The sequence below is a fragment of the Mycobacteroides saopaulense genome (assembly GCF_001456355.1).
In the GTDB taxonomy this organism is placed as follows: Bacteria; Actinomycetota; Actinomycetes; order Mycobacteriales; family Mycobacteriaceae; genus Mycobacterium; species Mycobacterium saopaulense.
Window position 1 is genome coordinate 394,264 of sequence record NZ_CP010271.1, and the last position, 57,212, is coordinate 451,475.

At 65.0% G+C, this 57,212-nt stretch carries 53 protein-coding genes, 1 tRNA gene and 1 riboswitch (2 of these 55 only partly in view); of the genes, 27 read left to right on the forward strand and 27 right to left on the reverse strand.

Annotated elements, in window-relative coordinates:
- On the forward strand, positions 1-741 hold the 3' portion of the coding sequence (locus MYCSP_RS02010; RefSeq protein ID WP_088415379.1) for an MMPL/RND family transporter. The gene continues 2,217 nt to the left of window position 1, outside the view; only the last 741 of its 2,958 coding nucleotides appear in the window; the start codon falls outside the window, past its left edge; the stop codon is at positions 739-741.
- A 10-nt stretch (positions 742-751) separates the two neighbouring features.
- Here the strand turns inward: MYCSP_RS02010 and MYCSP_RS02015 are convergent, their stop codons facing one another.
- From MYCSP_RS02015 to MYCSP_RS02025, 3 genes are read right to left on the reverse strand one after another with little or no spacing between them, the layout of a single operon-like run.
- A complete protein-coding gene (locus tag MYCSP_RS02015; RefSeq protein ID WP_088413092.1) occupies positions 752-1,609 on the reverse strand; it encodes a metal-dependent hydrolase in 858 nt (285 codons plus the stop codon).
- Positions 1,606-1,983: a 2TM domain-containing protein gene (locus MYCSP_RS02020; RefSeq protein WP_070912373.1), complete on the reverse strand. Its 378-nt coding sequence runs from the start codon at positions 1,981-1,983 to the stop codon at positions 1,606-1,608. Before MYCSP_RS02020 ends, MYCSP_RS02015 begins: the two co-directional genes overlap by 4 nt.
- Positions 1,983-2,447 (reverse strand): PadR family transcriptional regulator, encoded by a 465-nt coding sequence (locus MYCSP_RS02025; RefSeq protein WP_088413093.1) that lies wholly within the window; start codon positions 2,445-2,447, stop codon positions 1,983-1,985. Before MYCSP_RS02025 ends, MYCSP_RS02020 begins: the two co-directional genes overlap by 1 nt.
- Positions 2,448-2,611: 164 nt before the next feature.
- Between MYCSP_RS02025 and MYCSP_RS02030 the strand changes: the two genes are divergently transcribed.
- Positions 2,612-3,571 (forward strand): alpha/beta hydrolase, encoded by a 960-nt coding sequence (locus MYCSP_RS02030; protein WP_088413094.1) that lies wholly within the window; start codon positions 2,612-2,614, stop codon positions 3,569-3,571.
- Positions 3,572-3,660: 89 nt separating this feature from the next.
- Positions 3,661-4,764 (forward strand): NADH:flavin oxidoreductase/NADH oxidase, encoded by a 1,104-nt coding sequence (locus MYCSP_RS02035; protein ID WP_088413095.1) that lies wholly within the window; start codon positions 3,661-3,663, stop codon positions 4,762-4,764.
- On the opposite strand, the gene MYCSP_RS02040 is transcribed toward MYCSP_RS02035, so the two are convergent.
- Positions 4,761-7,070: a DEAD/DEAH box helicase gene (locus tag MYCSP_RS02040; protein ID WP_088413096.1), complete on the reverse strand. Its 2,310-nt coding sequence runs from the start codon at positions 7,068-7,070 to the stop codon at positions 4,761-4,763. The two genes, MYCSP_RS02035 and MYCSP_RS02040, sit on opposite strands and share 4 nt — an antisense overlap.
- 341 nt (positions 7,071-7,411) lie before the next feature.
- On the opposite strand from MYCSP_RS02040, the gene MYCSP_RS02045 reads away from it, so the two are divergent.
- From MYCSP_RS02045 to topA, 3 genes are all read left to right on the forward strand, one after another.
- Positions 7,412-7,615, forward strand: a complete 204-nt coding sequence (locus tag MYCSP_RS02045) for a cold-shock protein (RefSeq protein WP_005064941.1) — start codon at positions 7,412-7,414, stop codon at positions 7,613-7,615.
- Between the two features lie 178 nt (positions 7,616-7,793).
- A complete protein-coding gene (locus MYCSP_RS02050) occupies positions 7,794-8,381 on the forward strand; it encodes a hypothetical protein (RefSeq protein ID WP_162266187.1) in 588 nt (195 codons plus the stop codon).
- Between the two features lie 185 nt (positions 8,382-8,566).
- A complete protein-coding gene (gene topA / locus MYCSP_RS02055; protein ID WP_088413098.1) occupies positions 8,567-11,332 on the forward strand; it encodes a type I DNA topoisomerase in 2,766 nt (921 codons plus the stop codon).
- Here the strand turns inward: topA and MYCSP_RS02060 are convergent.
- Positions 11,329-12,819 (reverse strand): adenylate/guanylate cyclase domain-containing protein, encoded by a 1,491-nt coding sequence (locus tag MYCSP_RS02060; RefSeq protein WP_083017383.1) that lies wholly within the window; start codon positions 12,817-12,819, stop codon positions 11,329-11,331. The two genes, topA and MYCSP_RS02060, sit on opposite strands and share 4 nt — an antisense overlap.
- A gap of 161 nt (positions 12,820-12,980) precedes the next feature.
- Between MYCSP_RS02060 and MYCSP_RS02065 the strand changes: the two genes are divergently transcribed.
- The 5 genes from MYCSP_RS02065 to MYCSP_RS02085 all read left to right on the forward strand — a co-directional run bounded on the left by MYCSP_RS02065 (position 12,981) and on the right by MYCSP_RS02085 (position 17,356).
- Complete coding sequence (locus MYCSP_RS02065; protein WP_083017385.1) at positions 12,981-14,186, forward strand: DNA polymerase III subunit delta'; 1,206 nt, start codon at positions 12,981-12,983, stop codon at positions 14,184-14,186.
- A gap of 57 nt (positions 14,187-14,243) precedes the next feature.
- Positions 14,244-14,319: transfer RNA gene (locus MYCSP_RS02070), tRNA-Thr, on the forward strand.
- Positions 14,320-14,529: 210 nt separating this feature from the next.
- Positions 14,530-15,078, forward strand: coding sequence for a hypothetical protein (locus MYCSP_RS02075; protein ID WP_407661580.1), 549 nt, complete (start codon positions 14,530-14,532; stop codon positions 15,076-15,078).
- A 23-nt stretch (positions 15,079-15,101) separates the two neighbouring features.
- Positions 15,102-16,205, forward strand: coding sequence for a hypothetical protein (locus MYCSP_RS02080; protein ID WP_157886142.1), 1,104 nt, complete (start codon positions 15,102-15,104; stop codon positions 16,203-16,205).
- Entirely contained in the window at positions 16,202-17,356 is a 1,155-nt protein-coding gene (locus MYCSP_RS02085) for a hypothetical protein (RefSeq protein ID WP_088413101.1), read from the forward strand. The genes MYCSP_RS02080 and MYCSP_RS02085 overlap by 4 nt, the downstream gene beginning before the upstream one ends.
- Here the strand turns inward: MYCSP_RS02085 and MYCSP_RS02090 are convergent.
- A complete protein-coding gene (locus MYCSP_RS02090) occupies positions 17,296-17,718 on the reverse strand; it encodes a helix-turn-helix domain-containing protein (protein ID WP_083017395.1) in 423 nt (140 codons plus the stop codon). The two genes, MYCSP_RS02085 and MYCSP_RS02090, sit on opposite strands and share 61 nt — an antisense overlap.
- A 260-nt stretch (positions 17,719-17,978) precedes the next feature.
- Positions 17,979-18,671 (reverse strand): GAP family protein, encoded by a 693-nt coding sequence (locus MYCSP_RS02095; protein WP_083017398.1) that lies wholly within the window; start codon positions 18,669-18,671, stop codon positions 17,979-17,981.
- A gap of 217 nt (positions 18,672-18,888) precedes the next feature.
- Here MYCSP_RS02095 and MYCSP_RS02100 point away from each other — a divergent pair, with 217 nt between their 5' ends.
- Positions 18,889-19,584, forward strand: a complete 696-nt coding sequence (locus MYCSP_RS02100; RefSeq protein WP_083017472.1) for a CPBP family intramembrane glutamic endopeptidase — start codon at positions 18,889-18,891, stop codon at positions 19,582-19,584.
- Here MYCSP_RS02100 and MYCSP_RS02105 read toward each other — a convergent pair.
- Positions 19,581-20,015, reverse strand: coding sequence for a DoxX family protein (locus MYCSP_RS02105; protein ID WP_083017474.1), 435 nt, complete (start codon positions 20,013-20,015; stop codon positions 19,581-19,583). The genes MYCSP_RS02100 and MYCSP_RS02105 overlap by 4 nt on opposite strands.
- An 81-nt stretch (positions 20,016-20,096) precedes the next feature.
- On the opposite strand from MYCSP_RS02105, the gene MYCSP_RS02110 reads away from it, so the two are divergent.
- Positions 20,097-20,657, forward strand: a complete 561-nt coding sequence (locus MYCSP_RS02110; RefSeq protein WP_088413102.1) for a TetR/AcrR family transcriptional regulator — start codon at positions 20,097-20,099, stop codon at positions 20,655-20,657.
- Here MYCSP_RS02110 and MYCSP_RS02115 read toward each other — a convergent pair.
- From MYCSP_RS02115 to MYCSP_RS02125, 3 genes are read right to left on the reverse strand one after another with little or no spacing between them, the layout of a single operon-like run.
- A complete protein-coding gene (locus MYCSP_RS02115) occupies positions 20,654-21,217 on the reverse strand; it encodes a DUF4352 domain-containing protein (protein ID WP_088413103.1) in 564 nt (187 codons plus the stop codon). The genes MYCSP_RS02110 and MYCSP_RS02115 overlap by 4 nt on opposite strands.
- Complete coding sequence (locus tag MYCSP_RS02120; protein WP_088415383.1) at positions 21,214-22,860, reverse strand: CocE/NonD family hydrolase; 1,647 nt, start codon at positions 22,858-22,860, stop codon at positions 21,214-21,216. The genes MYCSP_RS02115 and MYCSP_RS02120 overlap by 4 nt, the downstream gene beginning before the upstream one ends.
- Positions 22,861-22,870: 10 nt before the next feature.
- A complete protein-coding gene (locus tag MYCSP_RS02125; RefSeq protein ID WP_088413104.1) occupies positions 22,871-24,664 on the reverse strand; it encodes a hypothetical protein in 1,794 nt (597 codons plus the stop codon).
- A 70-nt stretch (positions 24,665-24,734) separates the two neighbouring features.
- On the opposite strand from MYCSP_RS02125, the gene MYCSP_RS02130 reads away from it, so the two are divergent.
- The gene (locus MYCSP_RS02130) at positions 24,735-25,679 is read left to right on the forward strand and encodes an NAD-dependent epimerase/dehydratase family protein (RefSeq protein ID WP_083017404.1); all 945 of its coding nucleotides are present in this window, start codon (positions 24,735-24,737) and stop codon (positions 25,677-25,679) included.
- Here the strand turns inward: MYCSP_RS02130 and MYCSP_RS02135 are convergent.
- Together MYCSP_RS02135 and MYCSP_RS02140 are read right to left on the reverse strand one after the other, a co-directional pair.
- Complete coding sequence (locus tag MYCSP_RS02135; RefSeq protein WP_083017406.1) at positions 25,623-25,991, reverse strand: DUF2304 domain-containing protein; 369 nt, start codon at positions 25,989-25,991, stop codon at positions 25,623-25,625. The two genes, MYCSP_RS02130 and MYCSP_RS02135, sit on opposite strands and share 57 nt — an antisense overlap.
- Positions 25,988-26,686 (reverse strand): glycosyltransferase family 2 protein, encoded by a 699-nt coding sequence (locus MYCSP_RS02140; protein WP_083017407.1) that lies wholly within the window; start codon positions 26,684-26,686, stop codon positions 25,988-25,990. Before MYCSP_RS02140 ends, MYCSP_RS02135 begins: the two co-directional genes overlap by 4 nt.
- 110 nt (positions 26,687-26,796) lie before the next feature.
- On the opposite strand from MYCSP_RS02140, the gene MYCSP_RS02145 reads away from it, so the two are divergent.
- The gene (locus MYCSP_RS02145; RefSeq protein ID WP_088413105.1) at positions 26,797-28,182 is read left to right on the forward strand and encodes a WS/DGAT/MGAT family O-acyltransferase; all 1,386 of its coding nucleotides are present in this window, start codon (positions 26,797-26,799) and stop codon (positions 28,180-28,182) included.
- Positions 28,183-28,202: 20 nt separating this feature from the next.
- On the opposite strand, the gene MYCSP_RS02150 is transcribed toward MYCSP_RS02145, so the two are convergent.
- The 4 genes from MYCSP_RS02150 to MYCSP_RS02165 form a co-directional block, all read right to left on the reverse strand.
- Positions 28,203-29,462, reverse strand: coding sequence for a polysaccharide biosynthesis protein (locus MYCSP_RS02150; protein WP_088413106.1), 1,260 nt, complete (start codon positions 29,460-29,462; stop codon positions 28,203-28,205).
- Entirely contained in the window at positions 29,459-30,811 is a 1,353-nt protein-coding gene (locus MYCSP_RS02155) for a M1 family metallopeptidase (RefSeq protein WP_083017410.1), read from the reverse strand. The genes MYCSP_RS02150 and MYCSP_RS02155 overlap by 4 nt, the downstream gene beginning before the upstream one ends.
- On the reverse strand, positions 30,808-34,836 hold the full coding sequence (locus tag MYCSP_RS02160; protein WP_088413107.1) for a Pls/PosA family non-ribosomal peptide synthetase: 4,029 nt from the start codon (positions 34,834-34,836) through the stop codon (positions 30,808-30,810). Before MYCSP_RS02160 ends, MYCSP_RS02155 begins: the two co-directional genes overlap by 4 nt.
- Before the next feature lie 183 nt (positions 34,837-35,019).
- The gene (locus MYCSP_RS02165; RefSeq protein ID WP_083017480.1) at positions 35,020-35,985 is read right to left on the reverse strand and encodes a TerC family protein; all 966 of its coding nucleotides are present in this window, start codon (positions 35,983-35,985) and stop codon (positions 35,020-35,022) included.
- 230 nt (positions 35,986-36,215) lie between these two features.
- Positions 36,216-36,360: riboswitch (SAM riboswitch) on the forward strand.
- A 32-nt stretch (positions 36,361-36,392) separates the two neighbouring features.
- Here MYCSP_RS02165 and MYCSP_RS02170 point away from each other — a divergent pair.
- From MYCSP_RS02170 to MYCSP_RS02185, 4 genes are all read left to right on the forward strand, one after another.
- Positions 36,393-37,673, forward strand: coding sequence for an aminotransferase class V-fold PLP-dependent enzyme (locus MYCSP_RS02170; RefSeq protein ID WP_088415385.1), 1,281 nt, complete (start codon positions 36,393-36,395; stop codon positions 37,671-37,673).
- An 81-nt stretch (positions 37,674-37,754) separates the two neighbouring features.
- Complete coding sequence (locus MYCSP_RS02175; RefSeq protein ID WP_088413108.1) at positions 37,755-39,344, forward strand: flavin-containing monooxygenase; 1,590 nt, start codon at positions 37,755-37,757, stop codon at positions 39,342-39,344.
- The gene (locus MYCSP_RS02180; protein WP_070912405.1) at positions 39,341-40,300 is read left to right on the forward strand and encodes an SDR family NAD(P)-dependent oxidoreductase; all 960 of its coding nucleotides are present in this window, start codon (positions 39,341-39,343) and stop codon (positions 40,298-40,300) included. Before MYCSP_RS02175 ends, MYCSP_RS02180 begins: the two co-directional genes overlap by 4 nt.
- A gap of 52 nt (positions 40,301-40,352) precedes the next feature.
- Positions 40,353-40,790, forward strand: a complete 438-nt coding sequence (locus MYCSP_RS02185) for a hypothetical protein (protein WP_209435425.1) — start codon at positions 40,353-40,355, stop codon at positions 40,788-40,790.
- A 7-nt stretch (positions 40,791-40,797) separates the two neighbouring features.
- On the opposite strand, the gene MYCSP_RS02190 is transcribed toward MYCSP_RS02185, so the two are convergent.
- The gene (locus tag MYCSP_RS02190) at positions 40,798-41,319 is read right to left on the reverse strand and encodes a 2-oxo-4-hydroxy-4-carboxy-5-ureidoimidazoline decarboxylase (protein WP_070912406.1); all 522 of its coding nucleotides are present in this window, start codon (positions 41,317-41,319) and stop codon (positions 40,798-40,800) included.
- Between the two features lie 114 nt (positions 41,320-41,433).
- Between MYCSP_RS02190 and MYCSP_RS02195 the strand changes: the two genes are divergently transcribed.
- Positions 41,434-42,120, forward strand: a complete 687-nt coding sequence (locus tag MYCSP_RS02195; RefSeq protein ID WP_083017416.1) for an MmpS family transport accessory protein — start codon at positions 41,434-41,436, stop codon at positions 42,118-42,120.
- On the opposite strand, the gene MYCSP_RS02200 is transcribed toward MYCSP_RS02195, so the two are convergent.
- The gene (locus MYCSP_RS02200; RefSeq protein ID WP_070912408.1) at positions 42,117-42,605 is read right to left on the reverse strand and encodes an inorganic diphosphatase; all 489 of its coding nucleotides are present in this window, start codon (positions 42,603-42,605) and stop codon (positions 42,117-42,119) included. The genes MYCSP_RS02195 and MYCSP_RS02200 overlap by 4 nt on opposite strands.
- 105 nt (positions 42,606-42,710) lie before the next feature.
- Between MYCSP_RS02200 and dacB the strand changes: the two genes are divergently transcribed.
- Genes dacB through tilS form a run of 3 tightly spaced genes read left to right on the forward strand, consistent with a single transcriptional unit; the run spans position 42,711 to position 46,092 of the window.
- Positions 42,711-44,108 (forward strand): D-alanyl-D-alanine carboxypeptidase/D-alanyl-D-alanine endopeptidase, encoded by a 1,398-nt coding sequence (dacB, locus tag MYCSP_RS02205; protein WP_088413109.1) that lies wholly within the window; start codon positions 42,711-42,713, stop codon positions 44,106-44,108.
- 44 nt (positions 44,109-44,152) lie between these two features.
- Positions 44,153-45,154, forward strand: a complete 1,002-nt coding sequence (locus MYCSP_RS02210; protein ID WP_235629543.1) for a zinc-dependent metalloprotease — start codon at positions 44,153-44,155, stop codon at positions 45,152-45,154.
- 56 nt (positions 45,155-45,210) lie between these two features.
- Positions 45,211-46,092 (forward strand): tRNA lysidine(34) synthetase TilS, encoded by an 882-nt coding sequence (gene tilS, locus MYCSP_RS02215; RefSeq protein ID WP_083017484.1) that lies wholly within the window; start codon positions 45,211-45,213, stop codon positions 46,090-46,092.
- Here the strand turns inward: tilS and MYCSP_RS02220 are convergent.
- On the reverse strand, positions 46,085-47,581 hold the full coding sequence (locus MYCSP_RS02220; RefSeq protein ID WP_083017421.1) for a flavin-containing monooxygenase: 1,497 nt from the start codon (positions 47,579-47,581) through the stop codon (positions 46,085-46,087). The genes tilS and MYCSP_RS02220 overlap by 8 nt on opposite strands.
- Positions 47,582-47,704: 123 nt before the next feature.
- Here MYCSP_RS02220 and hpt point away from each other — a divergent pair, with 123 nt between their 5' ends.
- Positions 47,705-48,286 carry a hypoxanthine phosphoribosyltransferase gene (gene hpt / locus MYCSP_RS02225; RefSeq protein ID WP_070912412.1) on the forward strand — a complete coding sequence of 194 codons (582 nt, stop codon included), beginning with the start codon at positions 47,705-47,707 and terminating at the stop codon, positions 48,284-48,286.
- Here hpt and MYCSP_RS02230 read toward each other — a convergent pair.
- The 6 genes from MYCSP_RS02230 to MYCSP_RS02255 all read right to left on the reverse strand — a co-directional run bounded on the left by MYCSP_RS02230 (position 48,274) and on the right by MYCSP_RS02255 (position 54,052).
- On the reverse strand, positions 48,274-48,891 hold the full coding sequence (locus MYCSP_RS02230) for an SIMPL domain-containing protein (RefSeq protein WP_083017423.1): 618 nt from the start codon (positions 48,889-48,891) through the stop codon (positions 48,274-48,276). The genes hpt and MYCSP_RS02230 overlap by 13 nt on opposite strands.
- Before the next feature lie 3 nt (positions 48,892-48,894).
- A complete protein-coding gene (locus MYCSP_RS02235; RefSeq protein WP_070912414.1) occupies positions 48,895-49,644 on the reverse strand; it encodes an SIMPL domain-containing protein in 750 nt (249 codons plus the stop codon).
- A gap of 24 nt (positions 49,645-49,668) precedes the next feature.
- Positions 49,669-50,700, reverse strand: a complete 1,032-nt coding sequence (locus tag MYCSP_RS02240) for a zinc-binding dehydrogenase (RefSeq protein ID WP_088413111.1) — start codon at positions 50,698-50,700, stop codon at positions 49,669-49,671.
- Entirely contained in the window at positions 50,700-51,887 is a 1,188-nt protein-coding gene (locus MYCSP_RS02245) for an LLM class flavin-dependent oxidoreductase (RefSeq protein ID WP_088413112.1), read from the reverse strand. The genes MYCSP_RS02240 and MYCSP_RS02245 overlap by 1 nt, the downstream gene beginning before the upstream one ends.
- On the reverse strand, positions 51,887-52,852 hold the full coding sequence (locus tag MYCSP_RS02250) for an alpha/beta fold hydrolase (protein ID WP_088413113.1): 966 nt from the start codon (positions 52,850-52,852) through the stop codon (positions 51,887-51,889). Before MYCSP_RS02250 ends, MYCSP_RS02245 begins: the two co-directional genes overlap by 1 nt.
- Positions 52,853-53,233: 381 nt before the next feature.
- Complete coding sequence (locus MYCSP_RS02255; protein ID WP_088413114.1) at positions 53,234-54,052, reverse strand: Coq4 family protein; 819 nt, start codon at positions 54,050-54,052, stop codon at positions 53,234-53,236.
- A 62-nt stretch (positions 54,053-54,114) separates the two neighbouring features.
- Between MYCSP_RS02255 and MYCSP_RS02260 the strand changes: the two genes are divergently transcribed.
- Positions 54,115-54,777, forward strand: coding sequence for a helix-turn-helix domain-containing protein (locus tag MYCSP_RS02260; protein WP_083017431.1), 663 nt, complete (start codon positions 54,115-54,117; stop codon positions 54,775-54,777).
- Here the strand turns inward: MYCSP_RS02260 and MYCSP_RS02265 are convergent.
- A complete protein-coding gene (locus MYCSP_RS02265; protein ID WP_088415389.1) occupies positions 54,774-56,342 on the reverse strand; it encodes a substrate-binding domain-containing protein in 1,569 nt (522 codons plus the stop codon). The two genes, MYCSP_RS02260 and MYCSP_RS02265, sit on opposite strands and share 4 nt — an antisense overlap.
- 208 nt (positions 56,343-56,550) lie before the next feature.
- Between MYCSP_RS02265 and MYCSP_RS02270 the strand changes: the two genes are divergently transcribed.
- Positions 56,551-56,979 carry a hypothetical protein gene (locus MYCSP_RS02270; RefSeq protein WP_083017435.1) on the forward strand — a complete coding sequence of 143 codons (429 nt, stop codon included), beginning with the start codon at positions 56,551-56,553 and terminating at the stop codon, positions 56,977-56,979.
- Between the two features lie 174 nt (positions 56,980-57,153).
- Positions 57,154-57,212: the start of an ATP-dependent zinc metalloprotease FtsH gene (gene ftsH / locus MYCSP_RS02275; protein WP_070912423.1), read on the forward strand. The gene runs 2,209 nt beyond the window's last position; the window shows 59 of its 2,268 coding nt (coding positions 1-59); it begins with the start codon at positions 57,154-57,156; the stop codon falls past the right edge of the window.

Sequence of the window (57,212 nt, forward strand, 5' to 3'; positions counted from 1 at the left end):
GGCGAAGCCATGAGCCCCGAAGGCATCGATCAGATTCAGCGCGCGGAATCGGCTGCACACGAGGCCATCAAGGGAACGTCGCTGTCGGGGGCCACCCTGATGATGGCCGGAGCATCATCGAATTACCGTGATGTTCAGGCGTTCTCCAAAAACGACATCCTGACGATGATGCTGGCGACGTTCGGTTTGGTGTTCCTCATCGTCATGGTCATCACCCGGACCCTGGCGGGTTCGGTGATCGTGCTGATCACCGTGGTGCTCTCCTTCCTGGGCTCCCTCGGGCTGGCCGCCTTCATCTGGGAAACGCTGATAGGTGTCGAATTACATTGGCTCACACTGCCCATCGCGTTCATCGTGCTGGTAGGTGTCGGCTGCGACTACAACCTGCTGCTGCTCTCCAGATACCGGGAAGAACTCTCCGCCGGGATACGGACGGGCCTGATCCGGACCATCGCGGGCTCGGGCAACGTAGCGGTCACGGCGGCGTTCGTGCTGGCCGGGACCATGCTGGCGATGCTGTCCAGCGATGTGGTCAACATCGGTCAGGCCGGGTCCACCATCTGCATCGGCCTCATCTTCGACATGATGATCGTGCGACTGTTCCTGGTGATGCCGCTGGCCCGGCTGCTCGGCCCGTGGTTCTGGTGGCCGCAGCGCCTTCCCAAGGTCCAGCGCGCCAAGTTCAGAGACGAGCCGGAAGCCGGCTCCCCGCAGGAGGAACCGGCTACCGCACAGATGTGATGCGCTGTGTCTATCGCAGGTGACCGGCCAGCTGTCCTTGTTCGCCGAACAATTCGTTGTTCCAGCGCTCGATGAGCTCGACATTGTCGAATTCGTCCGGATGGAAACCGGGGCGGTTGTAGGCCCTGATCCGTCCGATTATCTCGCGACTGACGAACGGTGAGTGTCGCAGCGCGGCAGCACTTTTGAATAGACGGATCGGGTTGTACGCCGCCCGGTCGCGGCTCAGGGACAGCACGCTCTCCAGGAGTGCGCCGCAGATGAAGGTGACGGTGATGTATCGCATTGCCCAGATGCGCATCCGCTCGCTGCCGCCGATCTTTCGATAGACGTCGAATGCGACCGCTCGATGCTCGGATTCCTCCAGCGCGTGCCACAGCAGGATCGACCGAACCTCCGTGTTGCCCAATAGATCCTGTGCGCGTTGGTCGGTCAACAGCGTTTCGGCGAGGGTGGCGGTGTAGTGCTCTAGCGCGGCTGTCACCGCAAGGTTGAAGCGCGGCGGGAAGTGGCGGGTGTAGAGGTTCATCCCGCGCTTGGTCATCCTATCCACAAAGGCCGTGGGATAACCCATCTGCTGTAGACGGTCGTTGAGCTCACGGTGTTCACGGCCATGGGTCACCTCTTGGCCGATGAATCCGGCCACCTGCTTCTTGAGCACCGGGTCGGTGATCTGGTCCGAGTAATGCTTGACCGAGCGGATGAAGTAGTCCTCCCCTTCGGGAAAGACCGCTGACAACATCGCGATGATGTGACTCATCACCAGGTCGCCCTGCACGTAGTGACGATTCAACGAACCCGTGGGATAGCGAAACTTGATGCGCCTGGTCTTGATGGGGCGGGTGCTGGTGTCGACGGTGGTGTTCATCGCGGCTCCTCGGTGGGCGTTGTGTAGGGGGCGGGGTCGAAGTCGTGGGCCGTCTGCGGGTTGGTGGAGGATTCCTCGGGGCGGTGAAGCCAGATGTTCCGTGCGATGACGTAGTGCACGATCACCGCGATTCCCCAGCCCAAGAGCGGGTACACGAACCAGGGATACGCGGTGCCATGGTCGAATTTCCAGGTGAGCGCCCAGATGGCGATCAAGAGCACCTGCACTGCGGCGTAGGTGCAGGCATGGATTTGGAAGGCGGCTCGATTCATCCGCGCCACCCATTCGTTGCGCTTGCGCGCCAGCCGTTGTTGGTCTTCTTCGGCCCTGCGCTCAGCGCGTTCCACCGCTCTCTCAAAGGCGTCACCGCTCATCACTTGGTTCCTTCCTTACGGTCTTGAGCCCGGACAAGGTCCGCGATCTGGGCGGCGGCCTGATCGAGGATTGCTTCTGCCGCTGCGGGTTCGACGCGGCCCGCGAACGGCATGACGCGAGCGGTGAATCGGGCCAGCGTCTTCTCGAGGGAGTCGCCGCGGCCGAATCGTGCGCCGGTGCGCAACTCGACGGCGGCCAGCACATCGGCGCGACTGACCAGGGCCTGCTCGCCCTCGGTGGATGCGCGATAGATGGTTCGGCCCTCGCGCGGCTGCCCGATCAGCAGGCCTTCGGCGGCCAAAGCCTCAACCGCCGGATACACCGTGCCGGGTGAGGGCTGGTACCCGCCGGATCCGAACAGGCGCGACAGCTCGGACATCAGCTCGTACGCATGCATGGGCCGCTGGGCCAGCAGTGCCAAAAGCACCAGTGGCAGCTCGCCATGCCGGAAGAACCGCGCCATTGAATCCGACCTCCCGCACCTACGAAGCTATTACGAAGCAAGGTATATCGAAACTATTACGAAGTCAACGGCTGATCGAGCGGCGATGGTGCAGTCCCTGCGGCCGTCGCCATCGCGGAGAAGCCGGGGTCACCGGCCCGCATAGCTGGAGGTAGCGTGACCGAATGGTCGTCACCCTGCACCCCAAGTCGGGTCTCAAAGCTCGGTTGCCGTTCCTCTTCGTGCTGCTCCTCGTGAAGCCGCTGCTGATCCTGTTCCCGATCTTCGACGCGGGTCTTCGTCAGCTCAAGTGGTTGGACCGCAGTGCTCAGCGCGGACCGGACGCGCCCGGCATCGCACGGACGCGGATCTGGCTGGCCGACAGGCCCACGGATCTGATGATTCCGGCCGGTACGGCGGCCTCGGATTCGGACACCGCCATCCTCTATCTGCACGGTGGTGCGTTCATCGCCTGTGGTCCGGCCACGCATCGCAAGATCACCGGGCTGTTGGCGCGCCAACTGCGGGTGCCCGTCTACGTGCTCGACTATCGGCAGCTGCCCGAGGTGGGTGTGGGTACGTCGGTGGCCGACGCGGTCCAGGCCTACCGCGAGCTGCTGCAGGATTATGCACGGGTGATCATTGCCGGCGACTCGGCCGGCGGGTACCTGAGCGGCAAGGTCATCGAGTATGCGCACTCCCACGGTTTGCCTAAACCCATTGCTTACGTGGGGTATTCGCCATTGCTGGATCTGGACTTGGCTTCCAATCCCGCCAGTACCAGCCGCCACGACGCGTATCTTCCCAAGGGCAAGCTGTCGAAGCTCGCACCCAAGTTCGACAGAGGCCCAGTGGAATTCACGGGGGAGCGCCGGGTGGTTTCGGTGCCCGTCGAGGCGTACCCGCCGACATTGCTGATCACCGCGCAGGATGAGTTCCTGGAGCCGGATGCCATCGCACTGGCCGAGAAACTCACCGCTGCCGGTGTGGTGGCCAAGGTGCACAGCTACGCATGGCAGCTGCACGCCTTCCCTGCGATCGCCGTCTCGCGCGATACCGCCGAGGCCGTGGTGCTCTCTGCCGACTTCATCCGCGAGGCGCTGTCGGCTGCCGAGCAGGGTCCGGCGACCGAACAGGCGGGATAGTTCTCGGCGGGAAGCATCTTGGGCACATCCGCGTTGGATTGAGCCGGGCCAGTCACGCTGGCCGGACCCGACGCGAGGAGCCTTCGTCCATGAGCCTGCTGTTCGAGCCATACCGGCTGCGCGACATCACCATTGCCAATCGGATCTGGATGTCGCCGATGTGCCAGTATTCGGCCGATCCCGCCGGGCCCCTGACCGGAACTCCGAACGACTGGCACCGCACCCATCTGCTCAGCCGCGCGGTCGGCGGGGCGGGTCTGGTGTTCACCGAGGCCACGGCCGTCAACGCGCAAGGGCGGCTCTCCCCGTACGACACCGGGCTGTGGAATGACACCCAGGAACAGGCCTGGGCGGCCATCGTGGAAGGCATCAAGGGTTTCGGTGCGGTCCCGGCGGTGCAGCTCGGACATGCCGGGCGTAAGGCGTCGACCGTCGCTCCCTGGGATGGGCACCACTCCCTGGACCCCTCGGATCCACTGAGCTGGCAGACAATTGGTCCGACCGATGCGCCGTACGGCGACTTCGTACCGCCCGTGGCGGCCACGGCCGCCGACCTCGCCGGGATCGTCGACGACTACGTGCGTGCCGCCGAACGCGCGTTGCGCGCGGGCTTCCAGGTGCTAGAGGTACACGCCGCACACGGCTATATCCAGCATCAGTTCCTTTCCCCGGCAAGCAATACCCGCACCGACGAGTACGGCGGCTCCTTCGTTGGGCGGGCCAAGCTGACCTTTGACACCGTCACCGCCGTGCGCACCGTATGGCCCGAACATCTGCCGCTGTTCGTCCGGGTGTCTGCGACCGACTGGGTATCGGAGGAGCCGGGGCTGGAGGCGCAGAGCTGGACACCCGATCAGACGGTCGAGCTGGCCAGGCTGCTGCATGTGCGCGGGGTGGACCTCATCGACGTGTCCACGGGCGGCAACGTGCCGCACGTGCGCATTCCGACCGGCCCGGGATACCAGGTGCGATTCGCGCGTCGCGTACAGAGCGAAACACCGCTTCCCGCAGCGGCAGTCGGCATGATCACCGAACCTCACCAGGCCGAATCCATCCTGGCCGCCGGTGATGCCTCCGCGGTGCTGCTGGGTCGGGAGCTGCTGCGCGACCCATACTGGCCGCGACGCGCGGCGCGTGAGTTGGGCGCAGAACTGAGCCCCGCGGTACCCAAGCAGTACGCGCGGGCCTTTTAACCCGGCAGCCGGGATAGCACCAGCCGCAGCACCTTGATGGCGGCGGCTTTGTCCAGTGGGGAATTTCCGTTGCCGCACTTGGGTGATTGCACACATGACGGACAGCCCGCCTCGCACTCGCAGGCATCGATCGCGTCGGCCGTGGCGCCCAGCCAGATAGCGAGTTGCTCAAATCCGCGCGCCGCAAAACCTGCTCCACCGGGGTGCCCGTCGTAGACGAAGACCGTGGGCAGACCGGTTTCGGGTTGAAGTGCGGTGGACACGCCGCCGATATCGCCGCGATCGCAGCTTGCCACCAACGGCAGCAGACCGATTGCGGCGTGCTCGGCGGCATGTAGGGCGCCGGGGGTTCCGAGCGCATCGATATCGATGGCCGCCAAGGCTTCCGGAGTGACGGTGTACATGACTGCCTTGGTGCTCAGCGTCGAGGAGGGCATGTCGAGCTCGACGAAGTCCAAGATCTCGCCGGTCGCCAGCTTGCGTAGATACCCGATCACCTGGTGCGTGACGTCCACCGGCACCAGTCCGATCTGCACGTCGCCAAGTTCGATTCGCTCCCCCTCGCCGGTGATCGCGATGTCGATTGTGGATCTGGCGAATGTTGAGTAGTCCGGACTGGCATTGTGTACCAGGGCGATTCCATCGCCGAAATCCAGCGAATCGACAACGTAAGTCTCGCCGGAATGTAGATAGACGGCGCCCGGATGCACCGTGGCCGGGGCGCGACCGGTATCCACAGTTCCCAGTACTCGGCCGGTATCGGCCTCCAGGATCATGATCTGACCGCCGATCGAGCCACGGATATCAACCGCCGCATACGGATTGAGGCCAGGAGCGGCGAAGTACCCGCCCGGTCGCTTGCGGAGAAGTCCGTCGTCGACAAGATCGGCGACCACGTCGGCCGCGCCCAGGGATCGCACGTCCTCCTCGGTCAAGGGGAGTTCTGTTGCCGCGCAGAGTAGGTGGGGCCTCAGGACATGTGGATTGGTCGGATCGATCACCACCGCCTCGATCGGCTTGTCCAGTAGCGCGCCCGGATGGTGCACCAGGTAGGTGTCCAGCGGATCGTCGCGGGCGACCAGTACCACCAAGGAGCCCTGGCCGCGTCGGCCCGAGCGGCCGGCCTGTTGCCAGAAGGAGGCCACGGTGCCCGGGAAACCGGCCACCACGACAGCGTCCAGCCCGGCGATATCCACCCCCAGCTCAAGGGCATTCGTCGTGGCAGCGCCGGTCAGGGCACCCGTCGACAGCGCCTGCTCCAGGGCTCGGCGGTCTTCCGGAAGATACCCGGCCCGATACGCCGCGACCTGGGACACCAACGCCGGATCGACTTCCGCGAGCCGATGCGCGGCACCCAATGCCGTCATCTCCGCGCCCCGCCGTGATCTGACGAAGGCCAGTGTGCGGGCTCCCTCCTGGACAAGGTCGGCCAGTAGGCGGGAGGTCTCGGTGCTCACGGGGCGCCGCACCGGTGCCCCGTTCTCGCCGGTGATCGGCAGCAGTGGTGGCTCCCAGAGCACGACGGTGCGCATCCCGTGGGGCGACCCGTCGGCGAGCACCTCCTCGACCGGCTGGCCGATCAGGGCCTGGGCGGCCGCGCCCGGATTCGATGTGGTGGCACTGGCGAATACCACCGTGGGATGCGAACCGTAGCGCTCGCACAGACGCAGCAGCCGTTGCAGTACAAGCGCCACATTCGATCCGAAAACACCACGGTAGTAATGGCATTCGTCCACCACGAGATAGCGCAAGCCGCGCAGAAATGCCGACCAGCGGGTGTGGTTGTGCAGTAGTGACACATGCATCATGTCGGGATTGGTGAAGATCCAGCGCGAGCTCTCGCGGGCGAATCGCCGTAATTCATTGGAGCTGTCACCGTCATACGTGGTGGGCAACACCCGCTCGAAAATGTCAATCCCCGTGATTAATTCGCGCACCGAGCGCAACTGGTCATGTCCGAGAGCCTTGGTGGGCGCCAGGTAGAGCGCCCGCGCGCGCGGTTCGGTGGCCAGCGCGGTCAGGATCGGCAATTGGTAGGCGACCGACTTTCCGGATGCGGTGCCGGTGGCAACTACCACGTGCCGACCTGCGAACGCCAGGGAAGCGCCGGCGACCTGGTGCGACCACGGAGCCGTCACGCCCTGCGCGGCGAATGCGGCTACTGCACCGGGGTGCGCCCACCGCGGCCAGGCGTCCACCTCGGCATTTCGGGCAGGGATATCGCAAATATGCCGTACCGGAGTTTCTCCGCCGGGGGTGCCGGCCACGATGAGGTCCAGCAGTTCACGGCCGTAACCGACTGTCACCGCAAAACCCCTCGTGACCTGCACACTTGTGCCAAAACGGTGTGCAGTTCGCTACCGCATATGGCCATAACGCCAGGGTAGGGCAGGCCGAAAGGGGGCCTAAGTTTCGCCACTGTTCACCGAACTTCCTATCAATTATGTGGCGCACCGCTATCGCCAACGGCGTAAACATGCTCTACTTAGGGCGGTCGCAGCTTCTGTGTTCGTGTTTTGCACTCGCAGGATCGACGTTGCGGTCGCGGTTCCTGCGAGGGTCATCTTCACGGGGTATGGCGGTCGGAACGGGGCCCGACGTACCGAACGGCGCGTCGCACCCGGTGTAAGAGAAGGAAAATCAAGAAATGCCACAGGGAACTGTGAAGTGGTTCAACGCGGAAAAGGGCTTCGGGTTCATTGCTCCCGAGGACGGCTCCGCCGACGTCTTCGTCCACTACACGGAGATTCAGGGCAACGGATTCCGTACCCTGGAAGAGAACCAGAAGGTTGAGTTCGAGGTAGGCCAGAGCCCCAAGGGCCCCCAGGCTACCGGCGTCCGCGCCGTCTGACCCACATCCGTCGAAGGAACGCCCCTGGCCATGTGCTGGGGGCGTTTCTCGTCTCCGTGGACTCGCGAGCTGGGGCACCTCCCGCTTGTGGGGGCACGTATGAGTCCCTCGACACGCGAGTGAACGGGTGCATTTGGGTCTGCTCGCGGAGGAACCCGAGAAAGTACTGTCTGTGACTGTGAGCCAGCTGTCCTTCTTTTCCGCCGAATCGGTGCCCCCCGAGGTCACCGATCTGGCGGGGCTGCTGGCCGGACCGGGGCAGGTCGTCGTCAGCGGAGCGGGGGCCCGCATCTCGGTGGTCGTGGACCAGCCGTGGCGCGCCCTGGCGTTAGCCGAGATGATCACCGATACCGGTCTGCAGGCGGAGGTCGGCCACACCGAGACCGGCACAGAGAACCATCCGCTGGTACGCACCGCGATAGACCCCGCCGTGCTGCCGATCGCGCGCGAGTGGACCCGTGGCGCCGTGAAAACCGTGCCACCGCAATGGCTACCGGGCGCGCGTGAACTGCGTGCCTGGGTGCTCGCCGCCGGCTCGCCGGAGGCCGACCGTTATCTGCTCGGGCTGGATCCACACGCCCCCGACACGCATTCGCCGTTGGCGGCGGCGCTCATGCGTGTGGGCATTGCCCCCACGCTGATCGGAACACGAGGAGCCAATCCCGCGTTGCGGATCAGTGGGCGGCGCAGGTTGGGGCGGCTTCTGGAAAACATCGGAGAACCGCCCGGCGACACCGATGCATTCCGCGTTTGGCCGCGGGTTTAGCAGGGTTTAGCAGCGGTTTTGTAAGGACTCGGACACACATTTGGCCACCCTGATATCCGGAATACCGGCGCCTATATGCAAGGCTAGGTTTGCGCAATTGGCGTGGGGCTGTCATCTTGTGACCACGGTGGACCGCCGGTACACCGTACATATGCGGCTATAAGCGCAGGTAAGGAGGCGAAGCTGTGCGACGGCTCGTCATCGTCGAATCACCGACGAAGGCCCGCAAGATCGCTGGCTACCTCGGCGACGGTTACGTCGTCGAATCTTCGCGTGGCCACATCCGGGACCTGCCCCGTGCCGCTGCCGACGTTCCGGCCAAATACAAGTCGGAGCCCTGGGCCCGCCTTGGGGTGAACGTCGACGCAGACTTCGAACCTCTCTACATCATCAGCCCGGACAAGAAGGGCACCGTCACCGAGCTCAAGGGCCTTCTGAAGGACGTCGACGAGCTCTACCTCGCAACGGACGGTGACCGCGAGGGTGAGGCCATCGCCTGGCACCTGCTGGAGACGCTCAAGCCCAAGGTGCCCGTCCGGCGCATGGTCTTCCACGAGATCACCGAGCAGGCCATCCTCGCGGCCGCCCAGGACCCCCGCGACCTCGACAACAACCTCGTCGATGCGCAGGAGACCCGGCGCATCCTGGACCGGCTCTACGGCTACGAGGTCAGCCCCGTGCTGTGGAAGAAGGTCGGACGTAACCTGTCCGCCGGGCGCGTGCAGTCGGTGGCGACCCGCATCATCGTGCAGCGCGAACGCGACCGCATGGCGTTCCGCAGCGCCGGGTACTGGGATCTGGGTGCCGAGCTGGATGCCGGCAGCGAGGCCAAGCCGCCGCGCTTCAACGCCCGGCTGCTGAGCGTGGATGCCCTGCGGGTGGCCTCCGGCCGCGACTTCGACTCGTTGGGACAGATCAAGAAGGCCGACGAGGTGCTGGTCCTCGATGAGACCCGCGCCAACGCCCTGGTCGCAGGGCTGTCCCAGGCCACGTTGACGGTTGCCTCCGCCGAGGAGAAGCCGTACACGCGCAAGCCCTACCCGCCGTTCATGACCTCGACGCTGCAGCAGGAAGCCGGGCGCAAGCTGCGGTTCTCCTCCGAGCGCACGATGAGCATTGCGCAGCGCCTGTACGAAAACGGTTACATCACCTATATGCGTACCGACTCCACGACGCTGTCGGAATCGGCATTGACTGCGGCCCGCAGCCAGGCCGCGGAGTTGTACGGAAATGAATACGTGCACCCTTCGCCGCGGCAATACACGCGCAAGGTGAAAAATGCGCAGGAAGCGCACGAAGCTATTCGCCCGGCGGGGGAGACATTCAAAACTCCGGGCCAATTGCATTCCTCGCTCGATAACGACGAATTCCGTTTGTACGAGCTGATTTGGCAGCGCACCGTTGCCTCGCAGATGGCCGATGCCCGCGGCACCACGCTGAGCCTGCGGTTGGCCGGTAGCGCCACCTCCGGCGAGCAGGTGGTGTTCACCGCGAGCGGTCGCACCATCACGTTCCCCGGCTTCCTGTCGGCGTACGTGGAGACCGTCGACGAGCTCGCCGGTGGCGAGGCCGACGATGAAGAACGGCGTCTCCCGCAGCTCAAGCAGGGGCAGACCGTCACGGTCGCCGACCTGTCCGCGGACGGCCACACCACCAACCCGCCCGCTCGTTACACCGAGGCCTCGCTCATCAAGGCCCTGGAGGAGTTGGGAATTGGACGTCCGTCGACCTATTCGTCGATCATCCGGACCATCCAGGACCGCGGCTACGTGCACAAGCGCGGTAGCGCGCTGGTGCCGTCGTGGACCGCGTTCGCGGTGATCGGGCTGCTGGAACAGCACTTCGGCCGTCTCGTGGACTACGACTTCACCGCTGCCATGGAAGACGATCTCGACGAGATCGCCTCCGGCAACGAACGCCGCACAAACTGGTTGAACGCCTTCTATTTCGGTGGCGAGCACGGTGTCGAGGGTTCGGTGGCGCGCGCCGGCGGTCTCAAGCGCCTGGTGGGTGTGAACCTGGAGGAGATCGACGCCCGCGAGGTCAACTCGATCAAGTTGTTCGACGACGACCAGGGTCGCCCCATCTATGTGAGGGTCGGAAAGAACGGCCCGTACCTGGAGCGGATGATCACCGGGGACGACGGGGAACCGGCTCCCCAGCGCGCCAACGTCAAGGATGGCGTCACCCCCGACGAGCTGACCGTGGAGATGGCCGAGCAGCTGTTCGCGATCCCGCAGGAGGGGCGGACGTTGGGTGTCGACCCGGAGACCGGGCACGAAATCGTCGCCAAGGATGGACGTTTCGGGCCCTATGTCACCGAGGTGCTGCCCGCACCACCGGAGCCGGTCGAGGACGAGAAGCCGAAGCGGGGCGCCAAGAAGGTGGAAGGTCCCAAGCCGAGGACGGGCTCGCTGCTCAAGACCATGACATTGGAGACGGTGACACTCGAGGACGCGCTCAAGCTGCTCTCGCTGCCGCGTGTGGTCGGTGTCGATCCCGCCAACGGCGAGGAGATCACCGCGCAGAACGGCCGGTACGGTCCGTACCTCAAGCGCGGCACGGATTCTCGCTCGCTGGCCACCGAGGACCAGATGTTCACCATCACCCTCGACGAAGCCTTGAAGATCTACTCGGAGCCCAAACGTCGTGGTGGACAGGCAGCTTCGGCCGCACCGCTGCGTGAGCTGGGTGCGGATTCGGCAACCGGCAAGCCGATGGTGATCAAGGATGGCCGCTTTGGCCCCTACGTCACCGACGGTGAGACCAACGCCAGCCTGCGCAAGGGCGATGACGTGCTGTCGATCACCGATGAGCGGGCCTCCGAGCTGCTGGCCGACCGGCGTGCGCGTGGCCCGGTGAAGCGGGCCAAGAAGGCACCCGCCAAGGCGGCCAAGAAGACTGCCGCCAAGAAGGCGCCGGCGAAGAAGGCTGCCAAGAAAGCGACCTAGCCGTGGCGCGGCCGCGCCACCTGGGTTGACACCGTGCGGCCGCGCAGTTCGACGGTCTCGCCGACGTCCCAGCGCAGCGCTTCCTCATCGCGGGCTTCCATCACCGCGGAGGCCGATGCCAACACATTGCCGGGCTCGTTCTTGGCGAGCTCGGTCAGCCGGGCCGCTTCGTTCACGGGGTCGCCGATGACGGTGTACTCGAAGCGGGCCTGGGCGCCGATGTGGCCGGCGATGGCCCGCCCGGCGGAGACGCCGATGCCGAAGTCGTTGGAGCCCAGCACGTTGGTGAGTTCGCCGGACAGCTCGCGTGCCGCGGCCAGTGCCGCCGCGGCACCGTCGGGATGGTCGATGGGGGCGCCGAAGATGGCCAGCGCCGCGTCACCTTGGAACTTGTTGACGAAGCCGCCGTGTTTGTTGACGGTATCGACGATGACCCGGAAGAACTCGTTGAGTACCCGCACGACCACTGCCGGACCGCGAGTGGAGGCCAACTGGGTGGAGCCCACCAGGTCCACGAAAAGCACTGCGACACTGCGCTCCTGACCGCCGAGCTCGGTGCCGTACTCGAGTGCGCGGCGCGCGACATCCTCGCCGACGTAGCGGCCGAACAAGTCGCGCAGGCGTTGCCGTTCGCCGAGGTCGCGCACCATGTCGTTGAACCCGGCCTGCAACAGTCCCAGCTCGCTGGCGTCATAGATGGGCACGTGGGCGTTGTAGTTGCCGCGTTGCACTTCGCTGAGCGCCCAACGTAACTGGCGTAGCGGGTCGGCGATCGAGGTCGCCACCAGCAGGGTGCCCATCAGTCCGATGGCCAGCGCGATGATGGCCAGGATCAGGATCGAGCCGGTGAGGTTGTCGGCGTTGGATTTGAGGTATCCCGCACGTTGGCCCACCACGGTGAGCACGATGGCCAGGATGGGCACACCGGTGCTCAGTGCCCAGGTGAGGATCTGGCGGACGATAACGCCGGGGGCGGTGACGTTTTCGGGTACCCCGCGGCGTAGGGCCTGAATGGCGACCGGCCGCAGCACGCGTTCGGACTGCAGGTAGCCGATGATGCTGGTGGTGGTGGCGCCGAGCACGGTCGCGAACGCGGCGACCAGCACCGAGCTGTGGGTGGACGACCACGTGACGGCGACGAAGATCGCGCCACCGACCAGCCATGTCGCGACGCTGATGACAGTCCGATAGAACGGCATCTGCAAGGCGCGGACACGGACCGCCTCGGAGCCCTCGGACTCGAAGTCGGGGGAGCTGTACTGCCACCGCAGGACCGGTAACAGCAGATAGGTGCTGACGATGGCGCCGGCGACAAACAGGATGAACAGCGAGACACCGAGGATGATCAGTCGTGCCGGGCCGAGCTCTGTGAGTTCGACGCGGTCACTCGGTGGCAGACCGAAGCGGAGAAAACCCAGCACGAACAGCGCGCCCACCAGGTTGGACTGGGCGATACCCATGATGAAGAGGGGCCATGGGGTCCGCATAACCCAGCGGGAATACCGGGCTGCGCGTGCAAGCGGGCGCTGATCGGCCCTACCCTGCGCGCCAGTCACCCGTTAACCGTAGCTGTCGGTGGTGACGGAGACGTTTCACACGCCTGTGCGGATGCCCGGGGAGTCGGCGCCGGCGGTTAGGGTTGGAGGCGATGAGCGGGGTTTTCGGGCGCCTGGTGGACCAGGGAGCGGTGGTTTCCACGCTCTCGTCGGCGGCAATGGCTGCCCGCGGTGAGGACGTGGGTCGGATGACGCACGCGTGGTTGTTCACCGGGCCGCCTGGGTCGGGCAGGTCGGTGGCGGCCCTTTGTTTTGCCGCGGCCCTACAGTGCGAATCGGATGGCGTAGCCGGTTGTGGGGAATGCCGTGCCTGCACGACCACGATGGCAGGGACCCATGCTGACGTGCGCAGAGTCGTCCCCGAGGGATTGTCGATCGGTGTCGACGAGATGCGTGCCATCGTGCAGGCGGCGTGGCGCCGGCCGAGTACCGGGCGGTGGCTGGTGGTCCTCATCGAGGATGCCGACAGATTGACCGAGGGCGCGGGCAACGTGCTGTTGAAGGTTGTCGAGGAGCCGCCGCCGCGGACGGTGTTCCTGCTGTGTGCACCGTCGGTGGACCCGGAGGACATCTCGATCACGCTCCGATCGCGCTGCCGGCATGTGGCGCTCGTCACCCCGTCGGTGACCGCTATCGCGCAGGTGCTGATGGAACGCGACGGCATCGATGCCGAGCAAGCGCAGTGGGCGGCCTCGGTCAGCGGAGGACATGTGGGGCGGGCGCGCAGACTGGCCACCGATGAGCAGGCCCGGGCACGCCGGCTCAGAGCTCTGGGCTTGGCCCGGGAGGCCGCCACCCCGACCCGGGCATACGCCGCGGCCGAGGAGCTGGTGACCAGCGCAGATAACGAGGCCAAGGAGCTGACGGCCGCGCGCAACGAGGCCGAAGAAGAGGAACTGAAGACGGCATTGGGTGCCGGGGGTACCGGCAAGGGGGCGGCGACTGCGCTGCGCGGATCTGCGGGGGTCTTGAAAGATCTTGAGCGTAAGCAGAAGTCGCGTCAGACCCGGGCGTCGCGGGACGCGCTGGACCGCACGCTCATCGATTTGGCAACGTATTTCCGGGACGCCCTGGTGCTGTCGTTCGGTGCTGCCGATGAGGGCGGGGTGGCGCTGCATCATCCCGACATGGCCGATCGGCTCGGGCCGATGGTCGACAGGGTGCCGCCCGAACAGCTACTTCAGTGCATCGAGGCGGTTTTGGAGTGCCGAGAAGCTCTGGCGGTCAACGTGAAGCCCAAGTTCGCGATCGATGCGTTGGTTGCGACGGCTGGGCAGGCGCTGCGCCCGTCGGAATGAGATTGGGCGTCGCGGCAGGGGTGCCGTAGACTCTCGGGCGCTGGGTTCGCCCGGCGCGCCACCCTAGCTCAGTCGGTAGAGCAATTCACTCGTAATGAATAGGTCAGGGGTTCGATTCCCCTGGGTGGCTCCACATGGTTAGCCGGTAGCTTCCGGCATGCCGCTCCGGCCACTCTCCTCCCGGTATGTGCCTTGGCCTGGGGACCGTCTCGTATGTGAATGCCGATTGCGCAGACGTGCGTACCTTCGGCGCGGGTCTTCATCAGTTGTCGATGCATGGCGGTGGATCCCCAGAGCGGGCCTTCTGCTGTGACGGGACCCACTGTTCGCTAAATTGTTGGGTATGTGGATGGCGCGCGGCAGGGAGTTACGTCGATCTCTGCGGCGCGTATCCAGTCGCGAGAACTCGATTGTTGCCGCGGTGGACGAGTGCCTCGCGCTGTCGAACGGCCAACGCACGATCTCGGAGGCGGCACAGGCGTGGGCAGCGGCCAATGGTCGATCGATGACCATTGAAGATGCGCCGCTGTCGCCGGGGGTCTTCGGGCAGTGGCTTTCCTTCCCAGACAGGGATCTTGTGCAAATCGGGCACGGCATCGTCGGGCGCGATCGGACGATTGCTCACGAACTGGGGCATATGGTGTTAGGGCATCGTGGTGTCCCGGTGACGGAGTATGCGGCCGAGCATGTCCAGGCTGTGCCGCCGGAACTGGTTGCCCGGATGTTGCAGCGCAGCTGCGGTGGCGGCCATGCGGCTGGTGAGCATGGCGATCTATGGTCGGATGACGAGCTTGCTGCTGAGCGTTTCGCAGGCCTACTGGTCCGTCGCCTCGGAGCCGGACGGAGCGGTCCGTCGAGATGGAGTCCCTATTTGGACGACGCGCTGGGGTGATCACCCGCTCAGCGTGGGAGTTCATGCAGATCGTGCGCGTCACGGTTCTGCTGGGCTTTCTGCCGATTCTGTTGTACCGAGTTTGGCGCATCTGGCGCTACCCGACATCGCCTCCGGCAGTGGCCGCCACGGGTTTTGGCCTGTTGGTGTGGATATGGATGCTGGCGTTCACCGACCGGGTATGGGCCACCATGCCGCCGGGCATGCATGCCGTCAGCATGGGTGGTTGGGCGATAGTGACGATGGCGGGATGTCTGCGGATTTTCGCCATCGGCATCAACGGCGAAGCATCTCCGGCGCAGATTCGCCGTGGCGCACGAATCTCACTCGTGGTTACTGCCGGCGTTCTCGTCGCGGTTGCGTTGACTGCGTGTCGTAGCTCGGTGCTTGTCAACGCGGATGACCTGTATACGGTGACCAACGCACTGGTGGGCGGCGGCGATTCCTGGGCCATCCTGGCTGCGGTGTTGAGTAATGCGTTCGCTGCTGTGGTGCTTGTCCAGCTTGCGTGGGTCGGGTGGAGACACGCTGATCGAACACCGGTTGGCGCAGGGTTGGGGTTGCTTGCTGCCGCGTCGGCATTCGAGTTTGTGGCGATCGTCAGCGGTGGAATCTGGCGTCCGTTGAGCCGCGGTGAGGGGCTGATGGCGCGTCCTGCCGGGCTGTGGCTGCAGACCTTCACGGGCAGCGTCGGTGCAATGCTGCTGATCGGGGGCTTTCTCTGGCCCCCCGTGATGCTACGGATTGAGGCGCACCGAGATCTTCGGCGGCTTGCGCCGATCCACGACAGGCTGACTGGAATGTTCCCGAGACTGCGACCGTCGATGAAATCGCAAATCATGTTGTCGGAATTGGTATATGAATGGGCAACGGATGTTCAGGATGGTCTCACGCTGCTGGCGCAGCGCCGGCATGTTCCATTTGAAACCAGCGTGCGGGCTCCCATCCATATGCCGGATCGTATTGCAGCTATTAATGATTGGCTGTCCGGTGACTCAGTGCCCGGATTCAACACGGGATGGCTCCAGGCGCCACCCGGCGTAAGTGACAATGTGTGGGTGTTCGCCATAGCCGATGCCTACCGGCGTGGTGGCCGGTCGAGGGTTTCGGAGGGCAGCGCTGCGTGATCACCGACTCGGAATGGCAAGGCATGCAGAGCGTGCGAATCGCCGCGCTGTTATGCCTGGTTCCCGTTCTGCTATACCGGATCTGGCGTGTATGGCGGTATTCTTCGTCGCTGCCGGCTAAGGCCGTGACAGGTTTTGGTGTGTTGCTGTGGTTCTGGTTGTTGGCGTTCACCGACGCGGTCTGGTCCGTCTCGCCGACGTGGTTGCGGACGGCCAGTGCGGGCGGATTTGGGGCTGTCACGCTTGCCGCTTGTCTGCAGGCATTCATCCTGGGTATCAGCCGCCGTGCGACGTCCGTGCGGATTCGTCGTGATATGTGGGTCGTTGCCGCGACCGCGACCTGCGTGCTTGTCGTGGTGGCCGTCGCCACGGCCTTCAGTGATGAGTCTCTGATGTTGGAGGACGCTTATCAGTTCACCAACGTATTGATGGAGGGCAGCGATACGGGCTTGGTCGTAGCTTCGGTGACGAGCAGCACGTACGTCGCCGTGGTGCTTGTGCAATTGATATGGACAGGGGCTCGGAACGCGAACCGGACACCGACGGGGATTGGGCTGGGGGTGCTGGCCGCCGCATCGGCGGTGGAGTTCACCGTGTTGGTCGTCGGAGGTATTTGGGCGCCGCTTGCTCGCGGCAGCCTGATAAGTGGGAACCGCTTTGGGCTGTGGCTGCTCACAGTTCCGGCGTGCGGGGTGACGGCGCTCGTGATTCTGGGATTCCTCTATCCGCCTCTATCGCTACATTTTCGGGCGCGGCGAGCGGTGCAGACGCTCAAGCCGCTCCGTGACACGCTGGCGGCCCGGTTCCCTGGTCTTGGCCCGCCGATTGCTCCCGCGACGCGATTGTCAGAGTTAGCGTTTGAGTGGACCACTCACATTCAGGACGGCCTCACGCTGTTGGCGCAGACGCGCGGCTTGCCGCTGAGCACCGGCGCGGAGATTCCTTCGGATAAAGCAGAACGTGCCGATTCGGTGACTGATTGGCTTATCGGACAAGAAGTCCCGGGGTTTAGTGCGGAATGGCTGCACGCTCCCGTGGGCATGGATGACGAAACGTGGGTGCTTGCGATCGCGGACGCCTATCGTGAACGTCAGGACGGCTTGGAGGCCCCGGCTTCCTTGTCGGGGATGCCCTCGACCTTGCGTAAGTGATCGACCATGTCGGCGATCGCCTGTCGACTGTTCTCGGATAGCGCGTAGCTTCGTTGCGCGATTTCGCGCACCTTTGAATCACGCAGCTGCACAAGCCAATCCAGATCGCGATTCACGGACGCCGCGTAATCGGAGTCGTAGAAGTAGGCGGGGCTGACCTGAAAGAATTCCGCGAGCGCCGTGACGATCTCCGGGGCGGGGTTGGATCGTTCGCCCTTACGTAAGAGCGACAGATAGGGCGACGACACCTCGACGCCGTGATCGCCGAGTGCGGCCACCACCTCGTTCAGGGTGTAGGGGCCGCGCCCGGCCGGATGCACGGTGGCAAACAGATGGCTCAACCGTTGTGCAAAGTCCGGCACTGAACCCCCTTACATACTGTCGATCTGCTGCCCAACGATACACGTAGATGCTGTGCTGCTCACCGTAGGTCTGAGTGTGTCTGGGCCAATGCAACGTATCGAAAGGATAAGTGATTGACAAGCGCTATTTACTGACAGTAATGTCCGGGGTGTTCGTTCGGCTAACCAATGCCGAACGCGTCGGCTGGTCAAACGTTGTGCTCATCGTGGGGTTGGGCACAGCGGGTGGTCAGCCGAATTTTTTGAGGCGCCGTCGCTGCTCAGGTAAGGCCGAGTGCACTGTGATGCACCAGTGCACTGGCGATGAGGACGACCCCCAGGCACAGGAAAATCACCCGAATTGCGGTGGGACCGTGTCGCGTCACCGCCCGGACCAGCCCGCGTTGCACTCTCCGGGCGCGCGGAGAGCGGCGCGTTGAGAGCACGAGAATCAGCAGGCTGGGCAGTATCGCGATCGTGCAGTAGCCGACCAACAGCAGCGGCCACATCGACGGTAGCGGCTGGCGGGAGGCGAGCATCGCCAGCGCGCTCAGATATGGCACCGAGGTAGGGGCCTCCGCCAGTCCCAGTGCCAGGCCGACCAGCGCGAGAAGCCACGGATGGCGCCGCGCAATGGTGCGAATCCACGGCGGGGTCACCGGTTCGGTGAACCAGGTCAGCGCCGCAACCGCGATCAGCAGGATGCCGATGACCAGTTGGGCCCAGTACCGGGTGGACGGGGTGATATCCGTGCCGCCGGCGACATCGGTGAGTGAGCGCACTCCGAGCACGGTCGTCAGTCCAAACGTGAACAGCGCCACAAACAGTCCCGTGACAAAGCTCAGGCCGCCGGGAAATGCCGAGCGGCGTTCCAGCCGGGTCACGTAGACGATCGTGGTGGCGATGCCGATGTTGAGCACGTTGAGGGCGTCCAGGCAGGCAAATCCCGCGAACGCCAGCAACAGGGTGAGCACGATTCCAGAACTTACGGGAAGGTCGATCCTGTTCCGGCTAGCGCGGCGCTGTGGGCACGGCCACAGTGGCGCACCGGGGAAGCGCCCCAGGTGTGCCGTTGCTCGGCTGGTACGACTGGATCACACTCTGACCTGGGCCGACGGGACCGCCGGTACTCTGGACCGGATGCCTACTCAGACCTCGGCCGCCGCTGCACCCTTGCATGGATTGCGGGATGTGCGCACGTACATCGACATCGCCGTCGTGGTCGCCGTACTCGTGGCCACCAATCTGATCGCTCACTTCACCACGCCGTGGGCCAATTTCGTCGTGGTCCCGGTGGCCGCGATCGGTCTGCTCGCACTGATTCGTTATCGCGGCCATTCCTGGGCCGAGCTGGGTTTGGGGCGCGACCACTGGCGTTCCGGTGCCAAGTACGCCGCCGTCGCGGTGGTGATCGTCGGTGCGGTGATCGGCATCGGACTGTTGCTGCCGATCACCCGACCCATGTTCCTCAACAGCAGTTACGCGACAACGGTTTCGGGCGCGCTGCTCGCCTCATTCGTGCTGATCCCGCTGCAGACGGTGATCCCCGAGGAGCTGGCCTTCCGTGGAGTTCTGCACGGGACGATGGCTCGGGCCTGGGGCTTCCGGGGTGTCGCGGCGGCCGGTTCGCTGCTGTTCGGCTTCTGGCATATCGCGACATCACTGGGCCTCACGACCGGCAACGTCGGCCTGACGAGGCTGCTGGGTGTGGGTCTGTGGGCGCAGATCGCCGGAGTCGCGGGTGCGGTGGTGGCCACGGCCATCGCGGGGTTTGTGTTCACCTGGCTGCGGCGCCGCAGTGGCAGCCTCTTGGCTCCTATCGCCCTGCATTGGTCGCTCAACGGCATGGGAGTGCTGGCCGCGGTTCTGGTCTGGCACCTGATCTAGCCCCAGACGACGACCCCGGTCGCCGCCAGGAACAGCAGCTGTTCGGCGGTACGCCAGCCCAGCGGTGTGCACAGCGGGTTGGACCGTTGGCTCGCGGCGTACACGTTGGCCGGGAACATCGCCACTAGCAGCACCCCCAGGCATGCGGCCGCGGGCACCCTGGTGGCAGGAACCAAGACGCCGACCGCGCCGAGCAGCTCGAGCACCCCCGTCAGTGCCACCAGGAAGCCGGGTGCCGGAATCTGCGGCGGGACGATGGCGATCATCGCGTCACGCATCTTCGGGACGAAGTGTGCGACGCCGGTCAACGTGAACATCGCGGCGAGGCCAACCGCCGCCGCGGCCGGCCACGAATCGACGGGCGCGAATCCCAGCGCACCGGTCAGTCGGGCCAGCAGGGTCCCCACGGCCAAGGCAATCAACGGAGCCATGACCATCTCCAATCTTGTCAGTGACTAGTTTGACGATACTCGCGAACTAGTCACTGTCAAGATCCGGGTTATGCTGGTGCCATGTCGTACCACCACGGCGATCTACGGGCGGCCATCTTGGCCAGTGCGGCCGATATGGTGACGCGCCGTGGCGCCGCCGAATTGTCGCTGCGGGAGTTGGCGCGCGAGGCGGGGGTATCGCATGCCGCGCCCGCCCACCATTTCGGTGACCGGCGCGGACTGTTCACGGCCCTGGCCGCCGACGGATTCACCCGACTCGCCGAGGCCCTCGACGGCGCCCATCCCGACTTCCACGCCTCGGCCCTGGCCTACGTCGAGTTCGCCTTGGCTAACCCGGGCCACTACTCGGTGATGTTCGAACCCGCGCTACTGGACTCCGCTGACGCGCGGCTGACCGAGGCGCGCGATCGCGCCGCTGCTGCTCTCGACGCCGGCATTGCGACACTCACACCCGAGCAGACATCCGCCGATAAGACCACCGCCGCTCGCGCGGCGTGGTCCCTGGTGCACGGGTTTGTCTCACTGTGGTCCACTGGGGTGCTGAGGGATTGTCGCGATGACGCCGATCCGAAGCAGGTCGCCTCGAAGATCGCGTACGCCCTGTTTCCGCCCAGCCGCTAGCCGAGCAGCACCTTCGCGCCATTGGACTTGTAGTCGGTGTGTAGGTCGATCTCCTTGGGCACCGTTCCGGCCGGCACGTCGTAGACGAGCACCGATCGTTTTTGTGCGCCGGGTCCCAGCTCTGCGCCCGGTTCAAGTTGTTCGGCGTTGCGCGCCAAGATGTTTGCCATGCTATCGGGCGCGTACTCCGTGCCGGTGGCATCTCGAAGTTTTTGTTCGTCCCCGAGGAATGAGTGCGTTATCTGACCCAGGTTCAGAACCTCGAGATGTACGACGACGAAGGTGCCGGCGGCGGTGGCCTGCAGGGCCGGGTTTGCCGGATCGCCGACGGTGCCAGCGTCGGTCACCCGGGTGACCACAAAAGCGAGATCGCCATCGCGTACCTGCTGGCCGAGTGCGCCGGGCTTGCCTTCTTCCGCCGTGACCACCTTGGTTTCGGCACCGCCGCCGGTGCCGCCGACGTGGATGAGGGTGGGCCGACTCTCCGAGGGCCCGGAGCCTCCGCACGCGGTCACCAGGATGCCGGTAAATACCAGGACAGCAAGGTATTTCATGGTCATGAGGTGCGCATGACCGGGAGAATGACGGATGAAGGTCGATCCTTGTCGTGATGAACCTCGAAGTGGATCGGGACGATGCGGCTGGCGGTCGCCAGCGGCTCGCCCGAGCCGGTGTTGCGGGCGTGATTGGGGAAGGCGCCACCACTGACCTGAATTCGCAGCCGGTGCCCTCGCGCGAAGCGGTAGCCGGTGGGATGCATGGTGACCTCAATCGGAGAAACCGCCGTACCGTTCAGCCTGACGATTCCATCGGAAACATTGCGAGACACACCTTTTCGGTCCACATCGCAGAGCCTGACAAATACGTCGCCCTGCCCGCTGTCGGTGGTCGCGTAGATGGATGCCGAGACCGGACCGATGAGGTCCAGATCGCTTGTCAGTGCGGTGGTGGTGTAAACCAAGACATCGGATCGCTTCTCGGTCGACGAGTTGTCTCGCTGACCGGCGGCCCTGGTGTCCAGTAGCGGTCCGCCCACTACCGGCGTGGGATCCGCCGGGTCGTAGGTAAACGTGTCACTGGAGTCATCACCTTGCGGTGCTTGCCAATCCAGCGCGTGGTCCGCCTGTAGGTAGACCGGGGTGGGTGTCGATTCGCTGGGCGGCCAGTGCTCGAAGTCGAGCCATTGACCGGCCTTCTGCAGGTAGACGCGCACCTTGGCGCGATGTGACGAGGAGATGTCGCCCCGAAGATGCGCAGCCAGCCACGAGAAGCTGTCGGAGACAACCGCTTTGAGCGACTTCATGTGGTCCCATGGGCCGATGGTGATCCGCCGCGGGCAGTCAGCCTTCTGCAACTCGTCGTAGTCGCGCAGTTGACCGACGAGGAGTAAGTCCCACCACCCGGTCACCATGCTCACCGGAGTGCTCAGTTTGGTGAGTGCCGGGGTGTGGTTGATCTCGTCCCAGTAGTCACCATTGGTGTGATCGGTCACGGTGCGCCAGAACGGTTCTGGCTTTCCTATGGCCACGTTGTCGGCGTTGCCCAGTGGCAGGTGGTCCATGGCGCGCCGCACCTGTTTCTCCAGGGCGTTCGTCCGCAGTAGACGTTTGATCTGGGAGCCGCCGTGTGAGCCGATCGAGGCGGACCAGCTCAGCAAGTTGTGCAGATTGAACGCCCCGCCCGGGTAGAAGAGTTCGGTGAAATTGCTGGTGGTGATCGCCGGACACATGGCCGCCAGCGGTGGCTCGACGTACGGCGCTACTGCCCACTGGGTGTGTCCGAGATACGACGGCCCTGCGGTGGCCAGGGTGCCGTCGCACCATGGCTGCTCCCGGACCCAGGCCGCTGTGGCCAAGCCGTCAGCCCGCTCCTGTCGAAAAGCGTCGAATTTCCCTTGGGAACCGAACTGGCCGCGAGTATCCTGCAGGACGACCTGAAATCCTTGGCGTGCCAGCAGTGTTGCCCACATCTGGCTGATGGCGCCGTGTTTGCCGTATGGCGTGCGGAAGATGACGGCGGGCAGTGGATCTTGCCCGGGCGGTCGGAAATGGTCGGTCGCGAGCTGCACGCCGTCGGGCATCCTCACCTTGATGCCCCGACGGGCCTGCACCTCGGCGGTCACGGGTTCGGGCAGGTCGAGCAGCTTTTCCAGGAAGGGCGCGGAAAGCCGACCGGTCCAGGCCAGGGCCAGTTCTTCGAGCATGGCGCCCAATCTACCGGGGCGCGAGCGCCCCGACCGGCCCGACGGCGACGCACAGCGACAATGACTGGGTAATCGGTTGCAGGGTAAGCGAATTGCCGGAACCTGGGAGTCTGATGAATACCCGGTTGAGCCCGGGGCGCACCGGCACCTTGACCCTGGGCCCGTTGGTGAACGATGCCCACACCGCACCCTCGGTATTGGCCAGGTAGTTCAGTTCGACGATCCAATCCGCGGGGAGTAATGGTCCGGTGAGCGGCAGGGTTTGTGTGGACTGGACCAGGTAGCCGCAGCCGGTGACCGGCCCCTCGGTGATGGCGCGTACCCACGTGACCTGCGCGTCCAATAGGTGTCCGTAGCGGTCCAGCATGCGTAACTGCGTTGTGGTGGAACCGATTTCCGGTCGGGGACGGACCAGCGCGAACATATGGCTCAACAGGTTCTCCGGGCGCACCACGTTTTGCAGAACCAGAGGATCGACTTCCTGGTCGAGCACCGCGGGCCCGTCCGCCACCGCCGCCAACGATTCTTTGACATTGGCGATGTACGGCGAGGCGGGGTTATTGCGCCAACTGCGCAGATAGCCGGCCGTCGAGACCAGGCTGCTCCCCACGAACAAGGCCAGCGCCACCGACACCGCCACGGTGCGCCGGGCGGAACTGTCCAGGCATGTGCTGCTCGGTCGATTCGCAGCGGTGAGCCCCACCGCGGCCAGCAGAGTCGCGACGACCACCAGATCCGGTAGATACCGCAAGGTCTGCGCGAGGAGCAGTGCCGTGAACGCCGAGGAGCGCATGAGGTAGATCGGCACCTGGCTGGCGATCAGGTAGCCGAGCAGTGTCAGCCACACCAGCGCGAGGCGCTGCTTGCGATAGCAGGTGAGCAGGACGGTGGCGACAAGCGCGAACGCTCCCAGGCCGATCACGAACGACGACGGTTCGGCCCACGGCGAGCTCGGCACCCAGCGTTCCCAGCGCCACGGTCCGCCCACCAACCCGGGAAGCACTCCATGGGTGAACGAGCGCTGCAGCAGGGACCACGTCATCGACAGATCGGTGCTCCATCGTTTCTGGTCCACCACAACCAGGTAGAGCACGATCCACGCCGCGGTCAGTGCGCCGGCGGGAAGCCAGAGCACTGCTCCCTGCCGCCATGTTCTCCTCAGTGACGACCACCCGTCCCCACGCAGATAGGTCAGCAGGGCCACCACGGCGAACGCCACGAACGGGATGACCACAGACTTCTCGAAGAACAGCAGCCCGCCGAGGAACGCGCCCATGGCCCCCGCGGCATATCTACGGTTGCCGGTGCGATCCAGCAGGACCGCATCCGCCACGAACCAGCACATCGCGGTGAGCATCGGCAGGGAGTTCAGCGCCGCCGCCCACCAGGTAAAGCCAGGTATTGCCAGCGGCGTGAACAGGGCGAACGTCAGCGGCACCAGCAGTACCGGTCGCCAGCCCAGGATTGCCCACAACGCGCGCAACAGTGCCAGTGACGCCAGCGCCTGCAAGATCACCAGGCTCAGCGCGGGCCAGAACCAGTTCAACGGCGCGAGCTTGGTGATCGCGCCCGCCAGCAGGAAGGCCGCCGGCATGACGTGCCCGTCGTGATCGTCGAACAGATAGGACGGCGAGAACAGGCCCTGGATGCCGGCGCGTCCGACCAGGATGAGGTCGTCCCAATAGAAGTCGCCGCCGAACGCCAGCACGCCGCGAACCATCAGCTGCGCCGCGATCAGAGCCGTCGCGGCAATGGCGACACGGTTCAGGTGGGCTGGAAGTCGGGCTCGCACTGCGTAAGGCATTTGGGCCAGACCCTATCTGTAGGGTGGGGCCGAATGCCGTGAGCTATGCGAACACAGAGGGAGTCGCCACGTGCGGGCAATGGTTACCGGAGCCGCAGGGTTTATCGGATCGACGCTGGTCGATCGTCTGCTGGCGGACGGGCACGAGGTAACGGGACTAGATAACCTGGCTACCGGCAAGGTGGCGAACCTGGAGACCGCCGAGGCGCATTCGGCGTTCACGTTCGTCAAGGACGACATCGTCGAGGCCGATCTGGACGCCGTGGTAGCCGAGTACTCGCCCGAGGTGATCTTCCACCTGGCGGCGCAGATCGACGTGCGCCACTCGGTGGCCGACCCCCAGTTCGATTCCTCCGTCAACGTGGTCGGCACGGTTCGGCTGGCAGAGGCCGCGCGCAAGGCGGGCGTGCGCAAGATCGTGCACACCTCCTCGGGTGGTTCGATCTACGGCACTCCGGAGCAGATCCCCACCAGCGAGGCAGTCCCCACCGATCCGCATTCGCCGTATGCGGCCGGCAAGGTGGCCGGCGAGGTCTACCTCAACACCTTCCGGCATCTGTACGGGTTGGAGTGCTCGCATATCGCACCGGCCAATGTGTATGGGCCACGGCAAGATCCGCATGGTGAGGCGGGCGTGGTCGCTATTTTCGCGCAGGCCCTGTTGTCGGGGCGTCCCACCAAGGTATTCGGCGACGGGGGAAACACCCGCGACTACGTCTTCGTCGACGATGTGGTGGAGGCCTTCGTACGTGCCTCCGGTCCGGACGGTGGTGGACAGCGATTCAATGTCGGCACAGGTGTGGAAACCAGTGACCGGCAACTACATTCGTTGGTCGCAGCGGCTGCCGGTGCGCCGGACGATCCACAGTTCCATCCGCCACGGCTGGGCGATCTGCGTCAGTCCTGCCTGGACGTCGCACTGGCCAAGAGCGTGCTGGGATGGGCGCCGCAGGTGGCCCTAGCGGACGGAATCGGCAGGACTGTCGAGTTCTTCCGGAGGCTCGGCGCCGCGTAGCGCCACCGCCCGGGCAAGCCTGGAGTAGCGCAGTTCAAGGTCCTTGAAGCGCAGGTACGTGCTCAAGGTGGTGAAGGCGAACGCGATGATGAGGGCGTACAGCATGAGGTCTGTGCCGCGGCCCAGCCCCAGCCAATGTGCCAGCGTGGTGGTGTCGTTGGGTCGCAAAATCGCGTAGATGCCCGCGATCACGAAGACCACAAACCCGAGTTTCACCCATGCCTTGGCCTGCGCGGTGCTGCGTGACCGCAGCAGATACACCAGCAGCAGCAGGACCGCGACGATCAGCAGCGGCTGTATCCAGGTGATCACGGCAACCTCCGGCGGAACGCGGTGTCGAACATGATGTTGACCCCGTTGATCAGCGATTGGCCCTTGGCCATCGAATACTCGGTGTACAGAATATCGACCGGCTGTTCGGCCACCCGCCAATGATTTTCGGCGATCAGCGCGATGAACTCGCTGGCGTGACCCATGCCGTTCATAGTGATGTTGAGGCCGTTGGCGACGGTCCGGTTGAACACACGCAGTCCGTTATGGGCGTCGGTCAGGTTGAGGCGGCGGGTACGCGGACTCAGCAGCACAACGGTTTTCAACACGATGCGCTTGATGAGGGGCACGTGGCCCGGTGCCGATCCCGCACCGAAGCGGGTGCCGACGATGATGTCGAGTGGTTCCAGGCGCAGCCTGTCCACCATCGCCACCACGTCCTTGACCTGGTGCTGGCCGTCGGCGTCAAAGGTCACGAAGATCTGCGCACCCGGCTGTGCGCGAGCGTATTCCACACCCGTCTGTATCGCCGCTCCTTGCCCGAGGTTGACGGGGTGGCGGACGACGTGTGCGCCCGCGCCGTGCGCGAGTGCGGCGGTACGGTCGGCGCTGCCATCGTCCACACAGACGATGTTGGGGAAGGTGCCGAGCGCCGCGGCGATGACGTCGGCGATGACTGGTCCCTCGTTATAGGCGGGGATGACCAGCCAGACGTCACTGTTACCGGTGTTGCTCACTGGGATCAAGGTAGCACCGGCAACCCGTCGGTGAACGTCGGCTCCACCCGGCCCCGACGAGTCCTGCCATTCCGGCAGAAGGGAAGGTCGGCGGCATTAATGTTTCGGCCATGCAGCGGCTGTCTGGGGTAGATGCGGCGTTCTGGCACGCCGAAACGTCGGGTTGGCATATGCACATCGGGGGACTGTCGATCTTCGACCCCAGCGATGCCCCCGATTACAGCTTTGAGCGGGTGCGCGGTCTCATCGTGGAGCGGCTGCCGTCGATGCCCCAGTTGCGATGGCGGGTCACCGACGTCCCGCTGGGTTTGGACCGACCGTGGTTCGTGGAGGACGAGGAACTCGATCCTGATTTCCACATCCGCCGCATCGGCGTCCCCGCCCCCGGTGGCCGCAAGGAGCTGGAAGAGCTGGTCGGCAGGCTGATGTCGTACAAGCTCGATCGGTCGCGGCCACTGTGGGAGCTCTGGGTCATCGAGGGGGTCGAGGGCGGGCGCGTTGCCACGCTGACCAAGATGCATCACGCCATCGTCGATGGCGTCTCGGGCGCGGGTTTGGGGGAGATTCTGCTCGACATCGCTCCGGAACCGCGACCGGCGCCGGACGACACCGTGGGGTCGTTGGTGGGGCTGGGCCTGCCCAGCCGAGAGCGCATCCTGCTGAGCGCCCTGGTCAACGTGGGTGTCAAGACGCCCTATCGGGTGGTCCGGTTGGTTCAGCAGACGGTTCGCCAGCAGCTGGCGGTTTTCGGCATGGAACGCAAATCCCCCGGATACTTCGAGGCGCCGCACACCCGATTCAATGCGCCGGTGTCACCGCATCGCCGGGTCTCCGGGGCACGCCTCGAATTGGCGCGGGTCAAGGCGCTCAAGGATGCGTTCGGGGTCAAGGTCAACGACGTGGTGTTGGCGATCGTTGCCGGTGCGGTCCGCGACTACTTGGCCAAGCGCGACGAGCTGCCGGATAAGCCGTTGATCGTGCAGATTCCGGTGTCGGTGCGCACCGAGGAAACCGATGGGGTGGTGGGCAATCAGGTCAGTTCGATGACCGTGACCCTGGCGACCGATGTCGATGACCCGGCCGAGCGGATCAGGGCCATCTACGAGGGGACGCAGGGCGCAAAGGAGATGGCGCGGGCGATGTCGGCCCACCAGATCATGGGGTTGACGGACACGACGCCGCCCGGGCTGCTGCAGTTGGCTGCGCGGGCCTACACCGCCAGCGGGCTATCCCGGAATCTGGCGCCCATCAACCTGGTGCTCTCCAACGTCCCGGGGCCGTCGTTCCCGCTATATATGGCCGGCGCCAGACTCGAGTCGTTGATTCCGCTGGGGCCGCCCGTCATGGACGTGGCCCTCAACATCACGTGTTTCTCCTATCTGGAGCATCTGGATTTCGGGTTCGTCACCACGCCTGAGGTCGCGGCCGATATCGACGAGATGGCCGACGGTCTGGAAGCCGCGCTGCGGGAACTGGAGCAGGCCGCCGGAATGTGACGGGCGGTGTCCGGGGTCATTCAGTCGATGATCTCTTCGGCGGCCTCGGGGTCCCGCCAGAACGCGAGTGCGGCCAAGTGCACCACGATCCCGACGACGGGTCCGCCGATCAACGCGATGACCGTCCGTTCCTCCAAATCCAGTGGCAACAGCAACAGCAGCGCCGAGACCACTGTCGCGCCAACCCATCCCGCCGAGTACGCGAGGTGTCGGGCATGCGCCACGGCGGCTGCCCCGGTCAGCGTCAACAGTGCGATCATCACCGCGCCGGCGGTCAGCCAACCCAGGAGTGTGCCGCCCGCCTGATACGCCGGATCGAACACGGTCCGCAGCAGCCAGGGGCCGATGGATGCCGCGAGAGCGATACCGGCGGCTCCGACTCCGACGATGATTGCGGCCGGAGTGATCAGCGCAGTCAGGCGTCGTTCCCGCTCGTCCACGAAGTGGGCGATCAGGTTGCCCTGGAGCGCGGTCAGCGGCACCAACAGGGGTGCGCGAGTCAGCGTGACGGCCAGGATCACCACACCTCCGGTGGTGCCCAGATCGCCTGCTGTCGACTGCAACAGCACGGGAAAACCCATCACCAGCACGGCGCTGGCGGCGGCCGCGGCGATGGAATGCCGAGCGCCACGCAGGAATTCCATGGTGTCGACGAGTGCGGGCACCCTGAGCGCCTCACGGGTCGGCTTCGAGGCGACGGTGAGCAGTAGCCATGACATCGACCCCGCGACGGTCGCCCAGAGATATCCGACCAGCCCGAGGGTGGCCACGAAGGTGACCACGGCGACCACTAAACGGATTCCCGCGTCGGTGACCATGAGAACGCCGTATTGAGTCCAGCGGCTCGAACCGGCCAGCGCGCCCAGGGTGGTCGCGTGCATGCAAAACCCGGCAAGTCCGCCGGCAAGTAATGCCACACTGAGCCAACGGAATTCGGTGAACACGTGCGATGCCCACAGTGGTGCCGTGCCCACGATTCCGACGGCGGACGCGATCGCGAAGGCGAAGGCTATTCTGATCGGCAAGGTGGTGGCCAGCGGTGACCGGTCGCGCTGTGCAAGCGATAGCCGCACCTCGCGCGTAGTCTCCTGTAATAGCCCGTTGGCCGCCCCAGTCACCAAACCGAATGCGCCCCAGAAGACTCCGAACACCGAGAACAAGGCCGGCCCCAGTTCACGTGCCGCCAGGTACAGCACGGTGTAGCCGCAGATTGCACTGACGGCGGTGGCCGCACCGATCCGCGCGACGCTGGAGCGGGTGCTCGGCCCGGCGTCGGTCACTTCCGGTCCAGGGGTGGGAGCTGCTTCTCATAGAGCCACGCGGTCCACAGTGGCCGCAGCGATTCGTCGGAGTAGCCGGCGGCCAGCCCCGTGAAGTCATCGGTGATGACGGTGCTGTGTCGGTATCGAGTGGTCCAGTCCTGCAGTAATGCAAAGAATTTCGTGTCGCCGAGGTGCAATCGCAATGCGTGCAACGTCAATGCTCCGCGTTTGTATACGCGATCGTCGAACATCAATTGTGGGCCTGGATCGGCCAGAACCAGATCCTGAGGTAGGTCCTTCAGCTTCTGGTGGTAGTGGCGGGCGCGCGCGTCTGCCGTTGGTCCTCCAGATTCTTCGGACCACAGCCATTCCGCGTAACAGGCAAATCCTTCGTGCAGCCAGATGTCACGCCACCGGCGGGCGGTGACGCTGTTGCCGAACCACTGGTGCGCCAGCTCGTGTGCCACGAGCCGCTCGGAATGCCGTTCTCCGTCGCAATGGTTGGCGCCGAACACCGAAATGCCCTGTGCCTCCAACGGAATATCGAGATCGTCATCGGTGATGACCACGGTGTATCCGGCGGCGAAGGGGTAGGGGCCGAACTGCTTGATGAACAGCTTCATCATCTGCGGCTGTCGGCCGAAGTCATGTTCGAACCGGTCGCGCAGTCGCGACGGCAGCGCCGCGTTCATCGCGACGGGGTTCTTGGCAAGCTTGACCGTCTGGTAATCACCGATCTGCAGCGTCGCTAGATAGGGCGCCATCGGTTCGGGCTGCTCATACGTCCAGATCGTGTGTGCGGCACGAACCCGTCGTGATATCAACTCCCCGTTGGAGATAACGCAGTAGGGGCTGTCGCTGCTGACGACGAACCGATAGCTCGCCTTGGAGCTGGGGTGATCGTCGCAGGGGAACCAGGAGGCCGCGCCGTTCGGCTGTCCGGCTACCAGCACTCCGTTGGACAGCTCCTCGAATCCGACATCGCCCCACAGGCTGTTGATGGGGCGGGGTGACCCGCCATATCGAATCACGATGGTCATCGCCGCGCCGGCGGGAATGGCGGAGACCAGCTTGACGGTGATCTTTCCGGCGCGGTGCCCGAAATGCGTCGGACGTCGGCCATTCACGGTCACTTTCGAGACGCCGAGAGTGTCGGCCAGGTCGAGGGTGAATTCCTTGAGGGTGGCCAGGGTGACGGCGGTGATCGTCGCGGTTCCGGTCAGCCGGTTGATGGCGACCTTGTATTCCAGGTCCAGTTCGTAACGTGACACCCGGTACCCGTAGTTGCCGTTCTGCGGCAGGTAAGGATCGATGACGGGAGGCCGTGGGGGTAGCCGCTTGGCAGCCTTCTTGCCTGGTTTGGTCATGCGGCCCCGGAATTCTTGCTCGGGGAAGCTTTGCCGCCCTTGGGCTTCTTCGGTGCCATCGGATCCAGCTTGCCCCACGGCGAGATCGGGTTGCCTTGCCACCTGGTTGACGGGGGTACGACATCGCCGCGGACCACCAGGGAGGCGGGACCGACGGTCGCGCCGGCCCCCAGCTCGGCGGCGGGCAGCGCCACGCAGTGTGGTCCGAGGGTGGCGCCCTCACCGAGTACGACGGTGTCCATTCGCATGATCCGGTCGTGGAAGAGATGGGTCTGAACCACGCAGCCGCGGTTCACGGTGGCGCCCTTGCCCAGGGTCACCAGGTCTGCCTCGGGTAGCCAATACGTTTCGCACCACACGCCGCGGCCGATCTTGGCGCCGAGGCCGCGAAGCCACCAGTTCTGCATTATGGTTCCCGATGCGGCGCGTGCGAACCATACGGCGGCAACGGTTTCCACGAAGGTATCGGCGACCTCGTTACGCCAGACAAACGACGACCAGAGGGGCTTCTCGACGGCCTTGGTCCGGCCGACTACGAGCCATTTGGCCACGACGCTGACCACACCGGCCACGGCGCCCGCGATCAACAGCACCACACCGCTCAGCGCGCCGGCCACCCAGAAGTTGAACCGGATGGCCAGTGTCTGCAAGGTCAACAGCACCCCGACGCCGATCCCGAACGTCACGATGATCGGGATGATGCGGCAGGTTTCCACGATCCCGCGCATGATCTTGAGGCGGAACGGGGGCTCGAACGTCAGCGCGGAATCTGCGCCATCGGCCTTGCGACGTAACCGCTTCGGGGGGCTGCCGATCCATGACGACCCCGACTTAGCCTTGTGTGGAGTCGCGGACAGAACCGCGACCAACGCGTCATTGGGCACCTTGCGGCCCGGCTGGGTGATACCCGAGTTCCCGAGGAATGCACGCTTGCCGATGCGGGCCTTGGCGATGTGGATCCAGCCGCCTCCCAGCTCGTAGGACGCGACCATGGTGTCGTCGGCCAGGAAGGCGCCGTCGTCCACTTCGGTGAACTTGGGTACCAGCAGCGCCGTCGAAATCTCGGTGTCCTTACCGATCTTCGCCCCCAGGATGCGCAGCCACCATGGAGTCAGTTGGCTGGCGTAGATGGGGAACAGATAGTTGCGCGCCGCATCCATCAGGCGTTCGGTGGCCCATAGCTGCCATCCCTGCCGGCTGCGGACGGGGTGATAGCCCTCGTGTACGCCGATCGACAACATCCGCACCAGAATCACGGTGATACCGGCGTACACGATCACGCTGACCAGCGCTGCGGCGGGCGTCCAGATGAGCGCGGGCACAACGGCTTCACAGATAGTGACGGCATCCCGGATGCCGTAGGCGACCACGGCCAAACCGGCGGCCAGTGCCAGCAGGGGGAGCCCGCCGAGCAGGATCGATGTCAACCCATAGATCGGAACCCATTGTCCGGCTCTGGGCGGGCGGTAATCAGGCCACGGGTGACGCGCCTTACCGGACTTGACGGCCGGTGAACCCTTCCAGTACTGACCGTTCTTGACTCTGCCCACCACACCGGAAGCCGGTGCGATATCGGCGTTCTTACCGATGACCGCGCCCGGTAGCAGCGTGGTGCGGGCGCCGACGGTGGCGTCGTCGCCGATGACTATGGGGCCGACATGGAACTTGTCGCCGTCGACCCAGTGGCCGGACAGGTCGACCTCCGGTTCGACCGAGCTGCGGTCACCGAGATCCAGCCAGCCCGTCACCGGCGGTGAGGAATGCAGGTCGACACCGTTACCGACTCGTGCACCCAGCGCCCGGGCGTAATAGACCATCCACGGTGCGCCGGAGAGGTTCTCGGCGCCGCTGGCGGTGGCCAGCCGATCGGCGATCCACACCCGCAGATGCACGCTGCCGCCGCGTTCGTAGGTGCCGGGCTTGACACCGGACAACAGCAACCGCGCGCCGATGACGGTGATGCTCATGCGACCCAGGGGAGTGATGAAGAGCAGGAAGGCGGCCAGCACCACCCACCAGTTGACGGTGACCAGCCACGGCACACTGCTGAACGTCGCGAATACATTGTTGGCCAGGGCAAGCCATGTCGCCCACTGCAGACCCGTGAGCGTTGTCAGCGGAACGGTTGCCGCCAACTGCGCCAGCTCGGCCAGCCGCGGCACCGGTTTCACGATTCGTGGTTCGACCTCGGCAGGAGGTGCGAGCTCATCCAGATAGGTGGCCAGCGACCCGAGCCGGGGTTGGTCGTACAGGTTGGCCACGGTCACTTGTGGATAGCGCTGCCGCAGTGCCGCGACCAGTTGTGCGGCGGAGAGTGATCCACCACCGAGCGCGAAGAAGTCGGCTTCGGGCCCGTCGATCGGTGCGGCCAGGATGTCGCGCCACAGTCCCGCGAGCCAGCCCATGGTTCCGCCCAGCTCGGGTGCGTCGTCGTCGGTGCCTGCCCCCGGCGGGGGCCACGGGAGCGCGTTGCGATCAACCTTTCCCGATGTGCGGGTGGGTAGTTCGTCCAGTTTGACCAGCCGTGGCACCAGCGCGGCCGGAAGCGACTCAGCCAGGCTCGCGCGGGCCGCGGCAATATCGAAGTTGGGGTCGGCGCTGGCGATGTAGCCGACCAGCAACGGGGTGCCGCTGGCGGTCTTACGCACCGCGGCCGCACCGCCGCTCACGCCGGGCAGGTTGACCAACGCCGCATCCACTTCGCCGAGTTCGATGCGGCGGCCGCCCACCTTCACCTGGTCGTCGGCGCGACCCTGGAAGTACAGCCCGTCGGCTTCCAGGCGTACCAGGTCGCCGCTTCGGTAGGCCCGTGACCACCCCAAGGTGTCTAGGGGAGCGTATTTTTCGGCATCTTTCTCGGGGTCGAGGTACTTGGCCAGGCCGATGCCACCGATGACCAGCTCGCCGATCTCTCCGTAGCCGACCTGATTGCCGTGGGAGTCCACCACTGCCAGATCCCAACCGGGCAGCGGCAATCCGATGCTGACGGGACTCACCCCATCGAGCCTGGCCGCACACGCCACCACGGTCGCTTCGGTCGGGCCGTAGGTGTTCCATACCTCGCGTGCGGCGCCGTCCTCGCCGGTGGCCAGGCGTTCGGCGAGATCGGGCGGGCAGGCCTCACCGCCGAAGATCAGCAGTCGTACCGCCTCGAGCGCTTCCGCGGGCCACAAGGCGGCCAGGGTGGGCACCGTCGAGACCACGGTGACATCGCGAGACACCAGCCATGGCCCCAGATCCATGCCGCTACGCACCAGTGAGCGTGGTGCCGGAACCAGGCAGGCACCGTAGCGCCAGGCGAGCCACATCTCCTCGCAGGAGGCGTCAAAGGCGACGGAAAGCCCCGCGAGCACCCGGTCATCCGGTCCAATGGGATTGTCCTGCAAGAACATCTGCGCTTCGGCATCGACGAAGGCGGCGGCGTTGCGGTGTGTCACCGCCACGCCCTTCGGGGTGCCGGTGGAACCCGAGGTGAAGATGATCCATGCGTCATCGCGTGGCGTCGGCTTGGCGGCGCGCCAGCCGCGCGAGGAACCCGGGCCGCGAACGAGGCCGTCGGGGGTGATCACGGCGGCGACCTGGGCCTCGCCGAAGACCAGTGCCGCGCGTTCATCGGGATCATCGGCGTCCACCGGAACGTACGCGGCTCCGGCGGCCAGGGTCGCCAGGATGGCGACGTAGAGCGAGTAGCTGCCCGAGGGCATCCGGATGCCGACGCGATCACCGCGCCCGATCCCGCGGGCACCGAGCCATTCGACGCTCGCCTCGACGTCGACGATGAGCTCGGAGTAGGTGAGCTGGATGGTGCCGTCATCGATCGCCGGCGCGTCGGGATTCTCCGCGGCCGTGGCGTACAGGATGTCGATCAGGGTGCGCGCCGGGGCCGCCGACCTACCGAGCAGGTATTGCGCAGGTATCGGGTGCGCCGGACCTTCCGGAGCAGCGGCGTGAGGCGCGTTCTGAGGTGCCGGATCCGGTGCCTCTTGGTGTGCGCGGCTGGTGGGTGACTCGTCGGGGCCGGTCACGCTGCTCCTCGTCATTTCCGCGTTGGTTCTCTGGGCTGGCGGGGTACCGCAGCGAGCCTATCGGTCCGGCTGCGGCTGGGCCCGCTGCCGCGCGGAAGTGGTCCTCCGGGCGGGCGCAGCCCCAGGCAAATGAGTTTGCCACGGTGGGCCGTCGGTCGACCTGTGGGTGCCAGGCGGGGGCGGCTAGGCGGCGCTTCGTCTGGTCTTGTACAGGCTGGCGACCGTGGTGATGAGAAGGGTGACCACGATCACCGCAAGGCTTGCCAGCGTGGGGATCTCGGGTACGTGGACGGGCTCGCCGCCGTTGATGAAGGGCAGTTCGTTCTCATGCAGGGCGTGCAGGATCAGCTTGACGCCGATGAAGAACAAGATGAATGCCAATCCCTGCGATAGGTACACCAGCCGTTTGAGCATGTCGCCAAGCAGGAAGTACAGCTGGCGCAGACCCATGAGCGCGAACACATTGGCGGTGAACACGAGGTAGGGCTCTTTGGTGAGTCCGTAGATGGCGGGGATCGAGTCGAGCGCGAAGAGCAGGTCGGTGGTGCCGAGGGCGACGATCACCAGGAACATCGGCGTGATGAGTCTGGCGCCGTTATCCCGGACCCACAGCCGCAGGCCGTCCCACGTGTCGGTGGTGCGCAGGTGCTTTCGGGCGAACTTCACCACGGCGTTGTCGGCGTCGTCGTCATGTTCGGTGTCGCGCGCCAGGTTGATGGCGGTGTACACCAGGAACGCACCGAAAAGGTAGAAGATCCACGAGAACTGGTTGATGGCCACCGCGCCCAGGGCGATGAAGATGCCGCGGAAGATGAGCGCCAGGATGATGCCTATCAGCAGGGCTTCCTGTTGATAGATCCTGGGCACTTTGAAGCTGGCCATGATGATCAGGAATATGAACAGGTTGTCCACCGACAGGCTGTATTCGGTGAGCCAGCCCGCGTAGAACTCGAGCCCGTACTGGCTGCCATGGAAGAACCACACCCAGAGCCCGAAGGCCACCGCGAGGCCCACGTAGATGCTGAGTGCGGTGGCGGTTTCACGTACCGAGGGTTCGTGGGGCCGCCTGCCGATCACGACGATGTCGACGATCAGGATTGCGACCGTCACGGTCAGGGTGATGATCCATTCGAGCTGGGACACCTGCATTGAATAACCTCCGGTCGCCAAAACGCCGGAGGTCTCTTCCGCCGGCAGATGACCGGCCCGCGGCACCGACCGGACCGACAACGGCCGATGTGATGACGACACCGCAGCGAAGGAATACTCCCCTCCGCCCGCCAGTCTGCCTTATGACGCGGTGATCGGGAAATCGGGATTGAAATCACCCTGCGCAATGCGCTTGACGGTGGTCATGATCCACGTGCAGACTGCGCACAGGTCATGAGAACCAGCGATAAGCCCTGGCTAGCTGGTCGGCAACCCTCCTCCACGCTGTTGGTCTTCGCGCCAGCGGCTCATCCACGGCGGGGTGCTCCAGGTGACGACCTGGCCGTGCTCAACCGGGCGCGGCAAGCGTGGACTCGCCGGGCGGGTCCGGTGAGATGGGATGTCACATGTCAGTGTCCGAGCAACCGACCGCACGCGTTGTCGGGGCCGATACCAAAGTTCCTCTGGCCCAGGGTGGCTGGATCAGGTATGCCAACTTCGACTACGCGGCCAGTGCGCCCGCGCTCTGCGACGTCGCCGACCGGGTGACCGAGCTGCTGCCGTACTACGCCAGCGTGCACCGGGGGGCCGGTTACGCCTCGCGCGTGTGCACCAGGCTCTACGAGGGAGCTCGGGAGACTGTCGCGCGCTTCGTCGGTGCCGCCGAGGGCCACCAGGTGATCTTCACCCGCAACACCACCGACTCGCTCAATCTGTTGGCCGCCGCGGTGCCGGGCGAGGTGGTCGTCCTCGATATCGAGCACCATGCAAACCTGTTGACTTGGCAGCGGTACGGCGCCCGGGTGGTGGAGCATCGAGCCACCGTGGCCGATACCGTCACGGCGCTGGACGAGGAACTGCAGCGTCGGCCTGCGGCGCTGCTGGCCGTAACCGGCGCCTCGAATGTCACCGGTGAGGTGTTGCCGCTGGCCGAGCTTGCGACCGTGGCACACCGGCGCGGGGCGAGGATCGCGGTGGACGGCGCACAATTGGCTCCCCACCGTCGAATCGATCTGGCGGGGAACGGAATCGACTACCTCGCGTTCTCTGGACATAAGCTGTACGCCCCATTCGGTGCCGGAGTTCTTGTCGGACAAGCCGACTGGCTTGATGCCGCGAGGCCTTATCTCGCCGGCGGCGGAGCCGTTCGCGATGTGAGTGTCGACGGGGCGGAATGGTTCACCGGGCCGCAGCGGCATGAGGCCGGTACCCCCAACGTCGTCGGGGTGGCGGCTGTGGCCGCGGCCTGCGAGGCATTGGCCATTCTCGGCGAGGCGAGTCTGGTCGAGAATGCCCTCACCGCGCAGCTGCGCGACGGGCTGGATGCGATCGAAGGTGTTGACACTCTGAGCATCTGGGACAGCGGGCGAGATGTCCTGGGCATCGTGTCCTTTACGGTCGCCGGATATACGCCGTCGGTTGTGGCCGCCTATCTTTCTGCCGAACACGGCATCGGGCTGCGTGACGGCAGATTTTGCGCGCATCCGCTCCTGGCCAGGCTGGGTGCGCCGGGTGGGGCGCTGCGCGCGAGCATCGGCTTGGGAACCACCCCGGGCGACATCACGCGCCTTCTGGACGCGATCGGTGAGCTCGTCGACAGGGGGCCGGCCCTGACGTACACCGAGCGCGACGGTCAGGTGGGCCCGGTGGACGATCCGCGACCGTTCCCGGATTTCTTGGCGGCCTGATCCCCGACACAGTATTCGTAACTCTAAATACGTGATACTTTCAGTTCGACACATAATGGGTCGGACTGACAAGGACGTCGAATGACTAGTGCGCGTGTGCGGGGTAAAGAGGTCAACGGGCTGGAGCGGGGTGTTCCCGAGCATGAGGTCGTGATCATCGGCGCCGGCTTCGGCGGTATCGGAGCCGGAGTGGAGCTCACCAAAAGGGGAGTCCACGATTTCGTGATCCTCGAGAAGTGGGGAGCTGCCGGCGGCACCTGGCACGCCAACAAGTACCCGGGCGTGGCCGTCGACATCCCCACCTTCATCTACAGCTTCTCCTACGATCAGAAGACCACCTGGTCGAAGTTCTTCACGCCCGGCGATGAGCTCGAGCAATATGCCAACGAACTCGTCGACAAGCATCAACTGCGCAGTAGAATTCGGTTCAACACGCGGGTGGTCCGTCAGGAATTCGATGAGGCGCACAACATATGGGTGCTGACTCTGGACGACGACAGCGTCATCACGGGACGGCATGTGATTGCCGCGACCGGAGGCCTTGAGCAGCCCAAGCTTCCCGAGATAGACGGGATCGATTCCTATCAGGGTGTGCTGATGCATACCGCATTGTGGGACAAGGATATTCAGCTCGCCGGAAAGCGGGTGGCCGTCATCGGAACCGGCGCCACCTCGCTGCAGCTGGTTCCGGAGATCGCTCCGGAAGTCGGCCATCTCAGTGTCTTTCAGCGCACGCCCATCTACGTGGGCCCCAAGCCTGACTGGAAGTACAACGGGTTCTGGCGGACGCTGTTCGGGATTCCTGGCGTGGCCAAGGGTATTCGGCACGCCATCAACCTCAGTACCGCATACATCCCGGATGCTGTCTTCAAGCTCGACTCCAAATACGTCGAATCCGCCTCGATGGCCATGGCCAATAGAATTCGGGCCTGGATGCGAACTCAGGTCGATGATCCGGTGACCCGGGAGAAGCTACTGCCCTACTACGGATTTGGTTGTAAACGACCGTCGTTCTCCAACACCTATCTCAAGACGTTCAATCGTCCCAATGTCGATCTGGTGACCGAACCGATCCAGCGCATCACCGAGAAAGGGTTGTTGACCGCGGACGGGGTCGAGCGCGAGGTGGATGTGCTGATCTGCGCCACCGGATTCGCGATCTGGGATCACATGCCCGCCTTCCCGACCGCGGGCCGGCGCGGCAAGGACCTGAAGCAGTTCTTCCAGGAGAATCGTTACCAGGCATATCAAGGGGTCTCGATCCCCGATTATCCCAACTTCTTTCTGGTCCTCGGGCCCTATGGATATGTCTTCGGGCCGTATCACATGCTGATCGAGTCGACCACCGCGCACGCCGCCCGCGTCATCGCGGAAACCAAGAAGCGTGGGGCCACCACCGCCGAGGTCAAGCCGCAGGTGCATGAGGCGTACTTCCATAAGATGCATGAGCGCAACAAGAATCACCTCTGGCTCTCGCCGGCGTGCTCGACGGCCAACACGTACTACATCGACAATCACGGCGATTCACCCTTCCGCCCAGGTGGTTTCGGCGAGATGTACTTCCACAACAAGTATTTCCGGTTGGACAACTACCGCTATGGCACCGAGACGATCGCGCCCGTCGTGAAGGCCGCGTCCAGGCGTAAGCTCAACAAGGAGGTCGTGGGATGAGGTTGCTTCCGGCACGCAAACCAGAACTTGTCGTGGTGACCGGTGCGGGCAGCGGTATCGGGCGCGCCATCGCCATCCAATTCGCCAAGGGCGGTGCGGAGGTGGTGGCTTCCGATCTGGATCTGACGACCGCACAGGAGACCGCGGAGATCATTCACCGGAAGGGGCATCGGGCCGTTGCCTTCCAGCTCGACGTCACCGATCCGGCGGCGTGGGAGCGATTCGCCGAACAGGTTCGGGCGGAGTACGGCGTTCCCGACGTGCTGGTGAACAACGCGGGCATCATGGTCGGCGGTCGCTTCTTCGACTTGGAGCAGGAACACTGGGAAAAACAGTTCCGGGTCAACGTCTTCGGGGTCGCCTACGGTGGCCGTGTCTTCGGCAAGCAGATGGCCGAGCGTGGCCGCGGTGGCCAGATCGTCAACATCGCCTCGGCAGGAGCTATCACCCCGACACCGGTCTTTCCTGCATATTCCGCGTCCAAGGCGGCAGTGAAGATGCTGAGCGAATGCATGCGGATGGAGCTGGGCCCCAAGGGAATAGGTGTTTCTGCGGTGTGCCCGGGCTTCATCAACACCAACATCGGGGTGAACGCCACCGTCGCGGGTCTGGATGTTCGCGACGACGTGCGCGAGCGCGCGAACAACATGATGAGGGCCTTCCAGTCGTCGGCTCCGATGCGTGTTCTGGACCAGTTGATCGGTCCTCCGCAAGTGGCGCGGGCGACGGTGCGCGCGGCGCGCTTCAACTTCGCGGTGGCGCCGGTGCGCCCCGAGGCGTGGCTGGGCTACTTCTTGAGTCGGCTCCTGCCCGGTCTCAACCGACACTTCATGTATCCGATCCCGTACTGGCTCGGACTGGATATCGACACGCTCATGCCCAGGGTGCAACGCGTCATCGACAATCTGACGGAGCGCACCCCGACGCCATCGGCAACCGAGCAGTCGCCGGTGTGACCGGGGACTGATCCGCTCACCGGGAATTGAACAATGGCCCTGGCCGGTACGCGTGGGTACGGTGGCGTTTGTGGCGACACAACATCAAACGTTCCGGGTCTTCACCGACAATGCCGACGGATGGCATGAGCTGACCAACGGAACGGGTGTCACGGCGAGGGTGAACGCCCCCGACCTGAAGCAGGCACAGCGGGCCCGGCATTCGCTGCGGAACTCCCGCAAGGAGGCACCCGCAGTCATCCTCGATGTATACGTGCATATCGAGGCCGATTCACGATCGGCCCGCAAGCACTTCGCGAGCCTGAGGGTTCCGGCAGCGGTCTCGTATGCGGGCACTCCCGAGGGGCTGGCGGGCCTGATCGCCGATATCTACCTGGCCGGTGTGGCCGACGGGGTGACTCTCATTCCGGCATCGCCCACCACGGACATCGATTGTGCCGTGCGCCGTGTGTTCGCGTTGCTGCCGCAACGTATCCCGCTGGCGGCCTGAGCGGCGATCACCAGTTGTCGTAGCCGCCCTCGGGGCCGAGCATCCGTTCAAGCCGGGTGCGGTTGATCTTCGCGAGTTCGTTGCGGGTCACCTTGCGTTCGGTGTCCACGTCATGGTGCATCCGGTCGGCGATCGCCCGTAGCACGGAGGCGCCGTCCTGGCCGCACATGTGCATGACGAAGCGATGACCGAAGTGGTGCTCGTATCGATGGGCGGCGGCTCGCAATGCAGCCATCATGCCGGGTGTCTCGTCGCGGATCGCGCATTGTTCGGCGGTAGAACGGGCACTTCCCGGCCGTTTGCCCAACGGAAGATAGGCGATCAGCACCTCGTCCAGCGACTCCTCGGACAGGGCGAACAGTTCGTTGTCGGCGCATCGAAACAGGGCATCGTGGTCGGCGAACGGCCGCGCCGCGGCGATCTTGCGGGCCCAGGTCACGCTGCCGCCGCACTCGTACAGCGCGTGGACCGCTTTGGTGTCGGGCATCTCGTTGAACGTGTCGCGGCCGATGCCCTGATGCATCAACATAAGACCATGATTCGACGGGTGGGCGCGGTTCGCTAGAGGGGGACCGTTGATTTTGCAGGAGCTTAACGCGACGTAACATTGCGCCCAGTAACACCGGGGAAGGAGTGGGGGACAGTGACGGATCCGGCCTGGCAGGAGTACCCGCAGGAGCCATGGCCGCCTGGCGAGGCGGTTCCCTATCCCGAGGATCCGAAGCCGCCGAAATGGCCCTGGATAGTCGCCGGCGTGAGTGTGCTCGCAGTGCTGGCGATCGCCTTGGCCTCGATCTGGGTCATCACCCGCCGAACCGAGATAGCGGCCCCCACAACGGTCACCGTCACCCCGTCCACAACGTGGACCGGCCCCAACGATGTCCCGCTGCCTTCGATCACGACGACCGAGCCGCCACCGCCATCACCGCCCCCGCCCAACCCCAGCACGGGCATGGAGACCACGCCCACGACCACCGAGGCGCCGCCCGTACCGACCACCACCGAGGCGCCGAAGCCGGTACCCACGACGGGTCAGGGGCCCGGGGGTTCCGGGAACGGCGGCAAGAGCGTTACCTACAGCGTGGGTGGTCAAGGCGGCGGGGTCAATGTCGCCTATATGACGGACAACGACTACGTACGGGTGTCGAATATCTCGCAGCCGTGGGCGGTCTCGGTGACGGTCACACGTCGGGACGTTCCGCTGACCATGAATGTCACCATGGTCGGCGAGGGCACCATCAGCTGCTCCATCAGCGTCGACGGAGTGACTGTCGCCCAAAGCAGCACCGACGTGTTCGCCGTCGTGTGCCAGGCGCCTATGCCGGGCTAGTGGCCCTGGGTCTTGAGGCGTTCGAACGACGCGAGCACCTCGGCCTCGGCCTCGGCGCGGCCCACCCAATCGGCAGCCTCGACGAACTTGCCGGGCTCAAGGTCCTTGTAGTGCACGAAGAAGTGCTTGATGGAGTCCAGCTCGAAGCTCGACACATCCCCGATGTCTTGAATGTGGTCCCAGCGCGGGTCGCCCGCGGGTACGCACAGCACCTTGTCGTCGCCACCACCGTCGTCGACCATCTTGAACATGCCGACGGGCCGCGCCTCGACGATCACGCCGGGGAAGACCGACTCCGGCAACAGCACCAGCGCGTCCAGCGGATCGCCGTCTTCACCCAGGGTGTTCTCGATGAATCCGTAGTCGGTGGGGTAGGCCATCGGTGTGTAGAGGTAGCGGTCCAGGCGCACGCGGCCGGTCTCGTGATCGACCTCGTACTTGTTGCGCTGGCCCTTGGGGATCTCGATGGTGACGTCGAACTCCACACCCGCTCCTTGAATGTCGGTGGTACTGGCCTTGTCGGTCTGTCGGATGGTCTGCGGTGTAAGCGCTCATCCAGCGCGCACCAGGATAGCGATACCCTGCAGAGCATGGTCACCGCCAGGGCACTAGATCCGCGTCGCTGGCGGCGCTCTACCCACACCCTGCTCGCCATCGCCGTGGTGTTGGCGATTGCCGCGTTGGTGCTCCTGGCTTCGCTGACCACGGGCGCATCCAGCTCTCGCCAGCCGCAGGACACCGATCCACAACCGGCGCTCGTCACGCCCACGCCCGGCATCGTGCCGGTTTCCGATTCCGCGCCGGTACCTACGGCGGACGGTTTGTCACAGGCGCTGGACAAGGCGCTGACCGATCCGGCCCTGGGCATGTTCACCGGCCGAGTCACCGATGCGCTGACCGGCCGCGAGCTGTGGCAGCAGGGCTCCAACGTGCCGATGGTGCCCGCATCCACCAACAAGGTGCTGACTGCCGCGGCGGCGCTGCTGACCCTCGACCGCGATGCAAAGCTCACCACGTCGGTGGTGGCCGATACCGCGGGACAACGGGGATTGGTGACGTTGGTGGGTGGCGGAGACCCGATCCTCAGTGCCGCACCGGCGGACACCGATACCTGGTACCGCGACGCCGCCCGGATCAGCGACCTGGCCGACCAGGTGCGCAAGTCGGGGGTCACCGTCACGTCGATCACGGTGGACATCAGCAGGTTCGGTGGACCTTCGATGGCGCCGGGTTGGGACCCCGCCGATATCGACGGCGGCGATGTCGCACCCATCGAGGCCGTGATGCTCGACGCCGGGCGCACCCAGCCGACCGACTACGACTCTCGTCGTTCCACCACCCCGGCGTTGGATGCCGGCCGGGCGCTTGCCAAGGCGCTCGGCGTCGACCCCGACATGGTCCGATTGGATGCTGCGCCGCCGTCGGCGAAATCGATTGCCTCCGTTCAATCGGCACCGTTGATGGAGCGGCTGCGGGAGATGATGAACGCCTCCGACAATGTGATGGCGGAAACCATCGGTCGCGAGGTGGCACTGGCGTCGGGCCGTTCGCAGACCTTCTCCGGAACTGTCGATGCGGTTACAAGCCAATTGCGCAGCGCTGGAATCGATCTCACGAGCCTCACGTTGCGTGACTCCAGCGGGCTGTCGGTGGACGACAGGGTGACCGCACGCACTCTCGACGAGGTCATCGGAGCCGCCGCCGGGCCCGATCAGCCGAAGCTGCGGCCGCTGCTGGATGTGTTGCCCATCGCCGGCGGCAGTGGCACGTTGTCGGAACGCTTTATCCTGCAAAATCAGGCCGCGGCGGGTTGGTTGCGTGCCAAGACGGGATCGCTGACCGGCGTGAACACACTGGCCGGTGTGGTCACCGACGTCGGCGGGCGGGTACTGACCTTCGCGCTGATGCAAAACCAGGCCACTGCCCCGACGGCACGCAACGCGGTGGACAACACGGCTGCTGTGCTGCGGTCTTGCGGATGTAGCTGATGGCCGGGTCGGGCGACGAGCGTCCCGAATTGACTGTTGGCCGAATGGTCAACTGGGAGTTCGCCGCGACCGTAGGCGCCAAGTTGGCGCGGCCCGCGTCACCCACGACCGAATACACGCGTCAGCAGGCTATCGCCGAGCTCTCGGACGCATCGCGGCGGGCGGAGACACCGGTGCGCGAGCTGACCGGTCTCGCGGACGGACTGATGGTGCCGGAGGCGCGGATCATCGACCGTCCCAGCTGGATTGCGGCGGCCGCGGAATCCATGCGCCTGATGGCCGGTGGTGGCGACGGGGCCCCCGGGTTCCTGTCGGGTCGTGTCACCGGAGCGCAAACGGGTGCGGTGCTGGCATTCGTTTCCTCCGGCATCCTCGGGCAGTATGACCCGTTCACCGAGGACGGCGCCGGTGCACTACTGCTGGTGTATCCGAACGTCATTGCGGTGGAACGGCAACTTCGCGTGGTCCCCAGCGATTTCCGTATGTGGGTGTGTCTGCACGAGGTCACGCACCGCGTGCAGTTCTCTGCCAACCCGTGGCTGGCCGGTTACATGTCGGGCACCTTGGCGACCCTCGCGCACGAGCAAGAAGAGGATGTGGCCGGTATGCTCGGCAGGCTCGCCGAGTTCGTCCGCTCGCCGAAGGGTCAGGGTGAGAACGGAATCGTGGATCTGCTGCGCGCCATGCAGTCTGAGAGCGGCAGGGACGCGCTGGATCGTCTGTTGGTGCTGGGCACGCTTCTGGAAGGGCATGCCGACCACGTCATGGACGCGGTGGGCCCGGCCGTTGTCCCGTCGGTGTCGTCCATCAGATCCAGGTTCGAGGCGCGGCGCTCGCGCAAGCAGCCGCCGTTGCAGCGGATCATCCGTGCGCTCATCGGCATGGATGCCAAGATGCAGCAGTACACCCGTGGGAAGAGATTTGTGGACCACGTGGTGGGAAAGGTGGGGATGGCGCGGTTCAACACCATCTGGCGCGATGCGGAAACCTTGCCCAAGCCTGTCGAGATCGAGAGCCCGGACCGGTGGATCGACCGAGTTCTCTAGCACTGCGCGGCGCCGTCAAAGCATTTGGTGCGCAGTATCTTCCGGGTGCCACGGAGGTGGTTGTGGCGCTCTCGGGTGGTGCGGATTCGTTGGCACTCACGGCGGCAGCCGTCGCGCAGGGCTGGGCGGTGCGTGCGCTCGTCGTCGACCATGGGCTGCAGCCAGACTCGGTGGAGGTCGCCACCGCGGCTCGAGAACAGGCGTTGGTCCTGGGATGCCATGACGCATCCATTCTTTCGGTGACGGTTGACGGGCCGGGGGGCCTGGAAGCGGCGGCCCGGGATGCCCGGTACGCGGCGTTGGGTCACGCCCGGGATGGGCTGCCGGTGCTGCTCGCCCATACTCTCGACGATCAGGCCGAAACGGTGTTGCTGGGACTCGGGCGGGGGTCCGGCGGGCGTTCCCTCGCGGGAATGCGTCCCTGGGATGATCCGTGGGGACGTCCGCTTCTGGAGGTTCGTCGTACCGAGACACGGTCCGCCTGCGCCGAATTGGGGGTCACCCCATGGGAAGACCCGCACAACGCGGATTCACGCTTCGTCAGGGTGCGGCTGCGCCACGAGGTGTTGCCGCTGCTGGAACAGGTCCTCGGGGGTGGGGTTGCCGAGGCGCTTGCACGTACCGCGGCCTCGTTGCGCGATGATGGGGATGCACTCGACGAACAGGCGCGGGCTTTCTTTCCCGGTTCGGAATCGCTGACCATCTCAAGCCTGCGCGATGTTGCGCCCGCGGTGCGGCGACGAGTGATCAGACTGTGGCTACTGGCCGGCGGCGCACAGGATTTGAACGACAACCAGATTCGCGCGGTGGATGCGCTCATCGTGCGGTGGCGCGGACAGGGCGGGGTGGCCGTCGGTGCCAACTTGCCGTACCAGCGTTTGGTGGCATCAAGGTCCGGTGACGCACTGGTGCTGTCGGTTCACGATGTCACTACGTGATGGCGAAATCTTCGCGTATCGGTGAGGTGAGGGTGCGGCGGTACGCAACAGGTGGCCAGGGCCACAACTCGGGCACGCCATCAGCCCCCAGATACCAGCTGTCGCACCCCGTGGACCAGACGGTGTTGGGCATCGCCCGGCGTACCTCGGTGTTGAATATCTCAGCGGCCTCCGCCGTAGGCGCCACCGATTGCACTCGACCGAAACGAATCTCGTCGATCCAGTGCATCGCGAACTTCACCTGAGTCTCGGCGATCGAGATGAGTGAGTTGTTGCCGATCGGACTGTTCGGCCCGATCAAGAGGAAGAAGTTCGGGAATCCGGCCAGGCCCACGGCACGGTAGGCGCGCGGCCCGTCACTCCATGCGTCGCTGAGCTTGATGCCTTCGCGCCCGATCACCTCCATCGGTCGCAAGTACGAGTGCGCGTCAAAACCCGTGGCGCAAACCAGAATATCGAGCTCATGCAAGATTCCGTCCTTGGTGATGACGCCCTGCGGCACGATGCGCTCGATCCCCTCGGTGAACACCGAGACATTGGGTCGCTGTACGGCTTTGAAGAACGGTACCGACATCACCAATCGCCGGCACAGCGGTTCGTAGTCGGGATGCAGCTTTTCGCGTAGCTGTGGATCGCGGATGAGTAGTCGATGCGATGCCCGTACAAATCCCTGGATGAGCTTTCGGCGTGCACCCGGATTCACCACCGAACCGCCCACGCCGCGCTCGAAATAGAAGCGCCACAACCGATAAGAGAATCGGTTCAGGATGGGTACGCGGGACCAGACGGACTTCGATAACGCCGAGTAGGTGAAGTTGGGAACCGGCGCCACCCACTGCGCGGAGCGCTGGAACACCGAGAGGCTGAGAACCTCCTCGGCGAGGGCGCTGATGATCTGCACTCCCGAGGATCCGGTCCCGATGAGCCCGACCCGTTTCCCGGCGTACGGCACGGAGTGGTCCCAGCGTGCGGAGTGAAAGCACGGTCCCGCAAAATCCTGCAGTCCGTCGATCTCGGGGAGGCGCGGCAGATGGAGGACGCCCGTGGCGCCCACCACGACGTCGGCGGTGTCCCGGCTGCCGTCGGAAAGCTCCAATTCCCAGTGGGGTTGGCCGGGTCCATCGACCCATTCGGCGCGAGTCACCGCGGTACCGAAACGGATGTTCCGGCGCAGATTCTGCTCGTCGGTGAATCTGACGAAGTACTGGTGGATCTCCGCCCCTGGTGAAAAGCCCTTACTCCAATGGGGATTCGGGGCGAAGGAGTACGAGTAGTAACGGGACGGTACATCGCATTGCAGACCCGGATAGGTGTTGTCGCGCCAGGTGCCGCCGACCTCGTCGGCCTTCTCGTAGACGGTGAAGTTGGTGATACCCCGGTGGCGGAGGGTGGAGGCCATGCATAGGCCGGACATACCTGCGCCGATCACCACCACGCGGATATCGCGGGCACGTGCCGTTTGGACCGCTCCGTAAGCGCCATTGCTCACGTTTCCATAATGGCCTATTTCGTAAACAAAGTCACTAGGCAACTGGGATAAGCGGCTTGCGGCGAAGACCGTCCGGGGAGGTCGGCTTGGAGAGCTAACGCCCTCCATGGCACGCTGTCGGTCGTGACCTGCGAACAGGATCAGGCATGCGGCGAGCAATACAGCGGCGACGTGAAATCGGTGCTCCTCACGGAGGAGCAGATTCGCGCCAAGACCCAGGAGCTCGGCGCCGCCATCGGCGAGAAGTACCGGGACATCGAGGGTGACCTGCTGCTGGTGACCGTGCTCAAGGGTGCTGTCATGTTCGTGTCGGATTTGGCCCGGGCCATCCCGATTCCCACCCAGATGGAGTTCATGGCGGTCAGCTCGTACGGGTCGGCAACGTCGTCCTCCGGTGTGGTGCGGATTCTGAAGGACTTGGATCGGGACATCCAGGACCTGGACGTCCTGATCGTCGAGGACATCATCGACTCCGGACTGACCCTGAGCTGGCTCATGCGCAACCTCGCCTCACGCGGCCCGCGCTCGCTGAATGTGGTCTCGTTGCTGCGCAAGCCCGAGGCCAAGAAGGTCGACGTCGACGTGGCCCTCGTCGGATTCGAGATCCCCAACGAGTTCGTGGTCGGCTACGGGCTGGACTACGGCGAGCGCTACCGCGACCTGCCCTTCATCGGCACGCTTCACCCACGCGTCTACACCGACTGAGTCAGCTCCCACACCACGGTGATCTGGGCGCTGACGGTCTGCTGACCCGCCTCCACCGGCGGTCCGCCCGCGGCCCGCAACATGGCGAACTCGGCGCGGGGAGACGGTCCCGCATGACCTCCGGTCTCGTCGATGCGCAGTACCTTGCCCAGCGTGCCGCCCGAGAGGGCGGCGTACTGCTCGGCGCGGGCCTTGGCATCGGCGAACGCCCGCTCACGCGCTTGCGTGGCGAGATCGGTGCTGTCCTGAAGGTCGAAGCTCACCCCGGACAGTTGCGCCGCCTCGCCACCCGCGGTGACCGCCTTGTCCAACACATCCGAGACCTTCGAGAGGTCGCGGACGGTGATGCGCACCGAGTTGTCGGCGGCGTAGCCGGTGATCCGGTTGCCGTCGAACTGCGGGTGGACGGACATCCACGCGGTCCGGACATCCTCGGTGGCGACCCCCGAGTCGAGCACCGCATCGATCACCGCCCGAGCCTTGGCCTTCACATCGGCCATCACGCCGGCGATGCGGCGCGACCGCACCGACACCCCGACGGTTGCCATGAACACGTCGGGGCTGCCGCTGGCCTCACCGTGGCCGATAACCGTGACGTCGCCCATGTTCTAGTTCAGCTCCCAGATGACGCTTACCTCGAAGGTCACCGTCTGCTGTCCTGGTTCCAGCGGGGGCGCGAACGAGGCATCCGCCTGCATGGGTGCCCTCTTGCCCATCATCGGTGCCGGGGGCGGCACCGAACCGTGCGACTCGTCGATCCGCAGCACCTTGCCCAGTGTGGAGCCCGAGAGGCCTGCGTACTGCTCGGCGCGGGCCTTGGCGTCGTTGAAGGCGCGCTCGCGGGCACCCTTCACCAGGTCGGCGTCGTTGTCGAGATCGAAGCTCACGCTCGACAGCCGGGCCGCGTCCCCGCCGGCCTGCACGGCCTTGTCCAGTACCTCGGAGGCCTTCTTGAGATCGCGGACGTTGATGCGCACCGAGTTGGTGGCGTTGTAGCCGGTGATCCGTGTGGGGCCGCCCTGGGGGTACGTCTGCTCCGGCTGGATGGACAGCTCGTTGGTCTGGACGTCCTCGCGGGCCACTCCGGCCCCCACCACGGCGTCGATGACGGCCTGGGCCTTCTCGCTGGCCTGTGAGAGCGCCCCGGAAACGTCCTTGGCGGTGACCGATACGCCCACGTCGGCGCGCAGCACGTCGGGCGCACCCTTCACCTCGCCCTTGCCGACGACGGTGACATTGCGCGTGGTCTCCGGGCTACCGGTGGAATCGTCACCGCAGCCGGCGAGGAGCAAGGCCATTGCGGCAGCGGCGGCGACGGCGGTTGTCCGGGTCAGTGCTTTGCGTCCTACTTCTGACATGTCGCTTCCTGTCCTCCCCAACCCTTAGGGCACCACCAAAATCTTGCAATGGCGCTCGGGATCACCGAGATCGGCAAATGCCGATCCGACGTCTTCCAGACCTACCTCACCGGTCACGAGGTGCGCAACATCGATCTCGCCGTGCGCGATTCGCCGCAGCGTTTCGGAGAACTCCGTCGGGTCGTAGGCGAGTACGAACTGAAGCGCGATTTCCTTGGCGATGCCGAAGTACGGGGTGACGGCATCGGGTTCCATGCAGACGCCCACGACCACCACCCGGGAGCTGTGCGGTGCGTCGCGCAGCACCTCGTTGAGGATGCCAGGGACGCCCACAGCCTCAAAGATCACCGGGGTGCTCTTGCCGACCCGGGACCAGGCCTGGAAGGCGGGCTCGACGCCGGGATCGACGACCTCGTGCGCGCCCATGAGTCGTGCTAGATCACGCCGGGCAGCAGAGAAGTCGGCGGCGACGATGGGCTCGACGCCCTGGGAGTTGAGCGCGGCGATCACGGCGATTCCGACGGGGCCGCATCCGATGACGATCGCCCCGGTGCCCGGTTGGATGCCGGATTTGTTGACCGCGTGCAGGCCGACCGCCATCGGTTCGGTCAGTGCGGCATGCCTGGGATCGAGACCGTTGGGAATGGGCAGCAGCAGCGGCGCGCTCAGCAGCATCTGCTCGGCGTAGCCGCCCATGGTGCTGTTGCTGTAGACGATGGGCTCGAGTCCCTGGGCAGACAGGAGGATCGGAATCGACGTCACCGCGGTTCCGGGTGCGGGAGCGTCTGTCCTCGGTCCGGCCTCGATCACTTCGGCCGCGAACTCGTGGCCCATGAAGACATCGGCGCCCAGATCGACACCGTCGGTGAGGCTGGGCATGCCGGCCATCTGCTTGGACAGCTCGATGGCCTGCGCGCCATGCTTGGCGAAATGTAGGTCGGAGCCACAGATTCCGCAGGCGGACACCCTGACCAACACCTGGCCCTCGCCGGGCACCGGGTCGGGCACGTCGTCGCGGTAGACCATTGCGCCGTTGCGCAACACCGAGGCCCGCATCAGACCGAATCCTTCTCTGCCACGTGCTCGCCGATGGCCTTCGCAACCGCCTCGCCGGCACGGCCCAGCAGCTCGCCCCGCTTGGCCTGCGCCCAGTCATGCGAAACCTGGGCGGCGGTGAGCTGGCCGGTGAAGTGTGGAATCACCTTGCGGGCGAACAATTCATAGGACTTGAATGTCGCCTCTGGCGATGCCCAGTCATGGCCGAGCATCAGGAAGGTGCCGAATCCTCCCGATTTGTCGAGCAGATCCTGGACGTATTCGATGGCGTCCTCGGGTGTCCCGATACAGCAGTTCCCTTCGTCCACATACGCCTTGACGAACTCGCGGGGGTCCTGCTGCGCACCGTCTACGCCGTTGGCCAGCGGCAGTACCCCGACCGCGCCGAAGTAGTGCGCGTAGTCGGGCAGGCCGTACGTGCAGTCCTCGATGGCCTGCTCTCGCGTCTCGGCCAGGTGCATGATGCCGAGCACCCGCCAGCCGGACCGATCCGGCTCGGGGTGGCCGTGGACAGCCGCCTGCTCGCGTACCACCTCCCATGCGTTCTCCAGCGCGGCGAATCCGCCGGGGATCGACGCCGACAGGGATAGCAGTCCCGCGCCGAGCTTCCCCGCCAGTCGCGGCCCGGACGGTGAAAACATAGCTGCGGTAAGGATTTCCGGATAGGGATGGGTATACGGGCGCAATTGCAGTTGCGCATCCCGGAGGGTGAACCAGGATGTTTCGCGGCTGATGCGCTCCTCCGGTGCCGCACGTAGCAGCGCGAGGATGGCCTCCAGGGATTCCTCCTGCATCTGTCGCTGATCCACCGGGTCGATGCCCATCATGTAAGCGTCGGTCGGCAGGGCGCCCGGGCCGGTGCCGAAAATGACGCGGCCCCGGGTGATGTGGTCCAACAGAATCCAGCGATCCACCACCATCAACGGGTGGTGATACGGCAGTGACACCACGCCGGTACCCAGCCGGATGTGTTTGGTGCGTTCGGCGGCGGTGGCGATGAAAACCTCGGGGCAGGAAATCAGTTCGTATCCGCCGGAGTGATGTTCACCGAACCAGGCCTCGTCGTAGCCCAGGCGGTCCAGCGCGACCACACGATCCAGGTCGTATTCCAGTGCCGTGGTGGGATTCTGGCCGACAGGATGGAACGGGGTGATGAAGGCTCCGAATCGGAGGGGCGCCGCGGTCATCAACGCGCGACCTGCTGCAGGAATTCGAGCAACGCGGCATTGACTTCGTCTGGCCGCTCCTGCTGAATCCAGTGGCCGGCTCCTTCCAGGAGGAGGTCGCCGCGGTTGTCGGTGCGGTACTTCAGACTGCCCGCGTGATCGGTGAACCCGAGGACAGGATCGGCCGCCCCGGCGATGAACAAGGACGGCACAACGACATTCGCCCCGGTAAGGCGTTCGGTGAGTGCCCAGTTGCGGTCGAAGTTCCGGTACCAGTTCAGTCCGCCGGTGAATCCGGTGCGGGTGAATTCGGCGATGTAGTGGTCCAATTCCGCCTGGCTCAGCCAGCCAGGGAGTTCGCCGGGGTCGCTCATGCGCTCGACGAATCCGGCCGGACCCGGTGCGATCATCGTGGCCCCGTCGATATGAGCCATGCCCGCCATCATGCGCCGGATCGTGACCGCGGGATCTCGATTGAGATCGGCATCGGCCACCCCGGGCTCCTGGAAGTACAGGATGTAGAAGAAGTTGTCGCCGAACAACTTCTTCCACGCCTGTGTGGGCGCGGCCTGGCTGCGCCGGGTGAACGGGACGGACAGGCCGACGACGCCCTCCACGCGCTCCGGGACGGCGAGGGCGGTGTGCCAGGTGACGACGGCGCCCCAGTCGTGTCCGACGAATGTCGCCTTGCCGGCGCCCACATCGTCGAGGATTCCGAGCAGATCGTCGGAGAGCGCCTCGATGTTGTAGTCGTCGATGTGCGCCGGCGCGCTCGACCGGCCATAACCGCGCTGATCGGGGGCGATGACGTGATATCCGGCCGCCGCGAGCGTGGGAATCTGATGACGCCACGAGTACGCGAGCTCGGGGAAGCCGTGGGCCAGAAGCACTACCGGCTGACCGGGTTCGCCCGCCTCGACTATGCGCAGGTGCACCCCGTTCGTGGCGATGTCACGTTCCCGGATATCCACGGCGGCATCGGTCATGAGCGCATTCTCACCTTCTGCGTGCGGCCAACAGCATCGTTGTCGCTTCTTCGCCCGACAAGGCTCATCAGCGCGTGATTGCCACTAAACCACAACACACCATCGCCGACCAGGGACCGCGATGGATCCGGTTGCGGTGAGGAGGGATTGGACATATACGTCGCGCCCGATGGACGAACAGAGCGCCACCGTCCGTGGTGGCGGTGGCGCTCTGCACCGGGTGCGGGTCAGGGGGATGACCGCCCGGTTGACGTGGCGTGCAGGTGAGATGTCGAGGGGTTAGCACACCACGTCCGATTATTTTGCGAACGTGCGTACTCGGAATATTAGACACTTCAGAGGCTTTGTCAACGATGGTGACGGCCGAGCGTGCCCGATGCTTCAGGCCGCGATCGGCCCCGCGGCGAGTATGCGCTCGTAGTTCCACGGAGTGGGCGGTTTGATGGACGGCGGTGTCCATTCGGTGGTCCACCTGCCTTGTGGATGGGCCACCTCGACAGGGCTTACACCGAGGACCGATTGGGCCTCGAGGTAGGGAAGCTCGAGTAGTTCCTCCCACGGCGCGGCCATCAGAAGGTCGGCGCGCCGACCGCGTTCGACGGCCTGCCGGTAGTAACGAAGTTTGAACGGCACCGAGGCTCCGGGCAGTGCCAGGGCGCCGAGCAGGCCGAGCTTCTCCAGCGGGCCCGCGGGTTCCATTTGTCCGCAATGGAATCCGATGTTTGCCATCTCACCGGCGATATCGGGGCCGTAGCCGCCGATGGTGTGAAACATATCGTGCAGGGCCGTGCCCCGAATGATCATGTAGTAGAAGTCCTCATCCCAGTTGTTCTTCTCGGCGATCGGCCTGATGATGCTGGCCTCGCCGAAGACGCCGGCGTCGAGCTTGTTGGTGTTGAGGAACGAGAGATACGCGTGCCCCAGGCTGCCGAATGGCAGTGAGCCCAGGTACTCCACATCGTTCAGCACGGAGAGCAGATCGGGTTTGTGTTTGAACAGCTTTCGGCCGTTCGGGTGGGATCGCAGCTGATGGTAGGCGCGCGCGAAGACGGGTGCCTCCATGCCGAGAAATGCTTCGTAGATATCGCCGTGGTACTTGGCGTTGATCAGCATGCGCCAAGCCTTCAACCAGGGAGTCCAGGTTGCGCGATCGGGCACGATGCCGCCGGGATTAGAGTATTTGGCCAGGTCGTTCAGCATACGACCAATAATAGGCAGATCAATAAATATGTCAATATATTTCGTAGGGAGGCGACTGGGGCATGGCTCGCATGAGTGAGGGCGAGGGCAAGGCTCCGCGTGGCCGTGGGCGGCCGCCGGGCGGCGGGAATACCGCGCAGCAGGCGCAGGCTCAACTTCTCGATGCCGCGGAACGGCTGTTCGTCGAACGCGGGTATGGCGCCTCCACGATGGAGGCCATCGCGCGAGAAGCCGGGTATAGCCGGGCCGTGGTGTATCGGCATTTCCGCAACAGGGACGATCTGATGGACGCCTTGGTGGTCCGCGCGACGATGAGCGAGATCGCCAAGATGATCGGTCGTCTGATCGTGCTGAAGGATCTGTCCGAGATCATTCCCGAGTCGATGGTGATCGTCTCGGTGGAGGTCGGTGCCAATCCGTTGTTGCAGGTGTTGGCCGACCGCGATGATCGTGGCACGGTGGCGTCGCTGATTGTCAACGCGCCCAACCTTATCGACCTGCTGACCTCCATGTATGCGGGTGTGTTCAGCACCCGGATGACCGAGGTGCGGCAGGGCGTCCGGCCCGAGGATGCGGCGCGGTACGTGCTGTCCGTCGCGCTTTCTCTGCTACTCGGGCTGATCCCCGGCACCGACGATCCCGAGCAGGTTCGCCGCTACGTCAGGGTTTTCGTACTGCCGACGCTGCTTGCCGACCCGCCGGAGCCGGAGGCGGTCTTCCTCTAACGTGCCGCGGTTCGAGCCCTGATGAGGTCGATGACGATGTTGGGTATCTCGTCCGCGTTGCGCGCGACTCGGCTGCCGCCGCCTGGGGTGGAATCCGAAATCTGTTTGAGGACAGCGGCATCGGCATCCTCGGTGATTCCGAGGGTGATGAGGACCACGGGCCGGGCCGGGTCCTGCTCCTTCTTCACGGTCGCGAGCAATTGGTCCAGGGAAATGCCGTTCGGATCCTCATTCGTGCCGTCGGTGATGATCACCACGCTGTTGACGTAGTGCGGGTCGTATGTGGACTGCACCTTACGAAAAGCCGCCAATGTGGTGTCGTACAAACCCGTTCCGCCGCCCACCAGGGCATCCAGGCTGTGGCCCTCGTCGGCCAGCAGCTGACGTTGGGTCTTGTCGCCAACCTTCTCGCTGAGCGTGCGGATGGGCACCAGGTCTTTCCAGTCCTGGCCGGGCCCACCCTTGTCGATCGAGAAGGCCCACAAACCGATTTGCGCGTTCTCCGGGAACAATGGCAGCCCGTTGTCGATTGCCTGGCTCAACAGACCGACACGCGTGGTCGGACCCGCGGAGAACTTCATCGAGCCCGAGACATCGAGCACGGCCAGCATCCGGGAAGGCAGGGCCAGCACCCCATAGCGGCGCATCGCGGTGTCGAATGCCGTCAGGTCGTTGACGGTGAGCGTCTCCACCGCGCCGACGCCGGTACCGCCCAGTGGCGCGAAGTCGGGTCCACGAAATCCCGCGTTCCGCAACGCGTCTGCGCCATCGCTGCCGGTAATGCGCTCGGCGAGGGCTTCCCCGGTCTGCTTGGCCCGGCCGTGTCGATCGTTGGCGGATTCGGTAACCGCTATCGGATAGTTCAGGGCCGGAGTGCCCGTTGCGGGAACGACGGCGGTGAGCAGCGCGCCCGGGTGTTTGGCGTTGTAGTCGATGAGCTGTTGTTCGGTCGAGACCGCCAGGCCACCCTCCTTGGCCACCTCGCCAAGACGCTCTTCGGCGCTGCCTTGTGTGGTGTTGGTCAGCTGTGCCTGCGCGATGGGGACGAGGGCCGCCGTAATGGCATTGGGATCACTCTTTCCCTGCTCGGCCTCGGCGACCGCTCCGAGAACGGGCCCGGCCGACACGGTGTCTTCCAGCGGATTGCCGATTCGCAGGCCCGGCTGCTTCAAGACGCTCAGCCACGAATCGAATGTGGGTGCCGTGCCCTGCCTGGCGACCACCACAACGGGGGTTCTGGCCACCGACTGGCTTGCCGAATCCAACGGAGAACCGGTGGCGCGCAGCTGCCTCGCCAGCCAGATCGAGGAATCGGGCAGCCACAACGCGGGCGCGCCGCCGGGCTTGCCGATCGTTGCCGCCGTCGCCGCGGAGGGCTTCGCGTCCACGGTGACTTTTGCGCAGCCGAGTTCTTTGGTACTCGCGCCGTCTAGCGCCTTCGATACCACCGGTGCGATGGCCGGGTCTGCTGCGATGCTGAAGTTGTCGACGTCCGGGCACCGTTGCGAGAACTTCTGGTAGGCGAAGTACCCGAACCCGCCGAGCAGGGCGGCGATCAGCGCCAGCGCAATCCACTTGGGCAGGCTTGAGCCACCCGAGCGTTGCTGTTTTCGGCGATTGCGTTCACTATGGCGACCAGGCATGACTGGACCTCTTCGTTCTCGGCCGCACGCAGACCTGGTGCCCGCGTCGTGAGGCTCGGGCGATAGTACCGTGAACAAGATCACGGCCTGGGGTGCTGAGCAGGCAGTTGAGGGTCATCTAGGGGGATCTATGCGGGTGCTGGCGGGGCTCATTTTGTGCACGCTGTTAGCTGGGTGTTCGTTGTTCACATTCGGGGATGAGAAGGTCGAGGTGCCGATCGCGCAGGCCGAGGCGTTCGGGCGCATCGACCTTCCCGAGGGGGTCCAGGTCCTCAAGGTGTTGAGAACGCATTTCCAGGACACCCTCTACGAAGTGGCGCTGCGAACCACCTCGCGCGGTGTGGCGACGATTCTGCGGAATTCGCATTTCACCGCTTCTTTCCACCCGGTGCAGGACCCAACCACGCTCAAGGTCATCGCAGGCCCTCCGATGTCGAGCGCGACGAATGTCACCCAGGCCCAGGACCATGTCGAGAAGCCGTGGGTGTACCGCGGCATCGTCCAAGACATCAGGTCGCCCGAGGAGGTTTACCTGCACATGAACCTGTTCGACACCTAGCCCCGTGCAGCGCCTGGGGGCTACCTCCGTTTTCACCCTGGGCGTAGTGCGCGCCACAGATGCGAACATGCAGGTGAGGTAGCCTGAGAGTTCTTGATGAATACCTCTACGGGATTCCTCTGGCCTGCTCCATGACGACGGAAGGACCGGGCCGCTGACCGCGGCCGACGCTGTATGAACCGGACAAATGTGTTTCGCACCCTGGGCGTCATCGTGGTGGTGCTGCTGCTGGG

Bases quoted from the DNA above. Each gene is read 5' to 3' on its own strand.
- MYCSP_RS02015 (WP_088413092.1), bottom strand. From the start codon at position 1,609: ATGAACACCACCGTCGACACCAGCACCCGCCCCATCAAGACCAGGCGC.
- MYCSP_RS02020 (WP_070912373.1), bottom strand. From the start codon at position 1,983: ATGAGCGGTGACGCCTTTGAGAGAGCGGTGGAACGCGCTGAGCGCAGG.
- MYCSP_RS02025 (WP_088413093.1), bottom strand. From the start codon at position 2,447: ATGGCGCGGTTCTTCCGGCATGGCGAGCTGCCACTGGTGCTTTTGGCA.
- MYCSP_RS02030 (WP_088413094.1), top strand. From the start codon at position 2,612: ATGGTCGTCACCCTGCACCCCAAGTCGGGTCTCAAAGCTCGGTTGCCG.
- MYCSP_RS02035 (WP_088413095.1), top strand. From the start codon at position 3,661: ATGAGCCTGCTGTTCGAGCCATACCGGCTGCGCGACATCACCATTGCC.
- MYCSP_RS02045 (WP_005064941.1), top strand. From the start codon at position 7,412: ATGCCACAGGGAACTGTGAAGTGGTTCAACGCGGAAAAGGGCTTCGGG.
- MYCSP_RS02060 (WP_083017383.1), bottom strand. From the start codon at position 12,819: ATGCGGACCCCATGGCCCCTCTTCATCATGGGTATCGCCCAGTCCAAC.
- MYCSP_RS02065 (WP_083017385.1), top strand. From the start codon at position 12,981: ATGAGCGGGGTTTTCGGGCGCCTGGTGGACCAGGGAGCGGTGGTTTCC.
- MYCSP_RS02075 (WP_407661580.1), top strand. From the start codon at position 14,530: ATGTGGATGGCGCGCGGCAGGGAGTTACGTCGATCTCTGCGGCGCGTA.
- MYCSP_RS02080 (WP_157886142.1), top strand. From the start codon at position 15,102: ATGCAGATCGTGCGCGTCACGGTTCTGCTGGGCTTTCTGCCGATTCTG.
- MYCSP_RS02105 (WP_083017474.1), bottom strand. From the start codon at position 20,015: ATGGCTCCGTTGATTGCCTTGGCCGTGGGGACCCTGCTGGCCCGACTG.
- MYCSP_RS02110 (WP_088413102.1), top strand. From the start codon at position 20,097: ATGTCGTACCACCACGGCGATCTACGGGCGGCCATCTTGGCCAGTGCG.
- MYCSP_RS02115 (WP_088413103.1), bottom strand. From the start codon at position 21,217: ATGACCATGAAATACCTTGCTGTCCTGGTATTTACCGGCATCCTGGTG.
- MYCSP_RS02120 (WP_088415383.1), bottom strand. From the start codon at position 22,860: ATGCTCGAAGAACTGGCCCTGGCCTGGACCGGTCGGCTTTCCGCGCCC.
- MYCSP_RS02125 (WP_088413104.1), bottom strand. From the start codon at position 24,664: ATGCCTTACGCAGTGCGAGCCCGACTTCCAGCCCACCTGAACCGTGTC.
- MYCSP_RS02145 (WP_088413105.1), top strand. From the start codon at position 26,797: ATGCAGCGGCTGTCTGGGGTAGATGCGGCGTTCTGGCACGCCGAAACG.
- MYCSP_RS02155 (WP_083017410.1), bottom strand. From the start codon at position 30,811: ATGACCAAACCAGGCAAGAAGGCTGCCAAGCGGCTACCCCCACGGCCT.
- MYCSP_RS02165 (WP_083017480.1), bottom strand. From the start codon at position 35,985: ATGCAGGTGTCCCAGCTCGAATGGATCATCACCCTGACCGTGACGGTC.
- MYCSP_RS02170 (WP_088415385.1), top strand. From the start codon at position 36,393: ATGTCAGTGTCCGAGCAACCGACCGCACGCGTTGTCGGGGCCGATACC.
- MYCSP_RS02175 (WP_088413108.1), top strand. From the start codon at position 37,755: ATGACTAGTGCGCGTGTGCGGGGTAAAGAGGTCAACGGGCTGGAGCGG.
- MYCSP_RS02180 (WP_070912405.1), top strand. From the start codon at position 39,341: ATGAGGTTGCTTCCGGCACGCAAACCAGAACTTGTCGTGGTGACCGGT.
- MYCSP_RS02190 (WP_070912406.1), bottom strand. From the start codon at position 41,319: ATGTTGATGCATCAGGGCATCGGCCGCGACACGTTCAACGAGATGCCC.
- dacB (WP_088413109.1), top strand. From the start codon at position 42,711: ATGGTCACCGCCAGGGCACTAGATCCGCGTCGCTGGCGGCGCTCTACC.
- MYCSP_RS02210 (WP_235629543.1), top strand. From the start codon at position 44,153: ATGGTCAACTGGGAGTTCGCCGCGACCGTAGGCGCCAAGTTGGCGCGG.
- MYCSP_RS02230 (WP_083017423.1), bottom strand. From the start codon at position 48,891: ATGGGCGACGTCACGGTTATCGGCCACGGTGAGGCCAGCGGCAGCCCC.
- MYCSP_RS02235 (WP_070912414.1), bottom strand. From the start codon at position 49,644: ATGTCAGAAGTAGGACGCAAAGCACTGACCCGGACAACCGCCGTCGCC.
- MYCSP_RS02240 (WP_088413111.1), bottom strand. From the start codon at position 50,700: ATGCGGGCCTCGGTGTTGCGCAACGGCGCAATGGTCTACCGCGACGAC.
- MYCSP_RS02245 (WP_088413112.1), bottom strand. From the start codon at position 51,887: ATGACCGCGGCGCCCCTCCGATTCGGAGCCTTCATCACCCCGTTCCAT.
- MYCSP_RS02250 (WP_088413113.1), bottom strand. From the start codon at position 52,852: ATGACCGATGCCGCCGTGGATATCCGGGAACGTGACATCGCCACGAAC.
- MYCSP_RS02255 (WP_088413114.1), bottom strand. From the start codon at position 54,052: ATGCTGAACGACCTGGCCAAATACTCTAATCCCGGCGGCATCGTGCCC.
- MYCSP_RS02260 (WP_083017431.1), top strand. From the start codon at position 54,115: ATGGCTCGCATGAGTGAGGGCGAGGGCAAGGCTCCGCGTGGCCGTGGG.
- MYCSP_RS02270 (WP_083017435.1), top strand. From the start codon at position 56,551: ATGCGGGTGCTGGCGGGGCTCATTTTGTGCACGCTGTTAGCTGGGTGT.